Source organism: Mesorhizobium sp. M0060, assembly GCF_040323155.1.
GTDB lineage: Bacteria > Pseudomonadota > Alphaproteobacteria > Rhizobiales > Rhizobiaceae > Mesorhizobium.
Genome location: NZ_JAMYUP010000013.1, coordinates 1 through 55425, shown reverse-complemented (window position 1 = coordinate 55425; position 55425 = coordinate 1). Strand labels below are relative to the sequence as shown.

General features: G+C 61.1%; 58 protein-coding genes, 1 tRNA gene and 1 pseudogene (1 of these 60 only partly in view). 34 read left to right on the top strand and 26 right to left on the bottom strand.

Annotated elements, in window-relative coordinates; genetic code table 11:
- Positions 1-212, bottom strand: partial view of a hypothetical protein gene (locus NKJ94_RS15105; RefSeq protein WP_352526050.1) — the 5' portion only. 121 nt of this gene lie to the left of the window's left edge; 212 of the gene's 333 nt are visible here — the first part of the coding sequence; the start codon lies at positions 210-212; its stop codon lies off the left edge, out of view.
- 185 nt (positions 213-397) lie between these two features.
- Complete coding sequence (erpA, locus tag NKJ94_RS15100; protein WP_352526048.1) at positions 398-745, bottom strand: iron-sulfur cluster insertion protein ErpA; 348 nt, start codon at positions 743-745, stop codon at positions 398-400.
- 73 nt (positions 746-818) lie between these two features.
- Between erpA and NKJ94_RS15095 the strand changes: the two genes are divergently transcribed.
- The 13 genes from NKJ94_RS15095 (at position 819) to NKJ94_RS15030 (ending at position 17126) form a co-directional block, all read left to right on the top strand.
- A complete protein-coding gene (locus NKJ94_RS15095) occupies positions 819-2033 on the top strand; it encodes a deoxyguanosinetriphosphate triphosphohydrolase (protein WP_352526047.1) in 1215 nt (404 codons plus the stop codon).
- Positions 2034-2094: 61 nt separating this feature from the next.
- Positions 2095-3852 carry an arginine--tRNA ligase gene (gene argS / locus NKJ94_RS15090; protein ID WP_352526045.1) on the top strand — a complete coding sequence of 586 codons (1758 nt, stop codon included), beginning with the start codon at positions 2095-2097 and terminating at the stop codon, positions 3850-3852.
- A 103-nt stretch (positions 3853-3955) separates the two neighbouring features.
- On the top strand, positions 3956-7603 hold the full coding sequence (locus NKJ94_RS15085; protein ID WP_352526043.1) for an SPOR domain-containing protein: 3648 nt from the start codon (positions 3956-3958) through the stop codon (positions 7601-7603).
- 119 nt (positions 7604-7722) lie between these two features.
- On the top strand, positions 7723-8742 hold the full coding sequence (gene nagZ, locus NKJ94_RS15080) for a beta-N-acetylhexosaminidase (RefSeq protein ID WP_352526042.1): 1020 nt from the start codon (positions 7723-7725) through the stop codon (positions 8740-8742).
- Positions 8743-8800: 58 nt separating this feature from the next.
- Positions 8801-9601 (top strand): segregation and condensation protein A, encoded by an 801-nt coding sequence (locus NKJ94_RS15075; RefSeq protein ID WP_352526216.1) that lies wholly within the window; start codon positions 8801-8803, stop codon positions 9599-9601.
- Positions 9598-10377 carry an SMC-Scp complex subunit ScpB gene (scpB, locus tag NKJ94_RS15070; protein WP_352526041.1) on the top strand — a complete coding sequence of 260 codons (780 nt, stop codon included), beginning with the start codon at positions 9598-9600 and terminating at the stop codon, positions 10375-10377. Before NKJ94_RS15075 ends, scpB begins: the two co-directional genes overlap by 4 nt.
- Positions 10378-10555: 178 nt before the next feature.
- Positions 10556-10777 (top strand): twin-arginine translocase TatA/TatE family subunit, encoded by a 222-nt coding sequence (locus tag NKJ94_RS15065; protein ID WP_352451388.1) that lies wholly within the window; start codon positions 10556-10558, stop codon positions 10775-10777.
- Positions 10778-10822: 45 nt separating this feature from the next.
- Positions 10823-11488, top strand: coding sequence for a Sec-independent protein translocase protein TatB (gene tatB / locus NKJ94_RS15060; RefSeq protein ID WP_352526040.1), 666 nt, complete (start codon positions 10823-10825; stop codon positions 11486-11488).
- Entirely contained in the window at positions 11485-12348 is an 864-nt protein-coding gene (gene tatC / locus NKJ94_RS15055; protein WP_352526039.1) for a twin-arginine translocase subunit TatC, read from the top strand. Before tatB ends, tatC begins: the two co-directional genes overlap by 4 nt.
- Positions 12349-12618: 270 nt before the next feature.
- On the top strand, positions 12619-14064 hold the full coding sequence (gene serS / locus NKJ94_RS37570; RefSeq protein ID WP_502904202.1) for a serine--tRNA ligase: 1446 nt from the start codon (positions 12619-12621) through the stop codon (positions 14062-14064).
- Positions 14064-14822, top strand: coding sequence for a 5'/3'-nucleotidase SurE (gene surE / locus NKJ94_RS15040; RefSeq protein ID WP_352526038.1), 759 nt, complete (start codon positions 14064-14066; stop codon positions 14820-14822). The genes serS and surE overlap by 1 nt, the downstream gene beginning before the upstream one ends.
- Entirely contained in the window at positions 14819-15484 is a 666-nt protein-coding gene (locus NKJ94_RS15035) for a protein-L-isoaspartate(D-aspartate) O-methyltransferase (protein WP_352526037.1), read from the top strand. The genes surE and NKJ94_RS15035 overlap by 4 nt, the downstream gene beginning before the upstream one ends.
- Positions 15485-15593: 109 nt before the next feature.
- Entirely contained in the window at positions 15594-17126 is a 1533-nt protein-coding gene (locus NKJ94_RS15030) for a peptidoglycan DD-metalloendopeptidase family protein (protein ID WP_352526036.1), read from the top strand.
- A gap of 153 nt (positions 17127-17279) precedes the next feature.
- Here NKJ94_RS15030 and NKJ94_RS15025 read toward each other — a convergent pair whose 3' ends face one another.
- Positions 17280-18155: an ATP-binding protein gene (locus NKJ94_RS15025; protein ID WP_352526035.1), complete on the bottom strand. Its 876-nt coding sequence runs from the start codon at positions 18153-18155 to the stop codon at positions 17280-17282.
- A 55-nt stretch (positions 18156-18210) separates the two neighbouring features.
- A complete protein-coding gene (locus NKJ94_RS15020) occupies positions 18211-18525 on the bottom strand; it encodes a hypothetical protein (protein ID WP_352526230.1) in 315 nt (104 codons plus the stop codon).
- Here NKJ94_RS15020 and yajC point away from each other — a divergent pair.
- The 4 genes from yajC to NKJ94_RS15000 are packed head-to-tail and all read left to right on the top strand — an operon-like array spanning position 18431 to position 22661.
- Entirely contained in the window at positions 18431-18769 is a 339-nt protein-coding gene (gene yajC, locus NKJ94_RS15015) for a preprotein translocase subunit YajC (RefSeq protein WP_352526034.1), read from the top strand. The genes NKJ94_RS15020 and yajC overlap by 95 nt on opposite strands.
- A gap of 51 nt (positions 18770-18820) precedes the next feature.
- Positions 18821-21373: a protein translocase subunit SecDF gene (gene secDF, locus NKJ94_RS15010; RefSeq protein WP_352526033.1), complete on the top strand. Its 2553-nt coding sequence runs from the start codon at positions 18821-18823 to the stop codon at positions 21371-21373.
- Positions 21374-21418: 45 nt separating this feature from the next.
- Complete coding sequence (locus NKJ94_RS15005) at positions 21419-21808, top strand: Mth938-like domain-containing protein (RefSeq protein WP_352526032.1); 390 nt, start codon at positions 21419-21421, stop codon at positions 21806-21808.
- Positions 21809-21833: 25 nt separating this feature from the next.
- Positions 21834-22661, top strand: a complete 828-nt coding sequence (locus NKJ94_RS15000; RefSeq protein ID WP_502904205.1) for a phytoene/squalene synthase family protein — start codon at positions 21834-21836, stop codon at positions 22659-22661.
- A 26-nt stretch (positions 22662-22687) separates the two neighbouring features.
- Here the strand turns inward: NKJ94_RS15000 and trmFO are convergent, their stop codons facing one another.
- The 3 genes from trmFO to NKJ94_RS14985 all read right to left on the bottom strand — a co-directional run bounded on the left by trmFO (position 22688) and on the right by NKJ94_RS14985 (position 24796).
- Complete coding sequence (gene trmFO, locus NKJ94_RS14995; RefSeq protein WP_352526030.1) at positions 22688-24097, bottom strand: methylenetetrahydrofolate--tRNA-(uracil(54)-C(5))-methyltransferase (FADH(2)-oxidizing) TrmFO; 1410 nt, start codon at positions 24095-24097, stop codon at positions 22688-22690.
- Between the two features lie 369 nt (positions 24098-24466).
- Positions 24467-24607, bottom strand: coding sequence for a DUF1127 domain-containing protein (locus NKJ94_RS14990; protein WP_352526029.1), 141 nt, complete (start codon positions 24605-24607; stop codon positions 24467-24469).
- 48 nt (positions 24608-24655) lie between these two features.
- On the bottom strand, positions 24656-24796 hold the full coding sequence (locus NKJ94_RS14985; protein ID WP_091596947.1) for a DUF1127 domain-containing protein: 141 nt from the start codon (positions 24794-24796) through the stop codon (positions 24656-24658).
- Between the two features lie 223 nt (positions 24797-25019).
- Here NKJ94_RS14985 and NKJ94_RS14980 point away from each other — a divergent pair, with 223 nt between their 5' ends.
- The 4 genes from NKJ94_RS14980 to NKJ94_RS14965 all read left to right on the top strand — a co-directional run bounded on the left by NKJ94_RS14980 (position 25020) and on the right by NKJ94_RS14965 (position 28423).
- Positions 25020-26138: a DUF2157 domain-containing protein gene (locus NKJ94_RS14980; protein ID WP_352526028.1), complete on the top strand. Its 1119-nt coding sequence runs from the start codon at positions 25020-25022 to the stop codon at positions 26136-26138.
- Positions 26135-26719: a GDYXXLXY domain-containing protein gene (locus tag NKJ94_RS14975; RefSeq protein ID WP_352526027.1), complete on the top strand. Its 585-nt coding sequence runs from the start codon at positions 26135-26137 to the stop codon at positions 26717-26719. The genes NKJ94_RS14980 and NKJ94_RS14975 overlap by 4 nt, the downstream gene beginning before the upstream one ends.
- Positions 26720-26973: 254 nt before the next feature.
- Entirely contained in the window at positions 26974-27201 is a 228-nt protein-coding gene (locus tag NKJ94_RS14970; protein ID WP_352526026.1) for an aromatic amino acid lyase, read from the top strand.
- Entirely contained in the window at positions 27167-28423 is a 1257-nt protein-coding gene (locus NKJ94_RS14965; protein WP_352526214.1) for an aromatic amino acid lyase, read from the top strand. The genes NKJ94_RS14970 and NKJ94_RS14965 overlap by 35 nt, the downstream gene beginning before the upstream one ends.
- A 10-nt stretch (positions 28424-28433) precedes the next feature.
- On the opposite strand, the gene NKJ94_RS14960 is transcribed toward NKJ94_RS14965, so the two are convergent.
- Positions 28434-28518: transfer RNA gene (locus NKJ94_RS14960), tRNA-Leu, on the bottom strand.
- Positions 28519-28861: 343 nt separating this feature from the next.
- Between NKJ94_RS14960 and tig the strand changes: the two genes are divergently transcribed.
- The 6 genes from tig (at position 28862) to NKJ94_RS14930 (ending at position 35037) form a co-directional block, all read left to right on the top strand.
- Positions 28862-30337, top strand: coding sequence for a trigger factor (tig, locus tag NKJ94_RS14955; protein ID WP_352526212.1), 1476 nt, complete (start codon positions 28862-28864; stop codon positions 30335-30337).
- Between the two features lie 160 nt (positions 30338-30497).
- The gene (locus NKJ94_RS14950; RefSeq protein WP_352526025.1) at positions 30498-31022 is read left to right on the top strand and encodes a hypothetical protein; all 525 of its coding nucleotides are present in this window, start codon (positions 30498-30500) and stop codon (positions 31020-31022) included.
- A 213-nt stretch (positions 31023-31235) separates the two neighbouring features.
- On the top strand, positions 31236-31589 hold the full coding sequence (locus tag NKJ94_RS14945; protein ID WP_502896101.1) for a c-type cytochrome: 354 nt from the start codon (positions 31236-31238) through the stop codon (positions 31587-31589).
- Between the two features lie 146 nt (positions 31590-31735).
- Positions 31736-32671, top strand: a complete 936-nt coding sequence (locus NKJ94_RS14940; protein WP_352526022.1) for a heme o synthase — start codon at positions 31736-31738, stop codon at positions 32669-32671.
- 251 nt (positions 32672-32922) lie between these two features.
- Entirely contained in the window at positions 32923-33735 is an 813-nt protein-coding gene (locus NKJ94_RS14935) for a class I SAM-dependent methyltransferase (protein WP_352526020.1), read from the top strand.
- Between the two features lie 483 nt (positions 33736-34218).
- On the top strand, positions 34219-35037 hold the full coding sequence (locus NKJ94_RS14930) for a DUF2189 domain-containing protein (protein WP_352526019.1): 819 nt from the start codon (positions 34219-34221) through the stop codon (positions 35035-35037).
- A 60-nt stretch (positions 35038-35097) separates the two neighbouring features.
- Here NKJ94_RS14930 and NKJ94_RS14925 read toward each other — a convergent pair whose 3' ends face one another.
- The 10 genes from NKJ94_RS14925 to NKJ94_RS14880 all read right to left on the bottom strand — a co-directional run bounded on the left by NKJ94_RS14925 (position 35098) and on the right by NKJ94_RS14880 (position 42856).
- A complete protein-coding gene (locus NKJ94_RS14925) occupies positions 35098-35571 on the bottom strand; it encodes an aminoacyl-tRNA deacylase (RefSeq protein WP_352526018.1) in 474 nt (157 codons plus the stop codon).
- Between the two features lie 144 nt (positions 35572-35715).
- Complete coding sequence (locus NKJ94_RS14920; protein WP_352526017.1) at positions 35716-36120, bottom strand: cytochrome C oxidase subunit IV family protein; 405 nt, start codon at positions 36118-36120, stop codon at positions 35716-35718.
- A gap of 10 nt (positions 36121-36130) precedes the next feature.
- Positions 36131-36853 carry a heme-copper oxidase subunit III family protein gene (locus NKJ94_RS14915; RefSeq protein ID WP_352526015.1) on the bottom strand — a complete coding sequence of 241 codons (723 nt, stop codon included), beginning with the start codon at positions 36851-36853 and terminating at the stop codon, positions 36131-36133.
- 13 nt (positions 36854-36866) lie between these two features.
- Positions 36867-37571, bottom strand: a complete 705-nt coding sequence (locus tag NKJ94_RS14910; RefSeq protein ID WP_352526013.1) for a cytochrome c oxidase subunit 3 — start codon at positions 37569-37571, stop codon at positions 36867-36869.
- On the bottom strand, positions 37568-39337 hold the full coding sequence (gene ctaD / locus NKJ94_RS14905; protein WP_352526011.1) for a cytochrome c oxidase subunit I: 1770 nt from the start codon (positions 39335-39337) through the stop codon (positions 37568-37570). Before ctaD ends, NKJ94_RS14910 begins: the two co-directional genes overlap by 4 nt.
- A 21-nt stretch (positions 39338-39358) precedes the next feature.
- Positions 39359-40243 carry a cytochrome c oxidase subunit II gene (gene coxB, locus NKJ94_RS14900; protein WP_352526009.1) on the bottom strand — a complete coding sequence of 295 codons (885 nt, stop codon included), beginning with the start codon at positions 40241-40243 and terminating at the stop codon, positions 39359-39361.
- 146 nt (positions 40244-40389) lie between these two features.
- Entirely contained in the window at positions 40390-40584 is a 195-nt protein-coding gene (locus tag NKJ94_RS14895) for a hypothetical protein (protein ID WP_352526007.1), read from the bottom strand.
- Positions 40581-41858 carry a PQQ-dependent sugar dehydrogenase gene (locus tag NKJ94_RS14890; protein WP_502904204.1) on the bottom strand — a complete coding sequence of 426 codons (1278 nt, stop codon included), beginning with the start codon at positions 41856-41858 and terminating at the stop codon, positions 40581-40583. Before NKJ94_RS14890 ends, NKJ94_RS14895 begins: the two co-directional genes overlap by 4 nt.
- A gap of 68 nt (positions 41859-41926) precedes the next feature.
- Positions 41927-42376 carry a DUF2231 domain-containing protein gene (locus NKJ94_RS14885; RefSeq protein WP_352526006.1) on the bottom strand — a complete coding sequence of 150 codons (450 nt, stop codon included), beginning with the start codon at positions 42374-42376 and terminating at the stop codon, positions 41927-41929.
- A 123-nt stretch (positions 42377-42499) separates the two neighbouring features.
- A complete protein-coding gene (locus tag NKJ94_RS14880) occupies positions 42500-42856 on the bottom strand; it encodes an SPW repeat protein (RefSeq protein WP_352526005.1) in 357 nt (118 codons plus the stop codon).
- Between the two features lie 555 nt (positions 42857-43411).
- Between NKJ94_RS14880 and NKJ94_RS14875 the strand changes: the two genes are divergently transcribed.
- Positions 43412-44278: a class I SAM-dependent methyltransferase gene (locus NKJ94_RS14875; RefSeq protein WP_352526003.1), complete on the top strand. Its 867-nt coding sequence runs from the start codon at positions 43412-43414 to the stop codon at positions 44276-44278.
- Between the two features lie 360 nt (positions 44279-44638).
- Positions 44639-47218, top strand: a complete 2580-nt coding sequence (locus NKJ94_RS14870; RefSeq protein WP_352526208.1) for a bifunctional diguanylate cyclase/phosphodiesterase — start codon at positions 44639-44641, stop codon at positions 47216-47218.
- A 94-nt stretch (positions 47219-47312) separates the two neighbouring features.
- Here NKJ94_RS14870 and NKJ94_RS14865 read toward each other — a convergent pair.
- The 3 genes and pseudogenes from NKJ94_RS14865 to NKJ94_RS14855 form a co-directional block, all read right to left on the bottom strand.
- Positions 47313-47720: pseudogene (locus NKJ94_RS14865) on the bottom strand (JAB domain-containing protein); the annotation flags it as partial.
- Positions 47696-48910, bottom strand: coding sequence for a site-specific integrase (locus NKJ94_RS14860; RefSeq protein ID WP_352526001.1), 1215 nt, complete (start codon positions 48908-48910; stop codon positions 47696-47698). The pseudogene NKJ94_RS14865 and the gene NKJ94_RS14860, both read right to left, overlap by 25 nt.
- The gene (locus NKJ94_RS14855; RefSeq protein ID WP_352526000.1) at positions 48907-49164 is read right to left on the bottom strand and encodes a hypothetical protein; all 258 of its coding nucleotides are present in this window, start codon (positions 49162-49164) and stop codon (positions 48907-48909) included. The genes NKJ94_RS14860 and NKJ94_RS14855 overlap by 4 nt, the downstream gene beginning before the upstream one ends.
- A gap of 83 nt (positions 49165-49247) precedes the next feature.
- On the opposite strand from NKJ94_RS14855, the gene NKJ94_RS14850 reads away from it, so the two are divergent.
- The 5 genes from NKJ94_RS14850 (at position 49248) to NKJ94_RS14830 (ending at position 52136) form a co-directional block, all read left to right on the top strand.
- Positions 49248-49733 (top strand): helix-turn-helix domain-containing protein, encoded by a 486-nt coding sequence (locus tag NKJ94_RS14850; protein ID WP_352525998.1) that lies wholly within the window; start codon positions 49248-49250, stop codon positions 49731-49733.
- Between the two features lie 184 nt (positions 49734-49917).
- Positions 49918-50271, top strand: a complete 354-nt coding sequence (locus NKJ94_RS14845) for a hypothetical protein (protein WP_352525996.1) — start codon at positions 49918-49920, stop codon at positions 50269-50271.
- Positions 50272-50274: 3 nt separating this feature from the next.
- Positions 50275-50649 (top strand): hypothetical protein, encoded by a 375-nt coding sequence (locus tag NKJ94_RS14840; protein WP_352525994.1) that lies wholly within the window; start codon positions 50275-50277, stop codon positions 50647-50649.
- A 494-nt stretch (positions 50650-51143) separates the two neighbouring features.
- Complete coding sequence (locus tag NKJ94_RS14835) at positions 51144-51278, top strand: YHYH domain-containing protein (protein WP_352525993.1); 135 nt, start codon at positions 51144-51146, stop codon at positions 51276-51278.
- 495 nt (positions 51279-51773) lie between these two features.
- On the top strand, positions 51774-52136 hold the full coding sequence (locus NKJ94_RS14830) for a hypothetical protein (protein WP_352525991.1): 363 nt from the start codon (positions 51774-51776) through the stop codon (positions 52134-52136).
- Positions 52137-52229: 93 nt separating this feature from the next.
- Here the strand turns inward: NKJ94_RS14830 and NKJ94_RS14825 are convergent, their stop codons facing one another.
- From NKJ94_RS14825 to NKJ94_RS14805, 5 genes are all read right to left on the bottom strand, one after another.
- Complete coding sequence (locus NKJ94_RS14825; RefSeq protein WP_352525989.1) at positions 52230-52448, bottom strand: hypothetical protein; 219 nt, start codon at positions 52446-52448, stop codon at positions 52230-52232.
- Positions 52449-52484: 36 nt separating this feature from the next.
- Positions 52485-53378, bottom strand: a complete 894-nt coding sequence (locus tag NKJ94_RS14820; RefSeq protein WP_352525987.1) for an ATP-dependent DNA ligase — start codon at positions 53376-53378, stop codon at positions 52485-52487.
- A 351-nt stretch (positions 53379-53729) separates the two neighbouring features.
- Positions 53730-54056: a hypothetical protein gene (locus NKJ94_RS14815; protein ID WP_352525985.1), complete on the bottom strand. Its 327-nt coding sequence runs from the start codon at positions 54054-54056 to the stop codon at positions 53730-53732.
- A gap of 109 nt (positions 54057-54165) precedes the next feature.
- Positions 54166-54369 carry a CsbD family protein gene (locus NKJ94_RS14810; RefSeq protein WP_352525983.1) on the bottom strand — a complete coding sequence of 68 codons (204 nt, stop codon included), beginning with the start codon at positions 54367-54369 and terminating at the stop codon, positions 54166-54168.
- Between the two features lie 182 nt (positions 54370-54551).
- Positions 54552-54851, bottom strand: a complete 300-nt coding sequence (locus NKJ94_RS14805; RefSeq protein WP_352525981.1) for a DUF1236 domain-containing protein — start codon at positions 54849-54851, stop codon at positions 54552-54554.
- Between the last annotated feature and the right edge of the window lie 574 nt (positions 54852-55425).

Sequence of the window (55425 nt, the reverse complement as noted above, 5' to 3'; positions counted from 1 at the left end):
ACGCCGCCAAGCCAAACCGGGAAGTCGTATTTCTGCTCAATGGGGAAGACCATCCGGCAGATATCAAACGGGTCCAACTCTCCTTGCAGATAAGTGCTGATACGCCGCAGGAAAACCTTGCGCGCGATGTCGCTCGCTTCTGCGGACCTGTCGTCGAAATCAGGAAATCGCCGCACAACGAGCGACTTCAATTGATCGCGGGGCTTTTCCAAGGCTTGTAATGTTCCTCGGGTTGCATCGCACGAGCTGCACGTAGTCGATGTCGTCGGCATAGCTCGGCGACGGCGCATGGCGGCTGGCCCAAGCAACAATATCGGCGTCGGAAATTGCTTCTATCTCGCGAGCGACAAGGACCGTCACAGGATCCTCACGGCCCTCGAGAAGCGGTTTCATACGTTCATATACTGAAGCTGGTGCCGCAGCCGCAGGAGGCGACCGCATTTGGGTTTCTGATCTGGAACGACTGGCCCATCAGATCGTCGACGAAATCAATCACCGAGCCGCCCATATAGACCAGCGACAGGTCGTCGATCAGCACGGTGGCGCCGTCCTTCTCGATGGCGACATCGTCATCATTGCGCTTGTCGACCAGGTCGAACTTGTAGGAAAAGCCGGAACAGCCGCCGCCCTCGACCGAAACGCGCAACGCCGTCTTGCCGGCCTCGTTCGCCACAATCTTGGCGATGCGCCTGGCGGCGGCGTCGGTCATCTCGACTTTCATAGCGGTCTTGGCATCAGCGCCCATGGGCGTCACCTTGCTTTCGGTTTCGTATGATAGGTATGAAGCGCGACGGGGCAAGTCAACTGCGGCATACGCTATGACCAACGAGTTGGGCGACATCGGATTTGGCTATCGGCCGCGCGCGGCCTATGCCAGCGACCCGGCGAAGTCGCGCGGGCGGCTGTTCGACGAGGTGGAAAGCCCGACGCGCACGCCGTTCCAGCGCGACCGCGACCGCATCATCCATTCGACGGCGTTCCGCCGGCTGAAGCACAAGACGCAAGTGTTCGTTGCGCATGAAGGCGACCATTACCGCACAAGGCTGACGCATTCGATCGAGGTGGCGCAGATTGCACGCGCCCTGGCGCGGGCGCTGCGCGGCGACGAGGATCTGGCCGAGGCGGTGGCGCTGGTGCACGATTTCGGCCATACGCCCTTTGGCCATACTGGCGAGGACGCGCTGAATGAGAAGATGGCCGCCTGGGGCGGCTTCGACCACAATGCGCAGTCGCTGCGCGTGGTGACGCGGCTGGAGCGGCGCTATGCCGAATTTGACGGCCTGAACCTCACCTGGGAAACGCTGGAAGGCCTGGTCAAGCACAATGGCCCGCTGACCGATGCCAAGGGCAAGGGGCTGAAGGGGCCAGTGCCGCAGGCGATCCGCGATTATTCCGAACTGCACGATCTCGAGCTCGACCGCTTCGCCGGTATCGAGGCGCAGTGCGCGGCGATTGCCGACGACATCGCCTACAACACCCACGACATCGACGATGGCCTGAGGGCAGGGCTGCTGACGCTGGATATGCTAGAGGATGTCTCGCTGCCAGGGTCGATCCTCAAGGGCGTGCGTGAGCGCTATCCGGCGCTCGATGACGTACGCACCGGCCACGAGCTGATGCGCCGGCAGATCACCATCATGGTCGAGGACGTAATCGTCTCGACGACGGCCAATCTGGCGCGCATCAAGCCTGACAGCGCCGAAGCGGTGAGGGCGGCAGGCGAGACAATGGTGACCTTCTCCGCCGAGACGGCCGTATCGGAAAAGGAACTGAAGGCCTTTCTCTACAAGCATCTCTACCGGCATGCCGAGGTCATGCGGGTGCGCACCGAGGCCGACCAGATCGTCAGGGACCTGTTCGACGCCTATTTCGCCGATCCGCGCGCCATGCCGGATGGCTGGCGCGAAGGGCTCGACCGGGCGGAGGACCGCGTCAAGGCACGCAGCGTCGCCGATTTCCTGGCCGGCATGACGGACACTTATGCGCTCAAGGAGCACAGGCGTTTGTTTGACCATACGCCGGATTTGAGCTAGGGCGGGCTCGATTTTGCCGGCCAACGAGCCGGATCCCTGCAAAACCGTCAGAGCCATAGCAATGAACATCTTCGCCGATTTCAACGCGCGAATCATAAAGGCCGTCGAAGCGCTTGATTTGAAAGACAAGAATGGCGTGCCGCCGGACCTGTCGCGCATCGCCGTCGAGCCGCCGCGCGATGCCAGCCATGGCGACCTGGCGACCAACGCTGCGATGGTGTTGGCCAAGCCGACCGGCCAGAATCCGCGCGCGCTGGCCGAAAGGCTGGCCGAGGCGCTGCGCGCCGACAAGGATATCGCGGCCGCCGAGATCGCCGGCCCGGGCTTCGTCAATCTCAGGCTCAAGGGCGACTTCTGGCAGGCGCATTTGACGGCGCTGCTCGGCGAAGGCCGCAATTACGGCCGCTCGACGGTCGGCAGCGGCAAGAAAACCAATGTCGAATATGTCTCGGCCAACCCGACCGGGCCGATGCATGTCGGCCATTGCCGGGGTGCTGTGGTCGGTGACGCGCTCGCCAATCTGATGGCCTTCGCCGGTTACGACGTCACCAAGGAATATGTCATCAACGATGCCGGTTCGCAGATCGACGTGCTCGGCCGCTCAGTCATGCTGCGCTACCGCGAGGCGCTCGGCGAGGAAATCGGCGACATTCCGGCCGGGCTTTATCCAGGCGACTATCTCGTCCCGGTCGGCCAGGCGCTGGCCGGCGAATTCGGCCGTGCCCTGCTGCAGATGCCGGACGAGGAGGCGCTTGCCATCGTCAAGGACAGGACGATCGATGCGATGATGGCGATGATCCGCGAGGATCTGGCGCTGCTCAACGTGCATCACGACGTCTTCTTCTCCGAGCGTACGCTGCATGCGAACAACGCCCGCAAGATACGCTCGGCGATCAGCGACCTGACGCTGAAGGGCCACATCTACAAGGGGAAGCTGCCGCCGCCCAAGGGCGAGAAGCCGGACGACTGGGAGGACCGCGAGCAGACGCTGTTCCGCTCGACCGCGGTCGGCGACGACATGGACCGGGCGCTGGTCAAGTCGGACGGCACCTTCACCTATTTCGCCGCCGACGTCGCTTACCTCAAGGACAAAGTCGATCGCGGCTTTGTCGAACTGATCTATGTGCTTGGCGCCGATCATGGCGGCTACGTGAAGCGGCTGGAGGCGCTTGCCCGGGCAATTGCCGGCGACGAGGTCAAGCTTACCGTGCTGCTTTGCCAGCTGGTGAGGCTTTTTCGCGCCGGCGAGCCGGTGCGCATGTCGAAGCGGTCGGGCGAGTTCGTGACCTTGCGCGAAGTGGTCGAGGAGGTCGGCCGCGACCCGATCCGCTTCATGATGCTCTACCGCAAGAACGACGCGCCGCTCGACTTCGACTTCGCCAAGGTGACCGAGCAGTCGAAGGACAATCCGGTGTTTTACGTGCAGTATGCCTCGGCACGCTGCCATTCGGTGTTCCGGCAGGCGAGCGAGCAGTTGGGCGAGGCCAATTTCGACCGCAACCAGCTGGCCGCCGAAGTGGCTTTGCTGACCGACGAGGGAGAGATCGGCCTGATCAGAAAGCTTGCCGAATATCCGCGACTGATCGAAGCCGCGGCGCTCGCGCTCGAGCCCCACCGGCTGGCATTTTACCTCTACGAACTAGCTTCCAGCTTCCACGGACACTGGAACCGGGGCACCGATAATCCCGACTTACGTTTTGTTAAGGTTAACGACCGACAATTGACGCATGCCAGACTAGGGCTGGTGCAGGCTGTTTCGGACGTTTTGACGTCCGGCCTGACGCTGATCGGAGCCAATGCGCCCACCGAAATGCGTTAGGTTTGACTAAAAAACCTGTCACCTTTTGCCCACATTGCGCTGGTAAGGGCCAACCCTACGCGACGTCCATGGCGTCCGAATGAGTGCGAGTTCGGGAACAATAATGGCAGACAGAACCCAGCTGAGAGCAGCCGACCACAACGACATCGCCAACGATGATCCGTTCGCGGAACTGACCAGGATCATGGGGTTCGACCCGCGCCAGCCGGTCAAACCGCAAACCCCGGCCCAGTCGAAAACCGCTGCCGCCGAGCCGTCGGCGGGTGAGGGCGATTTCGACATCGATCTCGAGAAGGAGTTGATGGGCGAGTTCGGCACCGACGCCAATGACAATGCTGCGCCTGCCGAGCTTCGCGAACCGGCACCCGAAACGGCCGCCGACGAGATGGATGACGCGCTTGCCGCCTCATTCGAGCAGGATTTCGCGTTCGAGGACAGTGCGGCGGACAATGCTGCTCCTGTTGCGGCCGCTCCTGTTGCTGCCGAGGAAATTGCCTCCGCCCGCACCGGGGCGTTCGCTCCCGCTGTCGAGCCGGAGTTCGACGACGAGTTCGATAATGCCGTCGCCGGCTCGCTCGAAGACGTGTCGCCGTTCGAGGACGACTTGTCGACGGGCGACGAACTTGCCGCCTCTCTCGACCAGGATTTTCGGCTCGACGACGATGTGACGGGCAAGATCGGGGCGACGAGCGATGCCGAACCCAGGGCCGCAGCCGAGGCGTACGCGCGGGTCGACGAGCCCGCCTTCGACAATGAGTTCGACAACGCCGTGGCAAGCTCGCTCGAAGACGAGCTGATGCTCGAAGAGCATGAGCCGATGGAGCAGGCCGTCGCCGTTGAAACCGCAGCGCAAGCCGCCGAGCCTGCGTTCAATGACGAGTTCGACGATGCCGTTGCAAGCTCGCTCGAAGACGAGTTGATGTTCGACGAGCATGAGCCGGCGGCAAACGTCGCATCGCCGGTTGAGGCGGTTTCGGACGATGAGAATTTTGCCGGCCATGTCGATGATGCCGTGGCCGATGTCGACATGGACTTCGACGTTCGCCCGAACGAGCCTGCCGAAATCGAAGAACCAGAATTTATCGAAGAGCTGTCGATCGAAGAACCAGAGGCCGTTGAGCTTTCCGGCACGGCCGCTGAAGCGGCGTTCGACGACGATTTCGATCTGAGCTTCGACGATGCGCTTGCCGAGGACGTCGAAGAGTCCGTGGCGCAGGTCGTTGCGGCCGAACCAGTGGCGCCGGCCGCCGCTGTCGTCCCGACGGCCCCAGTTGCTGAGGAACGCAGTCTGGAAGACGAGCTGAACGCGCTGCTGGGTGCGATGAGCACACGGCCGGCACAAGCGGCCAACGAACCTCCGATGACCCAGAAGCCTGTGACAGCTGCTCAGCAGCCCATGGCGCCTGCAATTCAGCAGCCAGCAGTGGCTGCTGAACAGCCAATCGCGGCGGCTGAAGAAGTCACCAACGAACCGGTGCATCCTGTCGGCGAGCTGGATTGGGAACTCGATGAGCACAAGCCCGCTGAGCCGCAGCAGTCCAGTGCCGCCGATGACGCCGATCTTGGTGCTGTTCTCCTCGATGAGCTTGAAGGCGAGGATTTCGGTGTTGACGCCGCCGCCGGACCTACGGATGATTTAGACAACGATGCGCTCGATGCCGACTTCGCCAGGAATATCGGCCTGGATCATGACTCGGCCGACAAGAGTGCGGCAGCTGCTTCCGAAGAAGATCCGCTAGATGCGCTGAACTGGCTGACGGCACGCGCCACACCGGCCGAGCCGGCCCGCTCGTGGAGCCGCGTGACGCCGGTCGCACAGCCTCAGCCCGCTTTTGCAAACCAGCCGGTGGCTTCGGCGCGTCCGGCACCGCAGCAGCCAGCTGCAACGCCGTCCTATCGGGCCGCGCCGGTCGAAGAGAGGCCGTCCTATGAAGGCCGGGCATCCCGTGAAGACAAGCCGTTCTATGAAGATGGGCCGTCCTATGAAGATGGGCCGTCCTATGAAGATGGGCCATCCTATGAAGATCGGCCGGCCTACACAGAAGCTGCACCAACCTCGCATCAACAGCCTTCCGCCTATGACGAGATGCCCGATGTCGAGACGGTCGACGTGCCCGAGCGCGTCGTGGCGCTGGCGGACGATCTCGACATTCCGGAGCTCAACTTCGACGATGACGAGCCAATGGCGCCCGCCTACGACGATCTTGACGCCGACTTTGCCAGCCTTCTCACCGAAATGAATGCCACGGACATAGCGCCTGCCCCGGTGCGCAGTGCTGGCTATGATGATGAATACGATGCCGGCTTCGGGTCTGGCTATAAGCAAGATCCTGGCGAGACGCGCGCCTATGGCGCCAAGCCTGTGGAAGCTCCTGTCAGCGCGGCAGCCGCTTCCTATGCCGATGCAGCGGACGATTTCGATCTGGGCACATTGCCCGGTGGCCAGCCGGTTTCGCAAGCCAACGACTTCACCTTTGACGAGCTCGACTACGATCCCGAGCTGGACGAGGCGATGTCGGTTCCGGGTCTCGCCGAGCGGGAGGCCGAAAAGCAGCCGCGCAGGCGCGGGCTGCTGATAGGAGCGGTAGTTGGCGCGGTGGCGATCGCCGGCGGCCTTGGCGCTTTTGCACTGACCTTCGGCGGCAAGGGCGGCAGCGACGCGCCGGTTATCGTCAAGGCCGATAATACGCCGATCAAGGTCAAACCGGAAAATCCAGGCGGCACCGTCGTGCCGAACCAGGACAACAAGGTCTATGACGCTGTAGTCAAGGGCACCAAGCCCGCCGAGCCCGTTCAGCAGAAGCTGGTCACCAACACCGAAGAGCCTGTGGATCTGAAGGCCAACGAGCCGGAGAGCCGCGTCGTCGATCTTTCGCCCAATGACCCCGATGCCGCTGATGCCGCTGATAGTATCGACGCGCCCGGCACCCGGGCGTCTGACACCAACGCGTCTGGCACCAACCCGTCTGGCGATACCGTAACTGCCGCCGCACCGGCGCCCAAGTCCGAGGATCGCATTGCGCAGGTTCTGCAGGAGGCCGACAAGGGTGCTAACCCCGAGATCGTCGCCGTTGCGCCACGCAAGGTACGGACGATGGTGGTGAAACCTGACGGGTCGCTGGTGGCGCGCGAGGATCCGGCGCCTGCCGCCCCGCAGATGGCTGCTGCCGAGCCGGCCGATCCGGCGCCGCAGCACGTAGCTCCGTCGACCCAGGCCGACGACGCGGCGCAGACCGGCGCCGTGCCCCTGATCGACCAAATGACAAGTGATCCGAAGAGTGGCGACCAGGCGAGTGGCGACCAGGCCGAAACCACCAAGCTGCAGCCGGCGCCCCAGCCCGACACAAAGGCTGAAGCCAAGGCCCAGCCGTCAGCCAGCAAGCAGTCCGCCAACACCCCGGCCACGGTCCCCGTGGCGCCGCAGCGTCCGTCCGACCAGCCGGTCGATGTGGTCGGCGAGGTCAAGCCCGATCAGGTTGCTTCCATCGATCCGGCCGCGGCCGGCGGTGGTTCGTGGTCGATACAGATCGCTTCGCAGCCGACAGTCGAAAGCGCCCAGGCGACTTACCAGGATCTGCAGCGCCGCTACGGCAGCGTGCTTTCCGGCCGCACCGCTAACATCGTCAAGGCCGAAATTGCCGGCAAGGGCACCTTCTACCGTGTCCGCGTTCCGGCGCAGTCTCGCAACGAGGCCATCAAACTGTGCACCGGCTACAAGGCTGCCGGCGGTAATTGCTTCGTGTCTCACTAGCGGCTCAAAGCCCCTCGAAAAGGCCGGCGCCCGCGCCGGCTTTTTTTGCGTGAACGGAAATTCCTGGAGACAATTGCGGGCGATTCCCTTTGTCCACGCGAAGCTCTAAACTGTTCCGCATGACCGAATCAAAATCCATGATCCTGGGCTGCGCCGGGAAATCACTGACCCGCGACGAGATCCGTTTCTATCGCAATGAATGCCCGTGGGGCTTCATCCTGTTTGCGCGCAATATCGGCGAGACCGAGCAGATCCGCGATCTGGTCGCCGCTATGCGCGACTGCGTCGGGCGTGCGGACGCGCCGGTATTCATCGACCAGGAGGGCGGTCGGGTGCAGCGCCTGCGGCCGCCGCTGGCGCCGAACTATCCGGCTGCCGGCGAACTCGGTGCCTTGTGGCGCGACGATCATGACGCCGGCACCCGTGCCGCCTGGCTGATGGCGCGGCTGCATGCATTCGACCTGCTGCGCTACGGCATCACGGCGGATTGCCTGCCAGTGCTCGACGTCCCGATCGAAGGCGCCAGCGACGTGATCGGCGCGCGCGCCTATGGCAAGGAGCCGCGCGCCGTCATCGAATTGGGCCGCGCCGCGGCGGAAGGCCTGATGGCGGGCGGCGTGCTGCCGGTGATGAAGCATATTCCCGGCCATGGAAGGGCCTTCGCCGACACGCATTTCGAACTGCCGACCGTCGACGCCTCGATCGGCGACCTGCAGCGGCATGATTTTGCCCCGTTCAGGGAGCTCAACCATTTGCCGATGGCGATGACGGCGCATGTCGTCTACAGCGCGATCGATCCGAAGAACCCGGCCACCACATCCGGCAAGGTCATCGAAAAGATCATCCGCGGCGAAATCGGCTTCGACGGTCTGTTGATGAGCGACGACACCTCGATGAAGGCACTTTCTGGGGATTTCCCGTCAAAGGCGGCCGCGATCCTTGCGGCGGGCTGCGATCTGGTCCTTCACTGCAACGGCGTGTTCGAGGAGATGGCCGGCATTGCGTCGCGCACGACCGGGCTTGAAGGCAAGTCGTTTGAGCGCGCGGAGCGGGCGCTGACCTATATCAGGAACCGTGACGTAGCGGACGAGACCGAGATTCGGGCCGAATTTGCCAGTTATTTCGACGCGGTGGCCTAGCATCAAAGGAAGCGAAGTGGCGGAGACATTGGACCTGAAGGCCGGCAAGGCCGCACCGATGGACCGCCTGTGGGCCGAGAACGACGATTCTCGGCTGACCGGCGATCCCGCCCTGGTCGTCGATGTGGCCGGTTTCGAAGGTCCGCTCGATCTTCTGCTGCATCTTGCCCGCAATCAGAAGGTCGACCTGTCGCGCATCTCGATCCTGGCGCTGGCCGAGCAATATCTGGTCTTCGTCGAGAAGGTGAGGGCACTGAGGCTGGAGCTTGCCGCCGACTACCTGGTGATGGCGGCATGGCTGGCCTTCCTCAAATCGAAGCTTCTGATCCCCAAGCAGCCCGGCGACGAAGGTGAAAGCGGCGAGGAACTGGCGGCGGTGCTGCAGTTCCGGCTGAAGCGGCTGGAGGCGATGCGCGACGCAGCTGCACGGTTGGTCAACCGCAACCGGCTCGGACGCGACGTGTTTGCGCGCGGCATGCCGGAGATGGTTATCGTCGAGAAGCGCAATGCCTATTCGGCCTCGCTCTATGACCTGTTGACCGCCTATGCCCAGCAGCGCCAGAAGCAGGCGGTCACCAATGTGACGATCGCCAGGCGCGGCGTGTGGTCGCTCAAGGATGCGCGCGACGTGCTGATCAGGCTGATCGGGTCGTTGCGCGACTGGACGGCGCTCGACAGTTTCCTGGTCGAATATCTGGCCGGCCCGGAAGAGCGGCGCACCGCAGTTGCCAGCTCGTTCGCCGCAACGCTGGAACTGGTGCGCGAAGGCAAGATGGAGATGCGGCAGGACCAGGTGTTCGCGCCGCTTTATCTGCGCGGCCGCGCCCAAGCCATCAAGATAGTCGAGGTGACACCATGAGCGAACGCGCCAACGCTTCGGTCATTCCGTTCAAGGTCGACGACGACGCCGAGCAAGGCATGGTCGCCGAAAACCCGGCACAAAACCAGGGGCAGAATTTGTCGCAGAATCCCGGCGAGCGGCTGCATATGGCGGAGGCCGTGCGGATGGCCGAAGCGATCGTATTCGCCAGCGCCGAGCCAGTCAGCGAAAAACAGCTCGCGGCGCGGCTGCCTGACGGCATCAACATTGCCGCGGCAATGGCCGAACTGCAGCAGATCTATGCGCGGCGCGGCGTCAACCTGGTGCGCGTCGGTGATGCCTGGGCCTTCCGCACCGCCGGCGACCTCGCCTTCCTGATGAGCCGCGACACGGTGCAGCAGCGGAAGCTTTCCCGCGCCGCCCTCGAAGTGCTGGCGATCATCGCCTACCACCAGCCGGTGACGCGCGCCGAGATCGAGGACATCCGCGGCGTCGAGACATCAAAGGGGACGCTCGACACGCTGATGGAGACGGAATGGGTGAGGATGCGCGGCCGGCGCCGCACGCCCGGCCGTCCCGTCACCTACGGCACGACCGACATTTTCCTCGACCATTTCGCGCTGGAGGAGATCCGCGATCTCCCCGGCATGGAGGAATTGAAGGGTGCCGGGCTGCTGTCCGGCCGCATGCCGTCGAATTTCTCGGTGCCGCTGCCGCCGGCCGACCCCGATGCGCTCACCGACGACGAGGATCCGCTGACCGACATCGACCTCGAGGAACTCGGCCTTTTGACCCCGCGCGTCACGGAAGATTGACCCGAGCGCCATCTTAAAGCCATAGGCAGGGCGGAACTGCGCCGATTGGTAGCGGGCTGCTGTGCCGAAAGTGCGTGACATCTGCCACTCATTCATGAACTCTGTCGCAGTTCTGTTTGAATCCGAACCCGAAAGCGCATAGATCAGCGTCTGGGAAACCGTTCGAGAGAGATTTGCTATGGGTTCATTTTCGATTTGGCACTGGATGATCGTTCTGGTGATCGTGCTGCTGGTCTTCGGCCGCGGCAAGATCCCCGAGTTGATGGGCGACATGGCCAAGGGCATCAAGAGCTTCAAGAAGGGCATGGCCGACGACGACACTGCTGAGGACAAGCGCACCGTCGAACACCGTTCCGACGAAACCGTTTCGGTACCGAAGGAAAAGGCCAGCAAAGGCTGAGCCCAAAACTTTAGTCGGCCAAAACTTGAGTCGGAACGTATAGCCATGTTCGAAGTCGGCTGGACCGAGATGCTGGTGATCGCGATCGTCATGATCGTGGTCGTCGGGCCCAAGGATTTGCCCAACATGCTGCGCACCTTCGGCCGCACAACGGCGAAGCTGCGCGCCATGGCGTCCGATTTCCAGCGGCAGTTCAACGACGCACTGAAGGAAGCCGAGCTCGACGACGTCAAGAAGTCGGTCGATTCGCTGAGAAGCCTCAATCCGGCGGCCGAGATCAGGAAACAGCTCAATCCATTCGAGCAGGCGGCCGCTGACGTCCGTTCCGGCGTCGATGCCGTGATGAAACCCAAGCCGGTCGTCGATCCCGCCACTTCGACAGAGCAGGCAGCCGAGCCGCTGAAGAACGGCGCAACGACGACGCCGGGCGTCAGTCCGCCGGAGCCGACGCCGGCCACGCCGATCTTTCCGGCGATGACGGACGAGTCCGTCGTGGCACCGGCAGTGCAGGCGCAAACGACTGCAGCGGCCGTGCCGCAAAAAGCATCGGCGGCAAAGAAGAAGCCGGCGTCTGCGAAGGCAGCGGCTGCCGTGCCGGCCAAGCCGGCAAAGACCGCTGCGCCAAAGGCCGCCACGAAAGCTGAGCCGAAAGCTCAATCGGCAGCAACGAAGAAGCCGGCCGCCAGGAAAACGGCGGGAGCCGCAAAGTGAGCACTTCGGATAAGGAACAGGACGAAATCGAAAAATCGTCGGCTCCGCTGATGGAGCACCTGATCGAGTTGCGCCGGCGGCTGATGTGGTCGATCGGCGGTTTCTTCGTCGCTTTTCTTGTGTGCTTCTTCTTCGCCAAGAAGCTGTTCAACCTGCTGGTGATCCCGTTCAGATGGGCCACCCAATGGGCCGGGCTCGATCCGCACAAGGTCGAGCTGATCTATACGGCGCCGCAGGAATTCTTCTTTACCCAGGTCAAGCTCGCCATGTTCGGCGGCATGGTCATCGCCTTTCCGCTGATCGCCACGCAGATCTACAAATTCATCGCGCCCGGCCTCTACAAGAACGAGCGCAATGCCTTCCTGCCGTTCCTGATCGCCTCGCCGATCCTGTTCCTGATGGGCGCGTCGCTGGTCTATTTCTTCTTCACGCCGATGGTGATGTGGTTCTTCCTCGCCATGCAGCAGACCGGCACCAACGACCAGGTGCAGATTTCGCTGCTGCCGAAAGTGTCCGAATATCTCAGCTTGATCATGACGCTGATCTTCTCCTTCGGCCTGGTGTTCCAGTTGCCGGTGGTGACCAGCCTGATGACGCGTGTCGGCATGCTGTCGTCCCAGGGCTTGGCCGAGAAGCGCAAATGGGCGATCGTCATCGCCTTCGTGGTGGCGGCGGTGCTGACGCCGCCCGACCCGATGAGCCAGATCGGCCTCGCCATTCCGACGATCCTTCTCTACGAGGTCTCGATCTGGTCGGCCCGGCTGATCGAGCGCAGCAAGGAGCGCGACCGTGTGGCCCGCGAAAAGCAGGACGCCAGGGAAGAGGTGGCCGAAAAGCCGGCGGACGCGTCTTCGACGTAGCTGCGGTTGGGCGGTTGGCATCTTTGTTCTTGCTTTGTGCCGGCAGCTATGCTACTAATCTGGGTATGGTGCTGATTCGCGCCGACGACCCGCCTACTGAGGCGGGTTTTTTGTTTCAGGGTTTGAAAGTTCCGGTGTTGCCGGCCTGAGCGGGGCGCGAAGGAACTCGGCTTGACATCTTGCATCGGTCAATGATGCGGTTTACGCCCTCTGGTCTTTGTTTTGGGCATGTCGTTGCCCCGAAACCGCCGTGCCGAGGACGAACAGACCATGCTTGACATCAAATGGATTCGCGACAACCCGAAGGCCCTTGTCGAGGCGCTCCAGAAGCGCTCGTGGTCGGCCGAGGAGGCGCAGTCCACGGTCGACGACCTGATCGCCGCGGATGAGGCGCGACGCGAGCATCTGACCGAGTTGCAGACCAGGCAGGAACGCCGCAATGCCGCATCGAAGGAGATCGGCAATGCCATGCGTTCGGGCGATGCAGCCCTTGCCGAAAGGCTGAAGGCCGAGGTCGGCGAGATCAAGGCCTTCATCCAGAATGGCGAGGCGCGCGAGCGCGAGCTCGACAAGGCGCTGAACGACGTGTTGGCGGTGCTGCCCAATGTGCCGTTCGATGACGTGCCGATCGGCAAGGACGAGCACGACAATGTCGTCAAGCGCGTCGTCTGCAAGGTGCCGACCCGCCCGAATTGGGTAAAGGAGCATTTCGAGATCGGCGAAGCGCTCGGCATGATGGATTTCGAGCGTGCCGCAAGGCTTTCGGGTTCGCGCTTCACGGTGCTCAAGAACCAGCTGGCGCGGATGGAGCGCGCGCTCGGCCAGTTTATGCTCGATCTGCACACGACCGAGCACGGCTACGAGGAGATCGTCCCGCCGCTGATGGTGCGCGACGAGGCAATGTTCGGCACCGGACAATTGCCGAAATTTGAGGACGATTTGTTTGCTACAGCAAGAAATCTGACTTCGATTGAAAAGGTTGTACGAGCGCTTGCTTCAGCACAAGACGCGGGCTCACCAGATGTCGACGGTCGCTCTGCGCGACAACGAATTGTGGATGCTCTGGTGGGGCAGCCGGAAGAGACGTTCGTCTCGGCATCTATACAACGCCTTTGGCTCATCCCAACGGCCGAAGTGCCGCTGACAAATCTCGTGCGCGAGGAAATCACGCCGCACGAAAAACTGCCGCTGCGCTATACCGCGCTGACGCCGTGCTTCCGTTCGGAAGCGGGCTCGGCCGGCCGCGACACGCGCGGCATGCTGCGTCAGCACCAGTTCTACAAGGTCGAGCTGGTGTCGATCACCGACCAGGAATCGTCGCTTGCCGAGCACGAGCGGATGACCGAATGCGCCGAGGAGGTGTTGAAGCGGCTCGGCCTGCCGTTCCGCACCATAACGCTGTGCACCGGCGACATGGGCTTCGGCGCACGCAAGACCTACGACATCGAAGTTTGGCTGCCCGGCCAGAACGCCTATCGCGAGATCTCTTCGTGCTCGGTATGCGGCGATTTCCAGGCGCGGCGCATGGACGCCCGCTACAAGGACAAGGACGGCAAGGGCAATCGCTTCGTCCACACGCTGAACGGCTCCGGCACGGCCGTCGGCCGCGCTCTTATTGCCGTCATCGAAAATTACCAGAATGAGGATGGCAGTGTAACCATTCCTGAAGCGCTTCGGCCTTACATGGGCGGCCTGGAAAAGATCGAATCGAAATAATGCGCATCCTCCTGACCAACGACGACGGCATCCATGCCGAGGGTCTTGCATCGCTCGAACGCATCGCCCGCACGCTGTCGGACGACGTCTGGGTGGTGGCGCCGGAACAGGACCAGTCCGGCTATGCGCATTCGCTGTCGATCTCGGAGCCGCTGCGCCTAAGAAAAATCGGCGAAAAGCACTTTGCCGTGCGCGGTACGCCGACCGACTGCGTCATCATGGGCGTGAAGAAGATCCTGCCGGCAGCCCCCGACCTGATCCTGTCCGGCGTCAATTCCGGCGCCAACATCGCCGACGACGTCACCTATTCGGGCACGGTCGCCGGCGCCATGGAAGGCGCGCTGCTCGGCGTGCGCTCGATCGCCATCAGCCAGGCCTATTCCTATGTCGGCGAGGATCGCGTCGTTCCCTACGAGACCACCGAAGCGCTGGCGCCGGCGCTGCTCGAAAAACTTGTCGCCATGCCGTTGCCGGACGGCGTGCTGCTCAACGTCAACTTTCCGAATTGCCCGCCCGAAGAGATCGCCGGCACGGTCGTTACCTCGCAGGGCAAGCTCGTCCACAGCCTGTGGGTCGACGAGCGCCGCGACGGCCGCGGCCTGCCTTACTATTGGCTGCGCTTCGGCCGCGAGCCAGTAGAAGGCAAGCAAGGCACCGACCTCTATGCCATGCGCAATCGGCTGGTGTCGGTGACGCCGCTGCAGCTCGATCTCACCGCGCATGAAATCCGCGATCAACTGGCCAAGGCGCTCGCATGAACTTGAACCACGCTCCGGCGGTCGACGACCGCGAAGGTTTTGCCGCCTTTCTGCTTCGCCTGCGCGGCAGGGGCACGGTGCCGAAGGTGCTGATCGCCGCCTTTGAGGCGACTCCGCGGCGCGGCTTCCTGTCGGCCCACTTCCATTCGATCGCCTGGTCGGACCGCATGCTGCCGATCGAATGCGGCGAGGCCATCGAAGGCGCCGACCTGCAGGCGGCGGTGATCGCAGCACTTGCCATCGAGCCGGGAAACCGCGTGCTCGAGATCGGCACCGGGTCCGGCTATACGGCGGCGGTGATGTCGCGGCTTGCCGCTCGGATCGTCACCATCGACCGTTACAAGACGCTGGCCGAACAGGCCCGGCAGCGCCTCGAGGCACTCGCCATCGGCAATGTCATCGTGCGCCAGGCGGACGGTTCCAACGGGCTGGCCAACGAAGCGCCGTTCGACCGCATCGTCGCCTGGGCGGCCTTCGACAGCCTGCCGCGTTTCCTGCTCGACCAATTGTCGAGCGGCGGCATCGTCATCGCGCCGATCGGACCCGACGAGGGCGAGCAAGTGCTGGCCAAGCTGACCAAGGTCGGCAGCCGCTTCGAACGCGAGGATATCGGCCTGGTGCGCCTGCAGCCGATCTTGCACGGCGTCGCCGCGGTCATCTGACTTAAAAATTTTAAGAAAATTTGCGTCGGATTCTACAGGTTTAACCGACCGGTAACATTAACGCGCTTTAATCACACTCAGTTGTACCGGGTCTGTGCGGGTTAGTGCGATGCAATTCAGTGTTTTGAAGGCAAACGGACGCAATCTGGCGCGTGGCTGCGCCGTCCTCATGATCGCAGGCGCTGCGACGGGGTGTAGTTCCCAGGTGGCGCGGTTCAACAGCGTCGACGACGTGTTCACCGCCTCGACCAACAACCAGCGCGCCATCATCGACAAGCAGGATGCTGCCCAGCCCTATCCGGGCGATGTTGCGGCCGCCCCGATCGACGGCAGCCACACCCAGTCGGTCAGCCGCTCAAGCCTCGAACCGGTTACGGCACAGCAACTGCCGCCGCCGGCTCCCGCCCTGGCCCCTGCCGCCCGCCCGGTGCGTACCGCTGCCGCGCCGGCCCTGACGCCTGCCGCTCCTCGTGTCGACAGGACGGCAACCGGCACCGTTGCTCCGGCGGCAAGGCCGTTCAAGAACGCCGAGCCCGACGCGCCGCGCATGGCGACGGCCGCCGGCGCACCGCATGCAACCGAGATCGTCGTCAAGGATGGCGAGACCATTTCCGGCCTGTCGCGGCGCTACGGCGTGCCGGCCGATGCCATCATGAAAGTCAACGGGCTGAGCGCGACCAAAGGGCTGAAGACCGGCCAGAAGCTCGTCATCCCGGCCTATGCTTACTCGAGCAACGGCGCCGCGCCGAAAGTCGCCGACGCCAAGCCCACGAACGGCACCAGGCACGACCAGCCGGCCGACGCGCCGGAGAAGGTGGCCGTGCTGCCGCAGCAGCCGAAGCTCAGGGAAGGCAAGTCTGCCGCGCAGGTGGATGCCTCGGCCGCCGCAAGCCAGCCGAAGGATGGAAAGACTGCGCTCAAAACAGCCTCGGCGATGGCCAAGCCGGCCGGTGCCGGCGGCACTTACACGGTACAGCAAGGCGATACGCTGTCCGCCATCGCCAGAAAGACCGGCGTCGGCGTCGTTGCGCTGAAACAGGCGAACGGCATGCAGGACGGGCTGCTCAAGATCGGCCAGACCCTGAAAGTGCCGGCCGGCGGAACCGCTGTTGTCGCCGGCGCGAAGCCGGCAAAGGTCGATCCGGTGACGACGGCCACCACTCAGCCACCGGCCAAGACAACGCCGACGCAGACGCTCGCCTCCTACACGCCGCCAAAGAAGGATGCGAAAGTCATCCAGCAGGCCGAGGACGACGATGCGGTGGCGCCGGATGCAACCGGCATCGGCAAGATGCGCTGGCCGGTGCGCGGCCGCGTGATTTCAAGCTTCGGCGGCGGCAAGGACGGCGTCGACATCGCCGTGCCTGAGGGAACGCCGGTCAAGGCAGCCGAAAATGGCGTCGTCATCTATGCCGGCGATGGCCTCAAGGAATTCGGCAACACGGTGCTGGTGCGTCACGAAAACGGTCTGGTCACCGTCTACGGCCATGCCAGCTCGATCGAGGTGCAGCGCGGCCAAAAGGTCAAGCGCGGCCAGGAAATCGCCCTGTCCGGCATGAGCGGCACCACCGACTCGCCGAAACTGCATTTCGAAGTGCGCAAGAACTCGGCGCCGGTCGATCCGTCAGGCTATCTCGAATAGAGAAAAAGCGACTTGCGGGCCGCCTGACCTTCAGCCCGCCGAAGAAGTCCGCTCCGCAAGGTGCGGGCTTCTTCTGTTGCTTTTCTGGACCATGATCTAGTCCGAAACCGGGCTCCTTTTTTGCTACGCTGACCTTCGGTTCGGGATCATGGTCTAGTCCTTGAGCGACTTGCCGAGCCGGCCTGCCAGATCCTGGGTGAATTGCCAGGCGACGCGGCCCGAACGGCTGCCGCGCGTTGTCGCCCATTCCAGCGCCTCGGCGCGCAGCGTCTCGGGATCGATGGCGAGATCGTGATGGCGGACATAGCCGTCGATCATGTCGAGATATTCGTCCTGCGAACATTTGTGGAAGCCAAGCCACAGGCCGAAGCGGTCCGACAGCGAAACCTTTTCCTCGACCGCTTCCGACGGGTTGATCGCGGTCGAGCGCTCATTGTCGATCATGTCGCGCGGCAACAGATGTCGCCGGTTCGAGGTGGCATAGAAGATGACATTGGCCGGGCGGCCCTCGACGCCGCCTTCAAGTGCTGCCTTCAGCGATTTGTAGGACGTGTCGTCATGGTCGAATGACAGGTCGTCGCAAAACAGGATGAAGCGGAAGGGTGCTGCCTTCAGCAGGCCCATCAGCTTCGGCAGCGTGTCGATGTCTTCGCGATGGATCTCGATCAGCTTGAGCGGAAGGTCTAGCTTCGCCGAGGCGTTGACCGAGGCGTGCACTGCCTTGACCAGCGACGATTTGCCCATGCCGCGCGCGCCCCACAACAGCACGTTGTTGGCGGCGTAGCCTGAGGCGAAGCGCTCGGTGTTGTCGACCAGTATGTCGCGGACTCGGTCGACGCCGCGGATCAGGCCGATATCGACGCGGTTGACCTTGCGCACCGGTTCCAGATAGCCAGGATCGGCCTGCCAGACGAAGCAATCGGCCTCGCCTAGGTCGGTTTGAGGCACCGGCGGCGAGGCGAGGCGGGCGACCGCCTCGATCAGGCGGTCGAGCTTCTGGTTCAGGATAGCGATGGTGCTGTCGGTCATCTCTTATCTTTTTTGTTCGCGTTCAGGACGGTGCGGCAGGGCAACCTACCTGATTTCAGCGGTTTCGAAACTCGTGCCAAGCATTTGTTCGGGCATGATCTTTTGCGAAAACCGAGCGTCGCTTTTCGGGATCACCCTCTAACACGGCTCGCCAGGCCGGAAAAGCAGCCGATTTGCCCGGCCGCGCAGTTGCATTGGCAACTTTACCGACTATATTCCGGCCAAATTTGGCGGGGCCGCCTTGCGGCTGTTTTTCAAAGTTCAGGAGTACCTCGATGTTCGTGACACCGGCATACGCCCAAGGCATCGGCGGGGACTCGTCCGCAATGTTTATCCAGATCGTGCCGTTTGCTCTGATTTTCGTGATCATGTATTTTCTGATCATCCGGCCGCAGCGCACGCAGCTGAAGAAGCGCGGCGAGATGCTGGCGGCGGTTCGCCGCGGCGACACCGTTGTCACCGGCGGCGGTTTGGTCGGCAAGGTAACCAAGGTGATCGACGACAACGAGCTCGAGATCGACCTTGGCGGCACCAAGGTGACGGCGCTGCGCTCGACGCTTGCCGACGTGCGCGTCAAGGGCGAGCCGGTGGCGAACCAGAACGCCAAGAAATAACCGAATTGTCGGCGGAACGATCCGCCAGTACGCCCTGACGGACGACGCCATATGCTTTACTTTTCGCGCTTCAAGATGATCCTGATCTGGCTGGCCGTGGCCGCCACAGTGGTCCTCGCTGCGCCCAACCTTTTTTCTGCCAGCACGCTGGCCAAGCTTCCCGACTGGGTGCCGAAGCGGCAGATGACGCTCGGCCTCGACCTGCAGGGAGGCTCGCATATCCTGCTCAGGATGGATCCGAACGATCTGATCAAAGATCGGCTGGAGACGACGCGCGACGAAATCAGGACGCTGCTGCGCGATGCCAAGATCGGCTATACCGGCCTTGCCGGAACGGGCCGCACGGTGCAGGTCCGCATCACCGATCCCGCACAGATCGACGCTGCCAAGAAGGCGTTGAAGACGTTGACCGATCCGGTGGCGGCCGGCTTGTTCAGCGGCGGCTCGATCCAGGAGATGACGCTGGATGATTCCGAGCCCGGCCTGCTCAAGTTCACCGTCACCGATGCGGGCATCAAATATCGTACTTCGGCAGCGCTGACGCAGTCGATCGAGGTCGTCGGCCGCCGCGTCAATGAACTCGGCACGACCGAGCCGATCGTCCAGCGGCAAGGTGACGACCGCATCCTGGTGCAGGTGCCGGGTCTCCAAGACCCGCAACGGCTGAAGGAAATTCTTGGCCAGACCGCCAAGCTGACCTTCCAGATGGTCGACCAATCGATGCCGGTGCAGGACGCGCTGAACGGCCGTCCGCCGCCGGGATCCTCGGTGCTGTATTCGCAGGACGACCCGCCGGTTCCGTATCTGATCGAGAACCGCGTCATCGTTTCGGGTGAAAACCTCGTCGATGCCCAGGCGACGTTCAACTCCCAGAACAACGAGCCGGTTGTTTCGTTTCGCTTCGATTCGAAAGGGGCGCAGCGGTTCGGCCAGGCGACATCACAGAACGTCGGCAAGCTGTTTGCCATCATCCTCGACAATCAGGTGATTTCGGCACCGCAGATCCGCGAACCGATCCCCGGCGGCACCGGCCAGATATCGGGGAATTTCACCGCTGAGAGCGCCAACGACCTCGCCGTGCTGCTGCGCGCCGGCGCCTTGCCGGCGACGCTGACGGTGATCGAGGAGCGCACGGTGGGCCCTGGCCTCGGACAGGATTCCATTCATGCCGGCAAAGTCGCCGGCATCATCGGTTCGATCCTGGTTGTGGCGTTCATGTTCGTCGCCTACGGCTTCTTCGGCTTCCTCGCCAACATCGCGCTGGCGGTGCATGTGGCGATGATCGTCGGGCTGCTGTCGCTGCTTGGAGCGACGCTGACCTTGCCCGGTATCGCCGGTATCGTACTGACCATCGGCATGGCGGTCGATTCCAACGTGCTGATCTATGAACGCATCCGCGAGGAGCGACGTGCCGGCCGCTCGGTCATCCAGGCGATCGATACCGGTTTCAGCAAGGCGCTGGCCACAATCGTCGATTCCAACGTCACCTCGCTGATCGCGACCGTGGTGCTGTTCTATCTCGGCACCGGGCCGGTGAAGGGCTTTGCCGTCACCTATGCCATCGGCATCCTGACCACGGTCTTCACCGCCTTCACCTTCACCCGCCTGCTGGTGTCGATCTGGCTTCGCCGGGCCCGTCCGAAGGAGTTGCCGCGGGCGCCTGTGACTTTCGTTCCGCCCGGAACGAAAATTCCGTTTATGGGCATCCGCCGCTGGACGTTCACGCTGTCCAGCGTGCTTTCAGTCCTGTCGGTCGTCGGGTTCATGACCATCGACATCAATTACGGCATCGATTTCAAGGGCGGCTCGCTGATCGAGGTGCAGTCCAAGACCGGCAATGCCGATCTGGCCGACATCCGCGGCAGGCTGACGGAACTCAATATCGGTGAGGTGCAGGTTCAGCAGTTCGGCGAGCCGAACGACGTGCTGATCCGCGTCGGTACGCAGGAGGGCGGCGAGAATGCCGAGCAGACCGTCATCGACAAGGTGCGCGGCGAACTGCAAGACCAGTACGATTTCCGCCGCGTCGAAGTGGTGGGGCCGACGGTCTCAGGCGAGCTTGCCAAGCAAGGCACCATCGCCATGCTTGTCGCGCTGCTCGGCATCCTGATCTATGTCTGGTTCCGCTTCGAATGGCAGTTCGCGGTCGGCGCCATCGTTGCGACTGTGCACGACGTGGTCATGACGATCGGCTTCTTCGTCATCACCGGCCTGGAATTCAACCAGTCGTCGCTGGCGGCGATCCTCACCATCATTGGCTATTCGCTCAACGATACGATCGTCGTCTATGACCGCGTTCGGGAGGATCTGCGAAAATATAAGCGAATGCCGCTGCCGCAACTGCTGAACAACGCCATCAACGAGACGCTGTCGAGGACGACGCTGACCTCGGTGACGACGATCCTGGCGCTGCTGGCGCTAGTGCTGTTCGGCGGCGAGGTGATCCGCTCGTTCACCATGGCGATGCTGTTCGGCGTCGTGTTCGGCACCTATTCGTCGATCTTTATTGCCGCGCCGCTGCTCATTCTGTTCAAGTTGCGGCCGCAGGCCACAGCGTCGGACGAGGAAAAGCCGGTGGGCGGCGGCAAAGCCATAGCCACCTGACGGCCCGCCGCACGGCTTGCCGCGCCAGTTAGAATCGGACCACTAGTGGCCAAAGTCATCGTCATCCGCGAGGCGCATTTCCCCGGCCGCGCACCGATCGAGGCTTACGGCAATGGCGGCTTCCGTTTTGCCGACATGTCGCATCGCGGCTCGTTGCTGTGTCTGCCTTCGGGCATCTATGGCTGGGAACCGGCCGATCCGCTGGCGCTGACGGCAGCGGATTTCACCAAGCTGTTTAACGAGGCCGACAAGGTCGAGATCCTGCTGGTCGGCAGCGGCAAGGATCTGAGGCCATTGCCTGCCGCGCTGCGTGCTGCGCTGAAGGAGGCAGGCATTTCCGCCGATCCGATGTCGACCGGGGCGGCCGTGCGGACCTACAATGTGCTGCTGGCGGAAGACCGCGCCGTGGCCGCAGCACTCATCGCCGTCGACTGACGTGGCCGAAAACACCAATATCGTCATGGAAGCGGTGCGTGCCGCCGACCACGACCGCTATCTCACCGCCCTCTATGCGCCCGAAGACAAGCGGGACGCGCTGTTTTCGCTCTATGCCTTCAACGCCGAAATCGCCGGCATCCGCGATCGCATCCGCGAAGCGCTGCCGGGTGAAGTCCGGCTGCAATGGTGGCGGGATGTCATCGCCGCCGAAGAGGATGGGGCGGGGGTTGGCCATCCTGTGGCGGACGCGCTGAAGGCGACGATTTCCGCTCACCGCCTGCCGAAGGCGGCTTTCGAGAATATGCTCGAAGCGCGCATATTCGATCTCTATGACGACCCGATGCCATCGCGCACCGATCTCGAAGGCTATTGCGGCGAGACTGCCGCCGCGCTCATCCAGCTTGCGGCGATGGTGCTCGACCCGGTCGAAGCACCGCGTTTTGCCGAACTGGCCGGCAGGGCAGGTTGTGCGCAGGCGATGACCGGTCTGCTGCTTCTGCTGCCGCTGCATCGCAAGCGGGGACAGTGCTTTGTCCCGGCCGACATTTTGGCTGCGGCGGGGTCGTCGGCGCGAGAATTCGTCAGCGGTGATGGCGGGCCAGCCGCGGAACGCGTCGTTGCCGCGATGATCGCTCTGGCACGGGAGCATCTTTCCGCCTTCGAGCAGGGGGCTTCCGCTTTGCCGGTTTCATTGCGTCCGGCGTTTCTGCCGCTGGCTCTGTCGAGCGCCTACCTCGACAGAATAGAGAATGCCCGCCGCTCGCCTCTCAAGGATGTGGCTCGGCTCTCAGCCTTGCGCCGGCATTGGCTTTTGTTCCGGCGCGCCACGCAAGGCTGGCCGGCCGCATAGAGGCTGCCGCGTAACCAACCCGACAGTTATTCCGCAGCTTCCGCCCGAAAAGGCAACCCCAGCCATTCGCGGCAGTCGGCAAGCGCGCGCGATGTCACCGCGTGCCGCTTGGCGACCGTCTTGTCCTTGCCGCGCAGCCGCTTGCCCTCGATCTTTGGCGCGTCCACCGGCGGGAACAGGCCGAAATTGACGTTCATCGGCTGGAAGGAGCGCTTTCCCGGCTCGTCATCGGAGACAATATGGCCACCGGTGATATGGTTGAGCAATGCGCCGAAGGCGGTGGTCAAGGGCGGCAGCGACGGTGTATTGCCAAGCCTTTCGGCGGCGGCAAAACGCCCGGCAAGCAGGCCGATGGCGGCACTCTCGACATAGCCTTCGCAGCCGGTGATCTGGCCGGCAAAACGCAAGCCGGGCCGCGACTTCAACTGCAGCGAAGCGTCGAGCAGCGTCGGCGAATTGATGTAGGTGTTGCGGTGCAGGCCGCCGAGGCGGGCGAATTCGGCGTTTTCCAGCCCGGGAATGGTGCGGAATATGCGCACCTGCTCAGCGTGCTTCAGCTTGGTCTGGAAGCCGACCATATTGTAGAGCGTGCCCAGCGCATTGTCCTGGCGAAGCTGGACGACGGCATAGGCCTTTACAGACGGATTGTGTGCATTGGTCAGCCCCATCGGCTTCATCGGTCCGTAGCGCAGCGTCTCGACGCCACGCTCGGCCATCACCTCGATCGGCAGGCAGCCGTCGAAATAGGGCGTGCCTTCCCATTGCTTGAATTCGGTCTTCTGGCCGTCGACTAGCGCCTGTACGAAAGCAAGGTACTGCTCCTTGTCCATCGGGCAATTGATGTAATCCTTGCCGGTGCCGCCGGGGCCGACCTTGTCGTAGCGCGACTGGAACCAGCAAATGTCCATGTCGATCGTGTCGAAATGGACGATTGGAGCGATGGCGTCGAAAAAGGCGAGCGCGTCGGCGCCGGTCACTTCCGCGATCGACTGGGCGAGCGACGGCGCGGTCAGTGGGCCGGTGGCAACGATCGCCTGGTCCCAATCTGCCGGCGGCAGGCCTGGCACTTCCTCACGCTGGATGGTGATGAGCGGGTGCGCTTCGAGCTTTCTGGTCACCGCTTCGGAAAACCCGTCGCGGTCGACGGCTAGCGCACCGCCGGCCGGCACCTGATGCGCGTCGCCGGCGCTCATGATCAGCGAACCGGCGAGCCGCATTTCGGCGTGCAGCAGGCCGACGGCATTGGCTTGCGCATCGTCGGAGCGGAAGGAATTGGAACAGACGAGCTCGGCCAGCCCGTCGGTCTTGTGCGCATCGGTGCCGCGGATAGGACGCATTTCATGCAGGACAACGGGAACGCCGGCTTCGGCCGCCTGCCAAGCGGCTTCGGAGCCGGCGAGACCGCCGCCGATGACGTGAATGGGATTCTTGTTCATGAGCGCCGAAATAAGGCCTTGGCGCGGCGATTGCAATTGCCAGGCGTGGCACCGCAAGTGGGCTGCTGGGAAAGACTGCCCAAAACAACAACACCCGCCGGGGGAGGAGGTCCGGCGGGTGTCGTTTTGCTGGCCGATCCTCGGGAGGAGGTGAAGATCGACCGGATTCGTCATCGCCGGGGAGGAGGTCGGCTTTGACGAAAATCATTTCGCCATTTGAAAGGGCGCGAAACCCTTTTTGAGAACAACGCCCGCCGGGGGAGGAGGTCCGGCGGGCGCCGTTTTGGTGGTCAACCCTCGGGAGGAGGTGAAGGCTGACCGTATCCGTCAGGGTCGGGGAGGAGGTCGACCCTGGCGAAATTCCTGTGGCTAGATCGCCCTGCGAGCGACCATCTTGATCTCGTCGCGGACGATGCCGAGATCATGAAGCTGGCGGTTCGACAGGCGACCCAGCTCGGTAACCGTCTCGCGGTAGACGCGCCAGTTACAATAGTTGCGGATCAGGTTCATTGTCGTTCTCTTTTCAAAACTGGTTCGGACCATTTGCGGTCCGAAGGATTAGACCGCCTTGCGGGCGACGTAATGAATGTCGCTGCGGCTGATGCCGAGGTCGGTCAGTTCACGGGTGCTCAGGCGGCTCAGCTCGGAAACGGTGTCCCGGTAGCGGCGCCAGTTGCGATAGTTGCGGATCAGGTTCATGGTATCTCGTTTCGTCTTTCTTTCGGATCATTCCGTCTTTGTGTGCACCGTGAAAATAGGTGGGGTCATATCGATTTAAAAGCGCTATTGGTGCATGGCAGCAATGCAAATTGTGCAATGCAACATTAACGCGCGCCCAGTTTTCCGCTCAAACCGGAAAATGCCGTCAGGTCAAACGCTTGGGCGGACGAGCTAAAAAAGGGCCAAGCAAAGGGGGAGGGGCATGGCGAGCTATTCGTCACGGGTCAGGTCGGATATCGGGCGATGGCAGCAGGCGGGCCTGATCGACGCGCCGACAGCCGATGCGCTGACGCGCGACGTCGAGGCCAACGAACGCGGGTCGCTGAGCTTCGGCTCGATTCTGGCTATGATGGCGGCGCTGTTGTTCGGCGCGGCTATCCTGATCTTCGTCGCCGCCAACTGGGAAGTCATGCCGCGGCTGGTGCGGGTCGGGGCACTCTTTGCCGTCATCCTTGCCGGCTATGTCGGCGGTGCGGTGCTGAAGATGCGCGACCATACGGCAATCGGCGAAGCGCTATGGATCGTCGCGGCAGCGGCGTTCGGCGGATCGATCGCGCTGATCGGCCAGATGTATCACCTGTCCGGCGACGAGGCGTCGGCCTTGATCACCTGGGGCGGCGGCACGGCGCTGGCGGCGGTTGCGCTGCGCTCGAACCCGCTGACCGTCGCATCGGTCGGCATTGCCGACGCCTGGCTGTTCCTGAAAGGCTTCGATTATTTCAGGCGCACGGAATTCCCGCATTTGTTTGTCGTCATGGCGCTGGTGCTGTTTGCCGTTTCGTTCTGGACGCGCAGCCAGGCGGCGCGCCATTTGATCATCCTGTCGGTCCTCTTCTATCTCGTGCTCCTGGCGATGGACCACGACACGCTGCAGGTCGCGATCCCCTTGGTTGTCGCGTCGGCGCTGCTTTTTGCCGCCGGGATCTTTGCTGCCGAGCCCGTCGACAGGGTCTTGCAACTCGGCGGCCGGCTGCCCTTGCACGCGCTGATCGGGTTTCTCACCGGCCTGGCGATGATCCAATTCGAGCTGGCGGACGAAAGCAGCTACACCAGCGGCTTTGCCATTGCCTCGGCTGTGGCGCTGGCCGGCATCGTCGCCGCGATCGTGCTCGGCGGCCGCGAGAGCCGGGGGCTGCGCTGGGTTGCCTATGCAGGCTTCGCCTTCGAACTCGCCATCATCTATGTGGTGATGCTGCAATCAATGCTCGACACGGCGGGCTTCTTCCTGGCGGCGGCGGTGCTTCTCGGCGTTCTTGCTTTCGTCATCATCCGCATTGAAAAGCGCATGAACACCCCGGACATGACAGGAGCGGCGGCATGATGACGGGCAAAAGACTGATCATCTCGGCGCTGGTTCTGGCGCTCGTCCAGATCGGCTTTTTAAGCTGGATCATCGCCGGCCGCGCGGCCATCCTGCGCGACGGCAAGCAAGTTCTGCTCAAGGTCGAGCCAATCGATCCGCGCGATCTCCTGCGCGGCGACTATATTCGCCTCGGCTACGACATTTCGCGCATACCGTTGAAGCTGATCGGCAACATCCCGGCCGACAAACGGACGACTGACGACACCTCGATCGTGGTCAGGCTGAAGCAGGGCGTCGACGGCTATTGGGGTCCGACCGCGGCATGGTTCGGGCAAGCGCCGGCACCGGCGGCAGCCGATGAAGTCGACATCGTCGGACACGTCTCCGCAGGCTGGGATCTCAACCCGGAAGCAACGGCGATCTCGCCGGATTACGGCATCGAGCGCTTCTATCTGCCGGAAGGCGAGGGGATGGCGATCCAGAACGACATGCGGGTGCGGCCGTTCGGTATCCGTGTGGCGATCGCGGCCAACGGCACGGCGCAGATCAAGGCGCTGGTGGATGGCGACAAGATCCTGTTCGAGGAGCCACTTTACTAGGGTGCGTTGATATTCAGATGATGCCGGCCTGCAAACGGCGGCTTCCTGCGCTTCCGGTGCTCACGTATCCAAACGTACGCTCCGCTCCGGTTCTCAGAACCCACCTGTTTGGTCGCTTCGCGCCCGTCTTCGACTCCGGCTCGGCCTGACCTGAATGTCAACACACCCAAGAAAGCGTGGCTCAGGCGTGGGTTCCGGCTGACGATCACCTCGCCGATATGCGTGAACATCGATTTTGGCGGAGAGCATGGCTCATGGCAATCACCCTGACGATGCGAGAAGACATAAATCTCGACACTGTTTTCCGGGTCGCCTGGAAAAGAGACACGGTGCAGATCAGCAGCGAGGCCTTGCAACGCATTGCCGAGTGCCGCGCCTCGTTCCTGCGTCTCATCGAAACCGACCCGGTGCCGGTCATCTACGGGGTCACCACGGCCATGGGGGGAACTGGCAAGCAGGCGGCTCGAACCTGGGGAGCGTGATCGCCACGCTCGCATCAAGGCATTCGCAGCCGCCACGTCCTTTGGCGAGCCCTTGCCTGATCGGGTGGTCAGGGCGATCGTGTTTGCTCGGCTGACCAATTTCCTTGAGGGAAACGCGGCGACCACACCGCGCATGGCGCTCGCCGTTGCCGCGATGCTGGACGGCGGACCCATGCCTGTGGTGCCGTCCTTAGGTCAGGGCGGGGCCGGCGAGATCCTCGCCCTCTATCCCCTGTTTGCAGGGCTTTCGACGCGCTTCGACCTGGAAGTTAAGGAGCGGGGATCGCTGATCAATGGGTCGCCTTGCGCCGCCGCACTCGTGGCCGACGCGGCTTTGGCGGCGCGCCGCCGCGTGCGCCTGGCCGAAAAAGTCTTTGCGCTTTCGATCGAGGCGTTTCGCGCGCCGCTCGAACATTATGACCCGGCGCTCGATGCACTTTGGGGCGACGAACACGAAGCTGCGGCCCTGCGGGGATTGAGGGAGTTCCTTGTTGGCGCAGGAGACGGGCGCCGCAATTATCAGGCGCCTGTCAGCTACCGCATCGTTCCCCGCATTCTTGGGCATGCCCATCGTGCGTTGTCCGGTGCGGAACGGGCGGCCACGGTGTCGCTGGCCTCAATATCGGACAATCCGGTCTATGTCCCGCCGGATGAGACGCACCCATTCGGCCGCTGCATCAGCACCGGGGGCTATCACAATGCCATGGCGACGCCGGCCCTGGACGATCTGGCGGCGATTTGGGCCGATATCTGCCTGCTCTGCGACCGCCATGCCTCGAAGCTGCTGAACGGCAGGGTGTCTCTGCTACCGGATCTTTTGATGACCGGGCGGCATTGGGCCGACAGTGACGGTCACGGCAATGTCGGCTACGTGCCGATGGCAATCACCGGCTATCTGGAGCAGGCGAAGCTTTCGGCGCAGCGCACGTTCATCCCGGGAACGGAATCGGCCGGCGCCGGGCAGGACGATGTCGCCACGACGGTTTTCCTCGCATGGACGAAGGAAGCACGCGCCGGCCGTTGCCTCGATGCAGCAATGGCGATGCTGGCGGTGATCGCGTCGCAAGCGCTGCATGTCACCGAGCGCGCCGCTCCTCCGGCGCTTCAGTCGTTCGTGGCTGACATCAGGAGCATTGTGCCGCCTGTCGGTTCCGACCGGGTACTGGGACCGGAACTTGCGAAGCTGGCCGAATGGTTCACCGAGCAGGTCATCGAGGAGTAGGCCGTCATATTGGTGCGGATGAAGGGACTCGAACCCCCACGCCTTTCGGCACTGGAACCTAAATCCAGGGCGTCTACCAATTCCGCCACATCCGCGTCGCCCGGCCAATCTCATGTAGCCATCATTCTGTCAATGTCAGAGCCCACATCAGCATCATTGGCCGGAACGCGAAGATGGTTGAAAATCAGCCGCGCCTGTGACAAAAGGCGTGTCGAATGTGACGGAACGCGACGATCCGCTTCTGCAGAATGTGACAAGAAGTAGGAAAAACAAAGACTTATTCACATTTTGGAGCGTATTGCTGGAGGATTTGAGCCGCGTTTGGCGGACAAATCGCCAAGTCCCGCACCAAAAGCCATTCCCGGCAAGATCATACCGGCAGGTTGCGAACGGCAGGGGCCGTTTGGCGGCCTCATTGGTGGAAACAAAGGTTTTATGATGCAGGTCACCGAAACGCTCAACTCCGGTCTCAAGCGCGAGATCAAAATCACCGTGCCGGCCGGTGACATGGAAGCCAAGCTGATGGCGCGGCTTTCGGACGCCAGGAACAAGGTTCGCATCAACGGCTTCCGCCCCGGCAAGGTGCCGGTGCAGCACCTGCGCAAGGTCTATGGCAAGTCGTTCATGGCCGAAGTGGTCAATGAGATCCTCAATGATTCGACCCGTTCGATCATCACCGGGCGCGGCGAAAAGGCCGCCATGCAGCCCGAAGTGATCATGACCGAGGACGAGAAGGAAGCCGAGAAGATCCTGGCCGGCGGCGCCGATTTCGAGTTTCGCCTGAATTACGAGGTCATTCCGCCGATCGAAATCAAGGATTTCTCCGACATCAAGGTGACGCGCCAGGTGTTCGACGTGCCGGATGAGGAGATCGACGAGCAGGTCAAGCGCGTCGCCGAATCCGCTCGCACCTACGAGCCGAAGACCGGCAAGGCCGCCGAGGGCGACCGCGTGACGATCGACTATGTCGGCAAGATCGACGGCGAAGCCTTCAACGGCGGCGCCGGTACCGATCAGCCGCTGGTGCTCGGCTCGAAGGAATTCATCCCCGGCTTCGAGGATCAGCTGATCGGCGGCAAGGCCGGCGATGAGAAGCAGGTCACGGTCACCTTCCCCGAAAACTATCAGGCGGCGCATCTGGCCGGCAAGGAGGCCACTTTCGACGTGACCGTCAAGGAAGTGTCGAAGCCCGGCGCGCTTGAGATCAACGACGAGATGGCCAAGAATCTCGGCCTGGAGTCGCTGGAGCGCCTGCGTGAGGTGGTGCGCGGTCAGATCGAGAACCAGTTCGGCTCGATAACGCGTCAGAAGATCAAGCGCCAGTTGCTCGACCAGCTCGACGCCGCCTACTCGTTCGAGGCGCCGTCCAAGCTCGTCGAGGCCGAGTTCAACAACATCTGGAACCAGGTCAACCGCGATCTCGAAGCCGCCGGCCGCACCTTCGCCGATGAAGAGACGACGGAAGAAGAAGCGCGTGCCGAGTATATGCGGCTTGCCGAACGCCGCGTGCGCCTCGGCCTTGTTCTCGCCGAAATCGGCGAGAAGGCCGGCGTCACCGTGTCGGACGAGGAATTGCAGCGCGGCCTGCTCGAGCAGGTGCGCCGCTATCCGGCCAACCAGCAGCAGGAAGCCTTCGAGTTCTACCGCAGCAACCCCGAAGCGCTGAACACGCTGCGCGCGCCGATGTTCGAAGAGAAGGTGGTCGACCATCTGCTCGGCCAGATCTCGGTCACCGACGTCAAGGTCAGCAAGGAAGAGCTGCTGGCCGACGACGAGGATACGGAGACGACCAAGGCGAAGCCGGCGAAGAAGGCCGCTGCGAAAAAGGCCGACGCCAAGAAGGCCGACGACGACGCTGAAGAGCCCAAGAAAAAGGCCGCACCGAAGAAGAAGGCCGCCAAGGACGCTGAATAACGTCCCTACTGAATTCCGAAAGGCCGCCTTCTCGAGGCGGCCTTTTTCGTTGTGGCGCAGACGCAACGGATTTCACGCATCTGGCGGTCGGGGTGGCGACAGGAAGCTTTGATCATTATCTGCGCTAAGTTGCGGACCGCCGCGGTTGTTGGAGGCATCGTTGAGACAGTTCCTCGGTATCGGAAGCGTGGTTGCGACGGCGTTCCTGCTTGCGTCGGTCTGCGGCATCGCCCAGGCTGATACGGTTCTCGACAACTGGCGGTTCGACAGTGGCAGCGATGGCCTTGTCACCGCCTCGCTTTACGCCACCAACAAGCTCATCACCGGAGGCGGCGCATTGAGCTACAGCCCGGTATTGACGATCGCCTGCCGGACCGCGGGTGAACCGCGCTGGAGCGAATGGCTGCAACTGAACGATGCCGTCTCCGCCAGCCGAACCATCACCATGTCGGTGACTGTCGACCAATCCAGCAAGGTCAACGAAAGCTGGTCGGTTGGCACGCGCGGCAGGATGCTGGTCCGCGACGGCGTCGACGGCGTCAGGCGACTGGTTGCCGCGAACCGGCTGCTGCTGTCCTGGCGGTTCGGGCTGCTCTCAGGGCGCGGTGAAGCCGATTTCGATCTTGCCGGCCTTGAAGAGGCGGTCGGCCGGATCGCCGCCGCCTGCAACACCAAATTGCCTTGAGCAGATTGTCCGCATTAAACCTTTGCATTGTCGAACTCTACCTGCCGGCCGGGTTCTGTGGTATGTAGGTGCCGCAACTCCATAGGCAGTGGATATCCGTTCTGCCGTACAAGAGCGCATGCTGGCGGACTAAATGTCGGCATGCGCAGGTCAGCCAGGGCAAATTGGCGATCAGGGAGGAATGCCATGCGTGCCATTGTGTTTTTTACCGTCATGTCCGTCGCGACCGTCATTGCCGATCCCTCGCGGGCACAGGATGCCGCGGCGGGTGAGAAGGTCTTCGCCAAATGCAAGGTCTGCCACATCGCGGACAAGGACCAGAACAAGATCGGTCCGTCCTTGAACGGCGTCATCGGCCGAACGGCCGGCACGCATCCGGGGTTCAGCTATTCCAAGGCCATGACCGAGGCTGGAAAATCCGGCGTTAAATGGGACGAAGCCACGCTGGCGACCTACCTTCACGATCCCAAGGCGATGGTCAAAGGAACGAAGATGGCATTTCCCGGCCTCAAAAAGGACGAGGACGTCGCCAATGTCATCGCTTATCTGAAGCAATTCTCCAAATAACCCGGTACTTCCGCCGCATCTTGGTATCGCAAACAGGTCGAGGCAGGCCTCGACCGAAATCCACCGGCAGTGTCGATGGGGAGGGCGGCTCGTTGCAAAAAAAACATTGGCCGGCTAGGCTACCGTTCCCATTGGTGGTCGTCTGAATGTCGACTAGAGAAAGCCGTCTCAAGGATACCGGCGTCCGCCTCTCGGAAGCGACGGCCGGCGACTTCTTTGCGCTTTTGAAACCACGGGTCATGGCGCTCGCCGTTTTTACCGCCTTCGTCGGCCTGATGATGGCGCCCGGTGTGATGAATCCGGTTATCGCCGTAATCGCCATCGGCGCAATTGCGGTTGGAGCAGGGGCCGCCGGCGCGCTCAACATGTGGTATGACGCGGACATAGATGCCTTGATGTCTCGCACGTCAAAGCGGCCGATCCCGTCAGGTCGCGTCACGCCTGGCGAAGCTCTCGGCTTCGGCCTGGTGCTTTCCGCACTGTCGGTCATGACGCTCGGCGTGCTGGTGGGATGGCTTGCCGCATCGCTGCTGGCGTTCACCATCTTTTTCTATGTCGTCATCTATACGATGTGGCTGAAACGTTCGACGCCGCAAAACATCGTCATAGGCGGCGCTGCGGGCGCCCTTCCTCCGGTGATCGGTTGGGCGGCTGCAACCGGCGCGATCGGCATTGATAGCGTCATTCTGTTTCTGATCATTTTCCTCTGGACGCCGCCTCATTTCTGGGCGCTGGCCCTCTTCAAGGTCGGCGATTATGCCGCGGCGGGCATCCCGATGATGCCGAATGTGGCTGGCCAGGCCTCGACCAGAAAACAAATCTTCGCCTATTCGCTGCTTCTTGCGCCAATCGGCGTGCTTCCTTGGGCCTTCGGCTTCGCGAGCGGATATTACGGCATTGTTTCGGCCGCATTGGGCGCGGGTTTCATCTGGCATGCCTGGAAGGTCCTCGTCATCGCCGACAAGGAAATGAAGCCAGCAAAGGCGCTGTTTGCCTATTCGATTATTTATCTTTTCGCGATTTTTGCGGCGCTGCTTGCCGACACCATTGCAATGCGAGCGGTCGTGTCAGCCGGCTACTGACGACTTGTTCCCCGCCTTAGGCCGTGGACTCATAAACGCGCAGCCATCGGCGGATGCACGCGGGCGCATCATCAACCCGCCACGTCCATCATGATAGACACCAATAGCCTGATCTTACTTCCGCTTTCGCGGAGCTACGGCCCGACATAGCTGCATATGCTGTTGGACGCCTCTCGGTCGAAAGCGACCCAAAACCAACAATTGTATGCTAGGCTCGCGAGCCAATCAAAACGGACGGCGGGGGATAGCAAATGTTGGAAACGGACAAGGTGTTTGCTGGCTCGATTCCGGAAAATTACGATCGCTATATGGTGCCGTTGATTTTCGAGCCGTTCGCCGCAGGTCTTGCACAGCGAGCAGCGTCCGTTTCGCCCAGGGCCGTCTTGGAAACCGCCGCGGGCACCGGGGTTGTCACCCGCGCACTGGCGCCAAAACTGTCCCCTGACGCAAGCTATATCGTAACCGACCTCAACCAGCCGATGCTCGACTACGCCGCTTCGCGACAAGCTCACGACAGTCGCATCAAATGGCGCCAAGCTGATGCTCTGGCGCTACCGTTTGAAAATGCGGCCTTCGATCTCGTTTGTTGTCAGTTCGGCGCGATGTTCTTTCCCAACCGCTCATCTGCCTACCGCGAAGCAAAGCGAGTCCTGAAGCCCGGAGGACACTTTTTATTCAACGTATGGGATCGCATCGAGGAGAATGTATTTGCGGATGATGTGACGAATGCTCTCGCCAAGATTTTTCCGAACGATCCGCCGCGCTTTCTGGCACGCACGCCGCACGGCTACCACGATACGGCACTGATCCGTAGCGAGCTGGAGGACGCAGGCTTCTCCCGTGTGGTGATCGAGACGAGAGCCGAACAAAGCCGTGCATCCTCGCCGCGCCTTCCGGCCGTTGCTTATTGTCAGGGAACTCTTCTTCGAAACGAAATCGAGGCCAGAGGCGCAGGAGAACTGGAGGCCGCAACCGACTATGCCGCATCTGCGATTGCAGACAAACATGGCAGCGGCGAGGTTGCTGCCAAAATTCAGGCACACGTAATCGTGGCTGTGGTCTAGGTGTTGGAATATCCCGTTCCGGCACTTCGCGACATTCCGCTGCTACGCAGCAGTTGCGTTGCTTTCGGACTGAAACGGACATGAACCGAATTTATGAGTACGCGCCCTAGATGCATCTGGATTAATTCAGCGTTCTAGAGTTGCTGCCCGTCCGAGACTTCGGCTCGGCGATTGGAGAAGTCAAGGCCGACTCAAACATCAGGTTGGCAGTGCACAAAATCCCAGCAACAGCAGAACAACGACGCCAAGGCCGAGTATGAGAACTGTCCTTCCATCCATGACCTTCACCTTCGACTTGAAGAGCATATCGAAGAAAAGCCTCCAGAGCTAGTCGGGCCGCCGAGGCCTTCTTACAAGCGCGACAAGTCCCTCGCATGAGAGTATATTGATGATGGTGCAGGTCGCGGTTTCGCGTGGCCAGTCATGCAAAACGGCAGCACCGTAAAACCGCGACCTTACCGGACCTGGTCTGGAGGAATGGTCATGGCAAGCTTTCACGTGATAGCAGGCGCCAGCGAGACGTTGGAACACACCAGAGTTCGAAAAATCGGTGTCTCCGATCTTTTCGATGCGCTCAGGCGTGGCGTCGACGATTTCATGGTCAAGCCATCGCACATCGTTTTTCTCTGCCTGATCTACCCGCTTGCGGGGGTCGTGCTTGCTGTCTGGACATCAGGCAACAACACGCTGCCATTGCTGTTTCCGCTTGTGTCCGGCTTTGCACTAATTGGTCCGTTCGCGGCGATCGGCCTCTATGAGATCAGCCGGCGACGGGAAGCCGGGCTCGACGCCTCGTGGAGGCACGCCTTTGAGGTCAGGAGTTCTCCGGCGCTGCCGGCTATCGCGGCGGTCGGCATCATGCTGCTTGCGATCTTCATCGCCTGGCTTTTGACGGCCCAGATATTTTACCAGACCCTGTTCGGCCCGGCGCCACCGCAATCGCTCTCCAGCTTCATCAGTGAAATATTCGCCACGGGACGCGGCTGGACGCTCATCATCCTGGGTCACGCCATCGGCTTCGTGTTCGCCGCGGTTGTGTTGTGCACCACGGTCGTCGCCTTCCCGTTGTTGCTCGACCGCGATGTCGGCGCCTACGAAGCCATCCACACCTCGGTGCGCGTTGTCCTGGCCAACCCGATCGTGATGGCGGTGTGGGGCCTTATTGTCGCCGTTGCCCTGATCATCGGCTCGCTGCCAGTGTTCGCCGGGTTGGCAGTCGTGCTGCCAATCCTTGGTCATGCCACCTGGCATGTCTATCGGAAGGTTGTGGAATCGCCGACGGCCACCAGACCGGTGAGCTGAAAAAAATCTGCTCTGCCGCACCGGCGAGAGGGCCGGTGCGGGCAGAGTGGGTCGGAGCTTTCAATAGGCCGGGTGGCTGAAGCGGGCCTGGCGCGCGTCTTTTGTCAGGTCGCGGAAATCCTTGCCGCTCACATGAACCAGCGTCCTGTGGTCGCCGCCCTCGAAATAGATTTCGGGAGCGTCGCCGAGACTTTGATCGACGACCACCGGCACATCATAGGCAGCGCCGATCGGCGGGACAGCCCCGACGTCGCAATCGCCGAACAACGAGATCACCTCGTCTTCGGAGGCCAGTCCAAGAGGCTTGTCCATGACATCCTGCAATGTCGCAAGTTCGATCCTATGCGTGCTTGGAACCACGGCCAGCGCATAGCCACGGTCGTGGTGAACGACCACCGATTTGGCCACTATGCTGCCAGGCACATGTGCCGCAATGGCGGATTGTCTGCTTGTCGCCGTGCGGTGATGCTCGACGGTATCGTAGGAAATTCCTTTCCTATCGATGAAGTCCTTCAGTCTGTTTGCGATGGTCATCTTGGGCGCCCCTTGCTGGTGTTCGCGACGCATGTGGAAACGTCGGCATCGCCTGCCGTTTCCGATACCAACAGAAATGGACCAGCTGCAGATTGTTTCAAGGCGAAGGCTCCAGGACCGGACCGCCTGGATCCGGATTGCATGTCAGGGGCCAGCCCCGAAAAATGCCATTCGGGTGAGAAGCGTGTAGTCCGCTTCGAAGACCATCATCGTCACGAACACCAGCACCAGCACCGGCGGCAGGATGATTGCATATGTCAGCGCCAGCCGTTCCCAGGCCATGTGCATGAAGATGGCGACGATCAACCCTGCCTTGAGGATCATGAAGATCAGGATCAGCGACCATCTGAGATAGCCGTGGAGACCGAAATAGTCGACCAGATAGGAGCAGGTGCTGAGGATGAACAGCCATGCCCAGACCACCAGATAGAGCTTGATCGGGTGCTCCTGATGAACCTCCGCGGGGGTAACGCCGGTCGTCGTCGCATCATGCGTATGGACGCCGTCGAGCGTGTGTTGTCGCAGGCCGTTTGCGGTTGCTTCAGCCATGTTCTGCCTCTCACCAAAGATAGAAAAATGCGAAAATGAACACCCAGACCAGGTCGACGAAATGCCAGTAGAGCCCCATGATTTCGACGTTCTCGTAGCGGCCCCTCCGGCTGGTGAAGAAGCCGGGCCGTCCGACATCGTAATCCCCGCGCCAGACCTTTCGCGCCACGATGATCAGGAAGATGACCCCGATCGTCACATGCGTGCCGTGGAAGCCGGTAATCATGAAGAAGGATGACCCGAACTGTGCAGCGCCCCAGGGATTGCCCCAAGGCCGCACGCCTTCGGTGATCAGCTTGGTCCATTCGAAGGCTTGCATGCCGACGAAGGTCGCGCCGAGTGCTGCGGTCAGAAGCATCAGGACTGCCGTCTTGCGGCGGTTGCGGCGGTAGCCGAAATTCACCGCCATGGCCATCGTTCCGCTGCTCGAGATCAGCACGAAGGTCATGATGGCGATAAGGATCAACGGAATCTCGGAGCCGCCGATGCGCAGGGCAAAGACCTCGCTCGGATTGGGCCACGGCACGCGTGTGGAGATACGCGCGGTCATGTAGGAGAGCAGGAAGCAGCCGAAGATGAAAGTGTCGCTGAGCAGGAAGATCCACATCATGGCCTTGCCCCAGGACACGTTTTTGAACGCGCGCTGATCCGAGGACCAGTCGTCGGCAATGCCTTGCCAGCCTGCCGGCCGCGGCTCCGTTCGGCCGATGTGGGTCAGTGTCGTCTCTGCCATCCGCCCGTTCCTCCTAGGTCAGCAACCCTCGGCAAATGTCGATTAAAGTCGAAGCCCAGCCGGCCAGAAGAGCGAAGATGGCGAGCCAGACGAAAAGCAGGAAATGCCAGTACATGGCGCACAGCTCGACGCTGAGGCGAAGCCGTTGCGGCCGCGCTCCGTTCCAGGCGCCGGCGGTCGTTCTGCCCAGGCCGACCAGCCCTCCCAGTATATGCAGGCCATGCATTCCTGTTAGCAGGTAGAAGAAGCTGTTGGCCGGATTGGAGGCCAGAAAATAGCCATCTGCGCTCAGTTCCCGCCATGCCACAAGCTGTCCAATCAGGAAGGCGAGCGCCGTAAGTCCAGCGGTGGCAAGGCCGAGCCTGACCATGTCCACTTGACCCTTGCGCGCCGCGAGCGAAGCGCACTGCATCGCAATGCTGCTCAAGACCAGTACGCCGGTATTAAGCCAGAGCAGGGGCGGGATGGGCAGCGGCTGCCAGTCCGACAGCGCCATGCGCATGAAATAGGCGCTGGTGAACAGTGCGAACAGGCAGCCGACGACGGCGAGGAAGACGCCGAGCCCGATCTTGGCGGTCGGCAGCGCCGATCCTTCCATACCGACAAAATCCCCGGCCATACCTTGCTCGAGCCATGGCTTGGTCATCAGCCGCTGGTGGGAAAGCCACCAGCCGGCAATACCGGCGATCACGAGCAGGAAGACCAGAATTACGCTCATGCCGGCTCCCTGGAGGGGGCGAACGAGCCCGGAACGTTTTGCGGAATGAAGTCCTCCTTGGCGCCCGGCACGCTGTAGTCATAGGCCCAGCGATAGACGATCGGCAGTTCCTTGCCGAAATTGCCATGGGCCGGAGGTGTTTCGGGCGTCTGCCACTCGAGCGTCGTGGCCCGCCAAGGATTGCCGCCGGCCTCACGGCCATGGCGGATGCTCCAGATCAGATTGAACAGAAACACAATCTGAGCAAAGCCGACGATGAACGCCATGATGCTGATGAACGAGTTCAGGTGGTGCGCCGATTCCGTCATCACCGTCATGTCGGTCAGTTCGTTGTAGCGCCGCGGCACGCCCATCAAGCCGAGATAGTGCATCGGAAAGAAAATCAGGTAGGCGCCAAGGAAAGTGACCCAGAAATGGAACTGGCCCAGTGTTTCGTTCAGCATCCGACCGGTGACCTTCGGATACCAGTGATAGATCGCGCCGAAGATGACGATAATCGGGGCGACGCCCATGACCATATGGAAATGGGCGACGACAAACATCGTGTCCGACAGCGGAACGTCGACGACGACATTGCCGAGGAACAACCCGGTCAACCCGCCATTGACGAAGGTGACGATGAAGGCCAGGGCGAAAAGCATTGGTATGGTGAGATGGATGTCGCCGCGCCACAGCGTCAGCACCCAGTTGTAGACCTTGATGGCTGTTGGAATTGCGATGATCAGTGTCGTGGTGGCGAAGAAAAAGCCGAAATAGGGATGCATGCCACTGACATACATGTGGTGCGCCCAGACCACGAAGCTCAGCGCGCCGATGCCAACGATGGCCCAGACCATCATGCGGTAGCCGAAGATGTTCTTCCGTGCATGGGTGCTGATCAGGTCGGATACGATGCCGAAGGCCGGAAGCGCGACGATATAGACCTCGGGGTGGCCGAAGAACCAGAACAGATGCTGGAACAGGATCGGGCTGCCGCCACCGTGCTGCAATTGTTCGCCCATCTCGACGATAGCCGGCATGAAGAAGCTGGTGCCGAGCGCGCGGTCGAACAGCATCATCACGCAGGCGACGAACAGCGCCGGGAAGGCGAGCAGCGCCATGACAGTGGCGGTGAAAATACCCCAGACAGTGAGCGGAAGGCGCATCAGCGTCATGCCGCGCGTGCGGCCCTGCAGCACCGTCACGACGTAGTTCAAGCCGCCCATGGTAAAGCCGATGATGAACAGGATCAGCGAGACGAGCATCAGGATGATGCCCCAGTCCTGGCCGCCTGGCGTACCGGTCATGATCGCCTGCGGCGGGTAGAGCGTCCAGCCGGCGCCTGTCGGTCCGCCGGGCGCAAAAAAGCTCGACACCAGGACCAGCACGGCAAGCAGGTAGATCCAGTAGCTCAGCATGTTGACATAGGGAAAGACCATGTCGCGAGCGCCAACCATCAGCGGGATCAGGTAGTTGCCGAAGCCGCCCAGGAAGAGTGCCGTGAGCAGGTAGATCACCATGATCATGCCGTGCATTGTGATGAACTGGTAGTAAGCTTCCGGGGTGATGAAATCGAACGTGCCGGGGAAGCCGAGCTGCAGCCGCATCAGCCAGGACAATACCAGCGCCACCAAGCCGATCGCTGTCGCCGTCGCCGAATACTGGATGGCAATGACCTTGGCGTCCTGCGAGAAAACGTATTTCGTCCACCAGCTGTGCGGGTGGTAGAGTTCCATTTCCGCGACTTCGGCTGGCGGGATGGCATCTGCAGGCGTGATATCAACCATAGGAACACCTCCGTGTCCTTTTCAGCGAGACCCGACGGTTTCGAGCTTTGCCGCAATCTTCGAACCTGACGCCGTTGTCTGGCCCAGCGCCTGGCTTGCCGAGCCCGTCTGCTGGGGCGCCGACAGTTGCGCAAACGTCTGCTGCTGGCCGAGCCACGCCAGATAATCCTCCTGCGTATCGACCATGACCACGCCATGCATCATCGGATGTCCCTGGCCGCAGAGTTCGGCACACAGGACCTGAAAGGTTCCGGTCTTGGTCGGCGTGAACCAGAAATAGGTGACTGAGCCCGGGATCATGTCCATCTTGGCGCGGAATTCCGGCACGTAGAAATCGTGCAGCACATCGATCGAGCGGAGCAGCATCTTGACCGGCTTGCCGACCGGCAGATGCAGATCGGCCGCTTCGACCACGACATCGTCCTGGCCGTTGAGATCGGTGGCGATGACGCCGAGCGGATTTTCAGCGTTGACGTCGCGGGTGTCGGATGTGCCGAGCTTACCGTCCTTACCGGGCAGGCGGAAACTCCATTGCCATTGCTGGCCGACGACTTCGACCTCGGTTGCGTCGCTTGGAACGTTGACGAACCGGCTCCAGACGAACAAGCCGGGAATGAGCAAAGCCGTGACACCGACCGCGGTGACGACTGTCAGCCAGGATTCGAGCCGCCTGTTCTCCGGTTCATATGCCGCCTGATTGCCTTCCCGATGACGGAAGCGGAAGACGCAATAGGCCATGAAAAGAACCACGGCGGCGAAGACGACGCCGGTGATCCAGAAAGTTATGATGATGGTGTTGTCGATATAGTCCCAGTTCGAGGCAATCGGCGTCCACCACCATGGGCTCAGGAAGTGGAACAACACCGAGCCCACGACTATCAGAACGAGTACAAGCGCAACGGCCATGTCCCGTTTCCTCCCGGCGATCCAGGGGGCGCAAAGCCGTCCCGGGAAATACCAAGTGCATCATAGCTCGATTTGCGATGAAAATTCTAGAGCCGGCTGTGGGAACGGCAAAAAATACAATTTCTCGGTGCAGGCGGACCTTCGGGTCAGATCAGCGGCAGGCCTTCTTCTAATTTCAACTCAGCCGCCCGGCACTTCCGGCAAACCCTCATCGCGCAAGGCGGGAGCCACGCGGAAAGTCTCGCCACCAGGGTGAAGAACAACGGCACGAAGAATATGCCGAGCAGGGTTGCCGCGATCATGCCGCCCATCACGCCGGTTACGAGAATGCCACGCGTCATTGGCCAGCTTGTGTCACCCGCCACACCGTGTTGCCAACGTCGTCGGCGATGAGCAAGGCCCCGGACTTGTCGACCGCCAGGCCGACGGGCCGGCCGCGCGCCTTGTTGTCCTTGTCCAGGAAATCGGTCACCACGTCCTGCGCGACGCCGCTCGGACGGCCGCCGCTGAATGGTACGAACACCACCTTGTAGCCATTGAAGCGCGTGCGGTTCCAGCTGCCATGCTCGCCAACGAAGGCGCCGCCGCGATATGTCTCGGGCAGGCTGGTTGCCGTATAGAAGGCCAGTCCGAGAGGGGCGACGTGGGAACTCAGCGCATAATCCGGCACGATCGCTTTCGCGACCAGGTCCGGACGCTGGGGCATGACGCGCGGATCGAGATGCTGGCCGTAATAGCTGTATGGCCACCCGTAGAAGCCGCCGTCCTTTACCGACGTGAGGTAATCCGGCACGAGATTGGGGCCGAGCTCGTCGCGCTCGTTGATGACTGCCCAGAGCGCGCCGGTCTCAGGCTCCCAGGTCAGGCCGTTCGGGTTGCGCAATCCGCTTGCGAAAATGCGTGACCGGCCGGTAGCCCTGTCCACCTGCCAGATGGCGGCGCGGTCTTTCTCCGCCTGGATGCCGTTTTCGGCCACGTTGCTGTTCGAGCCTATGCCGACATAGAGCAGAGAGCCGTCAGGGCTTGCCACAAGGCTCTTCGTCCAGTGGTGGTCGATCGGGCCGCCGGGCAGGGCAGTCAGCGGCGTTCCGGGCGCGGTGATCTTGGTGTCACCGGTGGTGTAGGGGTAACGGACGATGGAATCGGTGTTGGCGACGTAAAGATCGCTCCCCACCAGCGCCACGCCGAAGGGCGAGTTGAGGTGGTCGAGGAATACGCTGGTCAGCTCCGGCTTGCCATCGCCGTCGGCGTCACGCAGCAGCGTAATGCGATTGCTTGGGCCGCTGTCGCCGCCCGAGGTGACCCAGGATTCGATCCAGCCCATCACCAAATCCTTGGGCCGTTTGATTGGTTCGCCGCCCGGCGCCTTGGACTCGACCACCAGGACGTCGCCATTGGGAAGCACATAAAGCGAGCGCGGATGCTGCAAGCCGTTGGCAAAAGCCTGGATCTGCAGCCCCTGCGCAACGGTCGGCTTTCCGCCGTTCTTCCATCCGACCACGGAAGCGAGATGCATGGGCGGGAAGAAATATTGGATCGGCTCGGGCAGGTTTGGGTTCGGCCCTATTTGGCTGCCGGGATCTGGGTCGTTGCCGCTGCACGCGGCAAGGGTAATCGCCGCGGTGCAGGTGAGGATAGACGCCGCGATGCGCCCGGCCTGTCTGATGGAGCTTTCTACGCGCGTCAATCCGCCACTCCGACGTGATGCCGGTACACCAGGGACCAGCCCAGCCAGCCAGTGAAGATGAGGATGAGCACGACAACCGCCGAGAGGATCAGGCCGGTTGGAACGACGGAAGTCCATGCATCGCGGGTGTGCACGAGCATATTGATCACGGACAACACCAGCGCAAGCAGATTGCCGAGCACGTGCGGCCAGGCGGGGGGCTGCGCTCTTATCAGCGAATTGGCCAGGAAATCGATCAAGCCTGCGATCGCCGCAAGGCAGCCCATGATCACGCCGACGGTAACCAGCCAAGCGGAGAAATTCGCCCACATCATCTCCGCTGTCCGCCAGTAGGCCAAATCCGTCAGCAGGGTGCCGACGAAGCAGGCGATCGGAAATGGCACCAGCATCGGATGAATGGGATGCCCCGCAATCCTAGCCGTCGAACGCGGATTGTCACCAACCATATGCGCTCCTTTTGCCCCGATCAGACCAACTCAGCATGGTCGCCGCTGCCGCGACACCAGCAGCAGCGCCTATCAACAACGCCCGCAAAGTGCGGGTCGAGACAGCCGATACTTGCTCGGCTGCTAAGCCGCGGACTGCGTCGGCGGGTTCTGGTACATCATCCACAGCTCGATTGCGGCCAGGACGGCGACCAGAATGCCGATTACGACATGCACGGTCATCGCAGTGGTCGCCTGGAATCCAAGCACCCAGGGCGATACGAGTACCCACAGTCCGACGACCAGGTTCACCCACTCTTCCCAGACGGCAAATGCCGCGAGGGCGGCAACCGAAAGCACGACGATCAAGATTCCGCTGCCGAGGGCGTTCTGCGTCGGTGGGCCTGCCGCAAAGGCGAAGATCCAAGGAGAAAAGAACAGAATTGCCCCAAGGATCAGGTTGGCTACGTCACAGAGCCTAGCGTTTGTCCACTGGTTCATGGCATCCTCCATAGAGAGAGCGTTTGTGGCTCCCGAGTTCGGCAAGGTGCCTGAGGTTCGGCGAAATGCGCCCGAAGCCGCCCACTCCGCGTCGCGCCAATGCCCTTACCCGGCCGGACCTCCGTATCTGGCGGAACTCCGGTCAAATCCGGCTATCTAACTGAATTCCAGGCTTTATGTTCCACTCGAGACCAGCATGCTGGATCACTTGACGGTGATCGATCAAATCCAAAGGTGCCGTGCCACTGGTCAGGGCAGCGGGACAGCGGCGCGGGCAGCTCATTCTTTTCTCGAGCCGATGAAACATTTGTCATGGATCGCAGCTCTTAGGCCCCGAGGGTTGAGGCCAACCTGACTGCGCAGGACGAGCACGAACGGCACAATTATAGGCTTGGGACAAAATAAGTTGGCAACGGGAAGCTCTTGCTCGTCTTGGTTGCCGCCGAAGCGTGTTTGAGAGACGACCGGTCCGGATTGACGCGCGATACTTTCGCTGCAAAGGTATCTTAACGACTTGTTTACCATGCGTCAGTCCGGGCTGGGAGTGGGGGGAATTTGGAACCGTTTCTGGGTGCGAACCGCCTTAATTGGGATGATCGGGCCGAACTGCACTCGACCGACACAACGGGCAGCTACCACATCGAGAATGTGCTGGCAGGCGGATCCAATCTCTATGAGCTGGAAACGCGCGAGGTCGGCGATATTGCCGGCAAGGATATCGTCCACCTGCAGTGTCACATCGGCCTTGACACAATCAGCTTGAAGAATCTTGGTGCGGGCAGCGTGACCGGCCTCGACTTTTCACCCGCGGCGATCGCGGCGGCGCGGGATTTCGCTGCGAAGGCAGGCACCGACGTGCGTTTCGTGGAAGCGCCACTGTTCGAGGCGGTCGAAGCTCTGGGCCGGACCTTTGACATCGCTTACGTTACCTGGGGTTCGGTAAACTGGCTGGACGACGTGTGCCGTTGGGCGCGGGTGGTTGCCGATCTCCTGCGACCCGGCGGCCGGCTCTACATGGCAGAGGGCCATCCATTGATGTTTCAGTGCAATCGAAAGGCCGCGGCTCTGGAGTTGAAGCACGACTGGCGAACGCCGATAGCTCGGCCGCTCGCCTGGAACGAGGAACTGACCTACACCGGCGATGACCGCATCTTGAAGCATCCTCGCTATTATGAGTGGATCCACCCGATCAGTGACGTGGTGAACGCGCTGATTTCAGCTGGTCTGACGCTCGATTTTCTCAATGAGCATGACACGGTTTCGTGGCAGCACTTTTCATTTGCAGTGCGGGCCGGCAAGGATATGTACGGCCTGCCAGAGAACTCTCCCAAGATACCGATGGCCTATTCCATTGGCGCGACGAAGCGGAGCGTCGGCAAGATACCATATCTTGTGTCTCACAAGTCGATTGAGGGCCACTAGCCCAAGGTCAATGCTCTTGACGTACTCGGGTCGGAGCATCGAGGTGTGCAATGGCGCTCGTGTCTACGGTCTTCCGAGCAAGGCTGATCTCGTTTCATGTTGGTCCGCTTCATGCAGCCTGCCTTCAACATCGCGCGGGCGGTGGTGTCGATGTCGACATAACAGCCGGCGTCAGCCGTCGGAAATGCGAAATTTTTCAGGAGTGTGAAGGTCAAATTAAACATTGAACGCTAATATTCCTCATCGGATCGACCCGAGAACCTGAAATGGCAATTGAGGAATCGCCTATTGGCTTTTTTCCGCGCTAGGTTCGGCGGCATTAAGGAGGCCGTCTTTTCGTCGGCAAATATTCCGGCGGCGATCGCGTTTGTCGTCATCCTTATCAGCGCAGCGTTCGCGGAGCACCAGAACAAGATCGTCTCGGACCAGGCCGTCCGTGCGGACGTGCTGACCAAGGTCAACCTCATCCGCGCCAAGCTCGAAGGCAATATCAACGGAAACCTTCAACTCGTGCATGGACTGGTCGCTGCGGTCGTAACTGAGCCCTATATGGGACAGCAACGCTTCGCTTCGCTGGCGAGTAATCTGTTTGGCGCGGACTCGCAATTGAACAATATTGCCGGCGCGCCCGATCTGGTCGTTTCCCTGATGTACCCGATGGAGGGTAACGAGCAGGCGATGGGCCTCGATTACCGCAAGAACGAGCGGCAGCGTGCGGCTGCGCTAAGGGCGCGAGACGAACGCAAGCTGGTGCTTGCCGGTCCCGTCGATCTGAAGCAGGGAGGACAAGGCTTTATCGGTCGCTTTCCGGTTTTCGTGCGGAGCGCGGGCAATACGGAAAGGTTCTGGGGCATCATTTCCGCCGTTGTCGACGTGCAGCGTCTCTATCGGGCGAGCGGGCTGCTTGACGACGATCTCGGGATTGACATAGCGCTGATCGGCAGGGACGCTCTCGGCCAAAATGGAGACCAATTCTACGGCAATGAGCGGATCGGCAAAAGCGATCCGGTGACGGCCGACGTTTTGCTCCCGTCCGGTTCGTGGCAGATCGCGGCCATTCCCAAAAATGGCTGGCCTTCGACGCCAAGTAACGCATGGTTGTTGCGCGCGATCATGGCGACGGCCGGGGCCTTGGTTGTGTTCCCCTTCCTGGTCACAGGTCGCCTGATCGGCGAAAGACAGCGCAATTATGCGGAATTGCGTCGATTGTCACGACGCCTGGAACTCGCTCTGGAAGCCTCGGCTATTGGGGTTTGGGAACACGATCTCGCGACCAACGACCTTACGTGGGATGATCGCGTAAATGAGATATATGGCAAATCAACCGGGGAGCACCGGGGCTACATAGACTGGGCGGGTGCAATCCACCCAGATGATTTGGCTACCGCCAACGCAGATTTCGACAGCGCGGTGGCCAGCGGACGACCATATTTGTCGGAGTACCGGATTGTGCGTCCGGATGGCGAGGTCCGTCATGTCCGGTCCAAGGCGATCGTTTACCGGGTCGCAAACAACACTCCAAAAATGATCGGCGCGGAATGGGACGTTACAGCCGATGTCCTGCTGAACCAGGATCTGCTTCGCGCAAAACAGCTGTCCGAGTCGAAAAATGCAGAACTCGAGTCGGCCAAAGCGCGCATAGAGCACATCGCGCTTCATGACTCGTTGACCGGCTTGCCCAACCGGCGTTACCTCGACCAGGTACTGGAAGATTACGCGGCAAACGCCAGGCGCTCAGGCGGGCATGCGGCACTGCTTCACATCGATCTGGATCGGTTCAAGCACATCAATGATACGCTGGGCCACGCCGCCGGTGACGCAATGTTGGTTCACGCGTCAACAGTCCTCAGATCGAAGGTCGGCGACGAGGGATTCGTCGCCCGCATCGGAGGAGACGAATTCATCGTTCTGTGCGTGGTGCGCGACGATACCAAGCAACTGGCGCTGCTCGCTGACCGCGTCATCAGCCAGATGCGCGAACCGGTCTACTACCAGGGCCATCGATGCCGTTTTGGTGTCAGCGTGGGAATCGCAGTCGACAACGGAAAAAATATCGAAGCCAAACACCTGCTGGTAAACGCCGATATCGCGCTTTACCGAGCAAAGAGGCGTGGGCGCAATCGATACGAATTCTTCACCGACGCGATGCAAAGCGAAATCGTCGATACAAAGCGGATTGCCGACGAAATTCTCGGCGGCCTTGAGCGCAACGAGTTCATCCCCTTCTACCAGCCCCAATTTGACGCAAAGACGCTCGAAATCGTTGGGGTTGAGGCGCTGGCGAGGTGGAGACATCCAGAAAAGGGTATTTTGGCGCCCGATGTCTTCCTGAGAATTGCGGAAGAACTGAATGTGGTATCGATCATCGACCAAGCCATATTGAAGCAGTCGCTTTTGGACTTCAAAGAATGGTCCGATGCTGGACTCCACATTCCGCGGGTATCGGTCAATGTTTCGGCGCGACGCCTTCAAGATGAGGAGCTCATCAAGAGCTTGCGAGAACAAAATATCAAAAAAGGGACAGTTTCATTCGAGCTTGTTGAGTCAATTTTCCTGGACGAAAACGACGACCTTGTCACCTGGAATATCGAGCAGATAAAAGAACTCGGGATTGACATCGAAATAGATGATTTTGGCACCGGTTACGCTTCGATAGTCAGTTTGCTCAAGTTGCAGCCTCGCCGGCTAAAGATAGATCGGCAGCTGGTCACCCCAATCGTCAAATCGCCGCAAAGAAGGCAGGTTGTCTCGTCAATCATTGACATCGGCAAGTCCTTGGGTATCGAGGTCGTGGCGGAAGGTGTCGAGACGATGCAGCACGCACGGATACTCAAAGGCCTGGGCTGCGACATGTTGCAGGGTTATGCCTTCGGCTACGCGCTCGATTCCGACGGACTAAAGGCCTTTGTTCGATCCCGGCGGCTGCGCACAGCCAGCTGAGCGTGAGTCCCCGCATTTACCGGCGCGATCGGCGTTGAGCGTCGCATCAATATGCGCGTGGCAGGCCAGGCCGGTAACAACAACCCTCAAATAATCAAATAAGCAGCAGGCCCTTCATGCTGGAATGGCCTTTCCTGCCGATGATGATGTGATCGTGAACGGCAATGCCAAGCGGTTTGGCCGTCTCGATGATCAGCTTGGTCATCTCGATGTCGGCGCGCGACGGCGTCGGATCGCCCGATGGATGGTTGTGAGCTAGAATAATCGCCGTCGCCGAGAGCTCCAAGGCGCGCCTGACCACCTCGCGCGGATAGACCGGCGTGTGGTCAACGGTGCCGACCTGCTGCACTTCGTCGGCGATCAGTGCGTTCTTCTTGTCGAGGAACAGGATGCGGATGTGTTTCCCTCCTTTCGTTTCCTTCTTCTTTTCAATGGCTTGCGGAAGACGTCCCTCAAACGTCCCCCGCGCGTCCCCTATCAGGGATTCTTGTTTCGTTTCGCCAGACGCAGCTGAGCAACGCGGCTCGTCTGTTCGATGGTGCCGCGGTTGTACCGAGCACTAGTCTGCCGGTTCTTGTGGCCCGCCGATTTCATGACGTCGGTTTCGGTCGCGCCAAGATCGTAAGCCTCAGTGATGGCTCCGGCTCGTGCGTCCATATTCCATACATGCCGTGGCAAGCCAGCCTTGTCCGCTATCTTGCGCCAACGCTCAGTGAACTTGCGATGCTTGTAGGGCTCGCCGGTCGTCTCAGCCAAGATCATCGGCCCGACGCGCTTCTCTAGCGGCACGCGAGCGACTTCTTCCAACACCATCGGGTGGAGTTTGAGGTCGTGCTCGACTGCAAAACCTGTTTTCGTATGCGTTTTGCGCAAGACCATGTCGGCGCCAATGTCCGACCAGACCATTCCGTTGGCCCATCGTGTATCGCGATGAAGTATTCCGCCCTTAGCGTCTTGAACCGGCTCCCACTCACCGATCACGTCCTTCTGGCGCATGGTCAGTTCGAACTGCAAAACGGTGGCTAGGGCGATCGACGGCCAGCCCTCAGCATGGGCGGTCTTGCGAATGGCTTCGACATGTTCGGCAGTCATGACCGATTTGCGGGCAGGTGGCGTCGAGAAACGGATCTTCGACAAGATGGTGTCTGCGCGGAAGCAGTCGTCATAACCCAGCGTCACACCGTAGCTAATCAACTGCCGCACGGCATCCATGCAGTGTTTCGCGCGCCACGGCCGGGGAGGGGGATTGGATTCTTTCTCTGTCGGCTCTTTCGGTTCGCCCCATTGCCTGTGCCAGCGCTTGAAATCGGGTCCGAGGAGTTTTCCAACATGGCGCGAGCCGACTGTGCTCTCGATGATGACGAGGCACTTGGTGACATTCTCCCGGCAGTTCCATTTCATCGATCGGTATGGAGAGTCTTCGTTCGTCTGGAAAAGGCGTGACAGGCTCGTCAACGAGCCGTCAAAGCTGGGGGCGCCGTGACTCTCGTGCGTCGCCCATTCGAGCATTTGAGCCTGAAGGAGGTGGCAGCGGGCCGACAGATGCTCCCGACCTTCTGCGGTTTCCGGATAGTGAAGACGAATGCTTGAGGGGCGGAACCCGCGCCTTGCTAGGTCCCCGCGGGCTTCCCAATATTCACGGACGGTGCCGTCCTTGTTACGCTTTCGCTTGAGGCCAGGAAAATCGCTCACGACCAGTTCTCCACGCCGTCAACGGATGTCGGAAGGTGAGATTGGTGGAGACCGTGTCGTCTGTCCAGAAACGCGCGCACGGCAGGCCAATAGCGATAGCCAGTAATGGGATCGACGCGGGGCAAGCCTTCGCGCTCCCACACTGCGGCAACGGCTGCCCATTGCACCTTGGATTTGGCCCCTAGCACGCGCTGCGCGATCGTTGCCTCGGAGAGATATAGGGGCGTATTGTCATTTGCAGCGGTGCGGCTCATGCGGTTCTCCTCGGCGGGCGTGTGGGCGGTAGAAAGAACCCCGCACTGGGCGGGGCTTTGTCGTAGGTCGCGCAAGGCGGTCAATGCGCGCGGTAACTCCAAGTCCCCGCAACGTAGTCGGGACCCATGGCGTTAGCGGCTTCGGTCGCCGTCTCGAGGTCGGCCGCCTTTCCGATCCATTCAACTGGGATGCCACGTTCATTCACCCTCGACACGCTGTACACGTGTCTCATTCTGCTGCTGTCGTTAACTGTCTGCCCGCGCATCTGATTCTCCTCGTTGCGTTACGGCTATCAACCGAATATGTTGATACGCCTGACGCAAACCTGCGTCAACAGAAAATGTTGATAACCATGACGCCCTTGCAATGCCGTGCCGCCCGCGCCCTTCTTGACTGGACGCAACCGAAGTTAGCCGATGCGGCTAAGCTTGGTCTGTCCACAATTGTCGATTTCGAGAAGCAGCGCAGGGGGACGATATCCGATGACGCCAAGGCCGCCATCCGTACCGCACTCGAGGCCGCCGGCATCGAGTTCATCAATGGCACGGGCGTGAAACTGGCCAAATAAAAAGCGCGCCCCTATTATCAAATTCAGGGCGCGCTCTGGCCTCGAAGCGTCGAAGCTGATCTTGCCGAAACCAGCACGTCCGCTCCGAGATGCCATGTGCAAGATAGATCGTTTGTCCCCTAGCAGCAACTAGACTTCCTCCGTTGCCCGTGCACATTTGCTGCGCAGGGGAACGGGGGGAATCATGAAGAATAAATTTGCGGCGCTGTCAGCGGCTCTGATGCTGACGGGGTGTGGAAGCGTTTCGGTGCCTGCATCCGGCAGCACATCAAATGGCGAAAAGTTCTACGGACAGGCAACGGCTTCTCTTTCCGAAGGAAAATTCGTCGTCACCAATCAATCCGGAGTGCTTTGCACAGGCAAGTACGATCAGTTTTCCACGGCGAGGCAACTCACTGTTGAATTCACTTGTACGGATGGCCGAAAAGGCACAATTCACATTTTGAGAAATCCCGACCTGATGGGCGGCGCGGGGACGGGAACATTTAGCGACGGCACGACTGCGACGTTCAAGTTCGGCAAAGATAGCGGAGCTTGAGCTATGAAGGTCCATCTCACCACCGCCATCGTGGCCGTTGTGGCGCTTGCCGGATGCACAACAACACCTGCCGACTATGCCACGACGCTCTCTCAACAAGATCCAAAATGGGACTCGCCGGACTGCAAGCAGATTCGCCTTGCGGCTCTCGGCTATGACGACAAGGTAGGAGAGCGGATGGCCATCGGCGTGGCGTCTGGTCTCTTACTCGGCCCGTTCGGGTTACCGCTCGCCGCATCGGCTGACGCCAACCAAGAAAAGCAACGTAAGCTGTTCGCACGTGAGATGCACATGCGATGTTCGAGCCTACCACTTCCGAAGGAGCTACATCTCAATCCAAGCAGTCAAGACGGCGGCAAGAAGGCGAATTACCCTTGATGACCGCCGCTTATCCACGCGACATCGGTACCACTCAAACGAATGGCAATTTTCTGTCTGAATGCGTTTAGGGTCCATGCTCGGAGACCACGCATAGGTATCGCGCGGGAGGCAGGTGACTCCCCGTTTCAAGGCATCGAGATGCTACGAGCACTGAAAAGTCAGTTCCTTAGACCTAAAGATCGGGCGATCTGCCAGCGGGTTGTCGACCAGGTAACCGCGGACGCCAAATGGTACAGCACCCCGATAGACGGTCAGATTCTGGCCTTGACCACGCTGAATCTCTTTCAATCAGGGGTCGTAAACGAAACGAATTTGCTGGCACATGTTCGCGCGCGGCGCCACGACTTCACTAAACTGACAGGCTAGCTCTTCACCTTCGGCGTGATCTCTTCGATCTTGGCGCCGGCCCCCGATCTAGCGCGCGTCCGGCAAGTTGCTTGGACCTCTCCTGCAAAGATACTTTGGTGCAGATTAATTAAGGGAGGGCTAAAATGAAATCTGCAATTCTGGCCGTATTGGCGGCTTTGACCTTGGCTTTTGCGACCAGCGCCTATGCACACAGCGGCGGCACCGACAGCAATGGTTGCCACAAGAACCACAAGACAGGCGACTACCACTGCCACTGACTATGCGGCCCTCTGAATGACCCGCCTATCTGTTGCGGAAGAGCTTTGAAAGCGCCGCCGACCGCATTCACTTCCCTCCTCGTCATGACGAACAGTGTTCGTTCGAATGATGCTATCCCGTTGCCTTGGGCGCAAGTTTTTGGTCAGCCAGCACAGCGCCTCCTCTTAAGCTTGCTGGTGGTCAAGGCCCGCGATGAAACGGCCAATCAAATACGACCCCAAGCGCCACGTGCGCTATGATCCGGACCTGCTGCCCCGCACGGGGCACAGGTACAAGCCAGCCAAACCGGCCCACGATGCCGTATGGTGGCCCAATGTCATCTCGGCAATTGCTATTGGCGGTTTCTTCCTCACGTTCATCTGGAGCTAAGACAATGCTACCTTTGTGCAGGCAGATGGCTCTCAGGCAGGCCGTGCTCAGCCTTTTGTGCAAGAAGTTCGTACCGCGGGTGCTCATTCCGTAGTTCCTTCGTCCCTGAAATCCTGCAACGACGCGTGCCGCAAGTCGTCCTCGCCGCGCAGATGCTTCACACGGCCAATGACTGGCGGCTGGAGAGTTTCCCGACGCTTGCGCAGGCCCAGGGCGCTGCAAGCCCGACCTCGCTTGCGGCGGAGGTCGCAGGCAAGGTCTGGCTGTTCACGCTCGGACCGAAGGATGGCTCCACGCCCGACGGAACCAAGGTCGTCGAGATCGGGCCCCTTCCGCCGATCAGCGCGAGCGAGGGATGGACGAGAATATCCGAAACGCCTGGGCTGCGCTCAAGCTGGTTCGCATGGCCATTGAAGAGACCTGCCCGGCCGGCGTGCTGCCGAGCGAGGAAGCCGTCCTTCTGCTCTATGGCCCGGAACTATCCATGAGGGCGAGGCCCTCGCCAAGGCGATCATTGAAACCGTCGAGAGGCTTATATGCCAAGATGGTGAGATAGCCGGCGAGTAGCAGCGCGGCAGTGATCACATCCGGTATCCGGCAGCTTCGAAAGCGAGCAACACCAACACGCAAGCCGCCAAGAGAGCAAACAACGATCCGACGAAAACGACTCGGTATGCAATCCTGCGACCCGTGCCGTCGCGAGTCAGTGTCGGGTACACTTTCTGGGCGATGATATTCGCGCCGACGTTTAGTAGGACGATAAAAAGAATCGCTGCGAGCCATCCGCCCCAGTTGCGCATATGATTCCCCTCCCCAATGAGGTGAACAGCAAAGCACTACGAGTCGATGGACGCAACATGGCTCACTCCTCCTCCCAAAAATCCTGCAGCGATGCATGCCGCAGGTCTTCCTCGCCTCTCAGGTACTTGATGCGGACCTTGATTCCCGGCTTCACCCACTGCGTTGCAGGCCGCTTGGCATGCCATTCGGCGGCGGGCCAGCATGCTCTTGCACCGCTTCCACAGTCGCTCGCGCATCTCGCGATTGACGCTGACGAAAGCGCTGCCGACATATTTTCGCGTGCCGGGATCGGCCATCAGGGCGAATGCCGGTTTGCCTTGCTCGCGCTCGATGCCGAGCAGTTCGAACTCGCCAATTGCGTAGCACTTGGCCTTCAGCCAGTTGGTGGTCGGGCCGCTGATGTATCTACTGTCAATCCGGTTCGACAACATCCCCTCGAGACCAGCTTGGTCGACGAGGTGATATATGGCGTTTGCCTCGCCCGGCAGCGCCTGGCTGAACTGGGTGCGGATATCGGGCGGGATGATGCCGGCGAGGAGATATCGACGCTCTTCCAGCGCCATCTCTCGCAGATCAAGGCCGTTGAGGTGCAGCAGGTCGAAGGCGACGAAGTAGAGGTCATGCTGGCGCCGCGTGATCGCCTTGCGCAGCTGGGCAAAGTCCGACAGGCCCTTGTCATTGAGCACGATGATTTCGCCGTCGATGATTGCGTTCTCGACGTCTAGCGTTTTGGCAGTCGCGGCGAGGTCGCGGTATTTCGAGGTCCAGTCAAGGCCGCGGCGGGTGAAGATGCGTACGTTGCCGGCGTCGATGATGATCTGTGAGCGGTAGCCGTCGAACTTGACTTCGTGAGTCCATCCGGCGCCCTCGGGCGGCTTGGCGACGAGCTTAGGTTCCATCGGCGGGATAAAGGCCAGCCCTTCGGCCATACAAACTCCACGCAACCAACCCGATTCAATAAAATTTGAACGATTCGGTTCCGTGAGCGCAAAGCTCGCGTCTCTGGATGGAGGAGACGCGGGCCGGATCGGAGACACTACCGATCTTTGCAGCAATCGTATGAGGGAGGGGCTTGCTGCGCGTACCGAATCGTCCCCTCGCGCCGTGTTCCAGCTTGACGCAAAAAAGTCCCGCCGCACTGCCAGAACGGCGGGACCGATCAAGCGCTTTGCACCAGGCGGGGGGATGCAGGGGGGTGGGCTTTGCCGAGTGAGCGCAGACCGTAAGCGACCCTAAGCGCAACAGCGGCAACGCGTCTACCAACCGCCGGTTGGAAGCCGCTAATTCAGCGCTGGCGGTAGGCCGAGCCTGAAACCTTTCAAGGCGGCGGCGATGCCCATCATCACGGACTGGTCGGGATAACCGAGAAGGCGATGCGTACCCGGCTCGTCGCCACAAACGCAGCGGATCGGCACAACCTGGTAGTCGTCTTGGAACGGCACGCCGTCACCGTTTGCGAGAAAATCATATTCCGGGAAGCAGCCCTTCAGGAATGCTTCGACCTCGCGCAACACCGCCTCGGACCGAGCTCCTGAGGGCGGCGCGATGACGAAACTATCGACCTCATCGCCTGCCGGGATGCCGGAACTATCGATTGCAGTAATCATCCGAATTGGAAGCCGGCAACCGCAGCAACGTGGCGGCTCAGCGACGCCTTCGGTGAATGAACACTCAGCGACGCCCGCCGCCAATATGGCGACGAGCACACTTAGGGCGCTACCACGATTGGCGGCTGTACCAGTCGTCGACATCGGAGCGGACCTTGTCCTTTTCGATGCCGTAGCGTTCCTGAATTTTGCCTTCGAGCTGGTCGCGCTTGCCGGCAATTCGGTCAAGATCGTCATCAGTGAGCTTGCCCCACTGTTCCTTAACCTTGCCTTTGACCTGCTTCCAGTTTCCTTCAACGCGGTTCCAGTCCATGGTTTTTCTCCATAAAGCGGGGATCGCCTAATTAGGAAACGATCGACGCCGGTTTTGGTTCTCGGAAGCGAAAGGCCTCCCGATGCCGCAGAGCCGGGTCATGAACCGTTTGCACCCACGCCTGAGTGCAAGAAAGCCCGCCGGACCTTCCGGCACGGCGGGCTTCGCGTGAAGAGTTCGAGTCAGTCGTAGACCTTCACAATCTTGCGCGTACCCGGATCGACCAAGACGGTTCGTCCGTCAACGATCACGTAGCGGTACTGAACGTCTGGCACCTCGTAAAGCTCAACAGTATCAGGCAGAGCCGTGCCGATGTTGAGCTCCACGCCCGGAAGGCTCAAGGATGCCATCGGCTTCTTTTTCACGTACTCTCGAATCACAGTATCCTGCTCAGGCTGAATGATGACGTCCTGAGCGGCGGCGGCGCTGACACCAACTAGCAAAAGGATACCTGCCGCAGCCGATGAAAGTTGCTTTCGCATTTTAACCTCCAAGCAAGTTTCCGCTGCGGTGCTTGATTGCTGCCGCGACGGGTTGCTTACCTTGAACGGTGCGGAGCAATTCTTGTTCCACTGGCAGTTTGCGCGAACCCAACACACACGCGCCAGCTCAAGGCTTGGTTTTTTCCTGAGGAGGCGCGCTTGGATCAGGACAATCAGGATGTGGCAATTTTTCACAGGGAGAGGGCCGGTCGCCAACGCCGCCATAGTGTTTCACGAGATGGGCGAAACCGTAGGCGAAGGCGAAAAGAAGCGCTAAAACAACCGCTATTCGGACGGCCATGGGGTATTGTACCAGGATCCCGCTCAGGAAGGGCGCGGATCACTTCCCTCGCGCAATTTCCTTCGCGAGATCGCCGATTTCGCGACGCCGTCGCTGATCTGTAAGCGCTCATTTCCCCGCACGTCGACGGCCCTTGCAACAGCTGATCGCTTTCAGACGGACGCGTCCGAGCGGATCAGGCTGCAGCGGTTTTGAGGAAGTTGAAGGGCAGCAGGTCGTCGATGGCTGCGTTCTCGGGGCGCTGAGGTAGTTCAGTGAGGACGTGGCGCAGCC

Bases quoted from the DNA above. Each gene is read 5' to 3' on its own strand.
- NKJ94_RS15075 (WP_352526216.1), top strand. From the start codon at position 8,801: ATGGACCGCCTGTGGGCCGAGAACGACGATTCTCGGCTGACCGGCGAT.
- trmFO (WP_352526030.1), bottom strand. From the start codon at position 24,097: ATGAACAAGAATCCCATTCACGTCATCGGCGGCGGTCTCGCCGGCTCC.
- NKJ94_RS15030 (WP_352526036.1), top strand. From the start codon at position 15,594: ATGCAATTCAGTGTTTTGAAGGCAAACGGACGCAATCTGGCGCGTGGC.
- ctaD (WP_352526011.1), bottom strand. From the start codon at position 39,337: ATGGTTGATATCACGCCTGCAGATGCCATCCCGCCAGCCGAAGTCGCG.
- tatB (WP_352526040.1), top strand. From the start codon at position 10,823: ATGTTCGAAGTCGGCTGGACCGAGATGCTGGTGATCGCGATCGTCATG.
- NKJ94_RS14840 (WP_352525994.1), top strand. From the start codon at position 50,275: ATGAAGGTCCATCTCACCACCGCCATCGTGGCCGTTGTGGCGCTTGCC.
- NKJ94_RS15020 (WP_352526230.1), bottom strand. From the start codon at position 18,525: ATGATCACGAAAATCAGAGCAAACGGCACGATCTGGATAAACATTGCG.
- NKJ94_RS15035 (WP_352526037.1), top strand. From the start codon at position 14,819: ATGAACTTGAACCACGCTCCGGCGGTCGACGACCGCGAAGGTTTTGCC.
- surE (WP_352526038.1), top strand. From the start codon at position 14,064: ATGCGCATCCTCCTGACCAACGACGACGGCATCCATGCCGAGGGTCTT.
- yajC (WP_352526034.1), top strand. From the start codon at position 18,431: ATGTTCGTGACACCGGCATACGCCCAAGGCATCGGCGGGGACTCGTCC.
- NKJ94_RS15025 (WP_352526035.1), bottom strand. From the start codon at position 18,155: ATGACCGACAGCACCATCGCTATCCTGAACCAGAAGCTCGACCGCCTG.
- NKJ94_RS14885 (WP_352526006.1), bottom strand. From the start codon at position 42,376: ATGGTTGGTGACAATCCGCGTTCGACGGCTAGGATTGCGGGGCATCCC.
- NKJ94_RS14850 (WP_352525998.1), top strand. From the start codon at position 49,248: ATGCGCGCGGTAACTCCAAGTCCCCGCAACGTAGTCGGGACCCATGGC.
- NKJ94_RS14915 (WP_352526015.1), bottom strand. From the start codon at position 36,853: ATGGCAGAGACGACACTGACCCACATCGGCCGAACGGAGCCGCGGCCG.
- NKJ94_RS14990 (WP_352526029.1), bottom strand. From the start codon at position 24,607: ATGAACCTGATCCGCAACTATTGTAACTGGCGCGTCTACCGCGAGACG.
- NKJ94_RS14810 (WP_352525983.1), bottom strand. From the start codon at position 54,369: ATGGACTGGAACCGCGTTGAAGGAAACTGGAAGCAGGTCAAAGGCAAG.
- NKJ94_RS15065 (WP_352451388.1), top strand. From the start codon at position 10,556: ATGGGTTCATTTTCGATTTGGCACTGGATGATCGTTCTGGTGATCGTG.
- NKJ94_RS14855 (WP_352526000.1), bottom strand. From the start codon at position 49,164: ATGAGCCGCACCGCTGCAAATGACAATACGCCCCTATATCTCTCCGAG.
- scpB (WP_352526041.1), top strand. From the start codon at position 9,598: ATGAGCGAACGCGCCAACGCTTCGGTCATTCCGTTCAAGGTCGACGAC.
- NKJ94_RS14935 (WP_352526020.1), top strand. From the start codon at position 32,923: ATGTTGGAAACGGACAAGGTGTTTGCTGGCTCGATTCCGGAAAATTAC.
- nagZ (WP_352526042.1), top strand. From the start codon at position 7,723: ATGACCGAATCAAAATCCATGATCCTGGGCTGCGCCGGGAAATCACTG.
- NKJ94_RS14975 (WP_352526027.1), top strand. From the start codon at position 26,135: ATGATGACGGGCAAAAGACTGATCATCTCGGCGCTGGTTCTGGCGCTC.
- erpA (WP_352526048.1), bottom strand. From the start codon at position 745: ATGGGCGCTGATGCCAAGACCGCTATGAAAGTCGAGATGACCGACGCC.
- NKJ94_RS14845 (WP_352525996.1), top strand. From the start codon at position 49,918: ATGAAGAATAAATTTGCGGCGCTGTCAGCGGCTCTGATGCTGACGGGG.
- NKJ94_RS14815 (WP_352525985.1), bottom strand. From the start codon at position 54,056: ATGATTACTGCAATCGATAGTTCCGGCATCCCGGCAGGCGATGAGGTC.
- NKJ94_RS14835 (WP_352525993.1), top strand. From the start codon at position 51,144: ATGAAATCTGCAATTCTGGCCGTATTGGCGGCTTTGACCTTGGCTTTT.
- NKJ94_RS14805 (WP_352525981.1), bottom strand. From the start codon at position 54,851: ATGCGAAAGCAACTTTCATCGGCTGCGGCAGGTATCCTTTTGCTAGTT.
- NKJ94_RS14920 (WP_352526017.1), bottom strand. From the start codon at position 36,120: ATGGCTGAAGCAACCGCAAACGGCCTGCGACAACACACGCTCGACGGC.
- NKJ94_RS14930 (WP_352526019.1), top strand. From the start codon at position 34,219: ATGGCAAGCTTTCACGTGATAGCAGGCGCCAGCGAGACGTTGGAACAC.
- NKJ94_RS14985 (WP_091596947.1), bottom strand. From the start codon at position 24,796: ATGAACCTGATCCGCAACTATCGCAACTGGCGCCGCTACCGGGACACC.
- secDF (WP_352526033.1), top strand. From the start codon at position 18,821: ATGCTTTACTTTTCGCGCTTCAAGATGATCCTGATCTGGCTGGCCGTG.
- NKJ94_RS14940 (WP_352526022.1), top strand. From the start codon at position 31,736: ATGTCGACTAGAGAAAGCCGTCTCAAGGATACCGGCGTCCGCCTCTCG.
- NKJ94_RS14880 (WP_352526005.1), bottom strand. From the start codon at position 42,856: ATGAACCAGTGGACAAACGCTAGGCTCTGTGACGTAGCCAACCTGATC.
- coxB (WP_352526009.1), bottom strand. From the start codon at position 40,243: ATGGCCGTTGCGCTTGTACTCGTTCTGATAGTCGTGGGCTCGGTGTTG.
- NKJ94_RS14945 (WP_502896101.1), top strand. From the start codon at position 31,236: ATGTCCGTCGCGACCGTCATTGCCGATCCCTCGCGGGCACAGGATGCC.
- tig (WP_352526212.1), top strand. From the start codon at position 28,862: ATGCAGGTCACCGAAACGCTCAACTCCGGTCTCAAGCGCGAGATCAAA.
- NKJ94_RS15000 (WP_502904205.1), top strand. From the start codon at position 21,834: ATGGAAGCGGTGCGTGCCGCCGACCACGACCGCTATCTCACCGCCCTC.
- NKJ94_RS14925 (WP_352526018.1), bottom strand. From the start codon at position 35,571: ATGACCATCGCAAACAGACTGAAGGACTTCATCGATAGGAAAGGAATT.
- serS (WP_502904202.1), top strand. From the start codon at position 12,619: ATGCTTGACATCAAATGGATTCGCGACAACCCGAAGGCCCTTGTCGAG.
- NKJ94_RS14820 (WP_352525987.1), bottom strand. From the start codon at position 53,378: ATGGCCGAAGGGCTGGCCTTTATCCCGCCGATGGAACCTAAGCTCGTC.
- NKJ94_RS15095 (WP_352526047.1), top strand. From the start codon at position 819: ATGACCAACGAGTTGGGCGACATCGGATTTGGCTATCGGCCGCGCGCG.
- NKJ94_RS14970 (WP_352526026.1), top strand. From the start codon at position 26,974: ATGGCAATCACCCTGACGATGCGAGAAGACATAAATCTCGACACTGTT.
- NKJ94_RS14910 (WP_352526013.1), bottom strand. From the start codon at position 37,571: ATGAGCGTAATTCTGGTCTTCCTGCTCGTGATCGCCGGTATTGCCGGC.
- NKJ94_RS14980 (WP_352526028.1), top strand. From the start codon at position 25,020: ATGGCGAGCTATTCGTCACGGGTCAGGTCGGATATCGGGCGATGGCAG.
- argS (WP_352526045.1), top strand. From the start codon at position 2,095: ATGAACATCTTCGCCGATTTCAACGCGCGAATCATAAAGGCCGTCGAA.
- NKJ94_RS14895 (WP_352526007.1), bottom strand. From the start codon at position 40,584: ATGACGCGTGGCATTCTCGTAACCGGCGTGATGGGCGGCATGATCGCG.
- NKJ94_RS15085 (WP_352526043.1), top strand. From the start codon at position 3,956: ATGGCAGACAGAACCCAGCTGAGAGCAGCCGACCACAACGACATCGCC.
- NKJ94_RS14825 (WP_352525989.1), bottom strand. From the start codon at position 52,448: ATGCGCAACTGGGGCGGATGGCTCGCAGCGATTCTTTTTATCGTCCTA.